Here is a 56,007-nt window from a genome sequence, read left to right as displayed (position 1 = left end):
TCAAAAAAGCATTAAGTAAAAAAATCCCCGCAGATAGTATGCAATTTGACCTACTCAACGGTAAATTATCTATTGATAATCAAAATGTTTCTGAAAAAGAAATTATAACTCTAATAAAAAAAGTAGGGTTAAAAGCAATTACTTGGGATGAGCATATTACAGAAAATCAAAACATCAGTTTTTTAACTAAATACTCTCGACTAATTACAACACTACTTAGTGGAGTATTCATCATTTTTGCATACTTGTATCATAGTATAAATCATGGATTTGTACATGCATTTATAGGTAATGAAAGTATCTCTCAAACAGTTCCTCTTATATCTCAAGCCTCTTACTTAATAGCTATTTTATTTGGCAGCTGGTTTGTTTTACCCAAAGCAATCTCTGCTATTAAAAGGCTTGATGCTGATATGAACCTCTTAATGTTAATTGCGATAACTGGCGCAATTATTATTGGTCAATTATTTGAAGCAGCCATAGTAAGCTTTTTGTTTGCTTTTTCACTTTTGCTTGAATCATGGAGTGTCGCAAATGCTCGATCAGCGATAACAAAGCTTATGAAACTAACTCCAGATACAGCTCTAGTTTATTGTTGTCATGATAAACAATTTGAAGAAAAGCCTCTAGCAGAAATAAATATAGGCAAAACTCTTCTAATAAAACCAGGACAAAGAATTGCTCTAGATGGAATTATACTTAAAGGTAATAGCTATATAAATCAAGCACCTATAACAGGTGAATCTATTCCTGTGGAAAAAACCATTGGTGATCAAGTTTTTGCAGGAAGTATAAATGGAAACTCCGCGATTGAGATAAAAACAACAAGCACTGCTGAAAACTCATCGATTGCAAAAATAATCCAAGCTATTGAACATGCTCAATCAAAACGCTCAAAAGTAGAAAAATGGGTTGATAAGTTTGCTAAGGTTTACACCCCTACAATGATATTTTTAGCTATTATAATAGCTACTATCCCTCCACTCTTGCTAAATGAATCTTGGCTTAAATGGGGCTATGAAGCTTTAGTAATACTAGTTATCGCTTGCCCTTGTGCATTAGTGATATCTACACCAATTTCAATAGTTTCAAGTTTGGCAAAAGCTGCTAGAAATGGGATCTTGATCAAAGGTGGTGAGTTTATAGAAATACCAGCTAAGTTAAAAGCTATTGCCTTTGATAAGACAGGTACATTAACACAAGGCAATCCTTCTATTACAGAAATGATCATCATACAAAATTATTCGCAACAACAATTAATCACCATAGCTGCAAGTCTTGAGAGTTCTGTTGATCACCCAATCGCTAAGGCTATTTTAGACTATGCCAAAAATAACAATATAACGTTTACACAGGCGACAACTACTGAGGTTTTAGGTGGTAAAGGAGTAATAGGAAAAGTCAATGAAAGTAGCTTTTGGCTTGGAAACCATGCTTTTGCTCATGAGAAACAGCTATGTAATAATGAAGATCTGCATGCACAAGCGATAAAACTTGCAAATAATGGTCAAACATTGATTTTCATTGGTAGTGATGAAAATATTATTGGTATCATCGCTATACAAGATATGATAAAAAATAATGTTAACAATGCTCTCAAACAACTAAAAAAACTTGGGATTAATCAAACCATCATGCTTACAGGTGATAATACTGCAACAGCTCAGTCTATCGCTACACAAGCTGGAATTGATAAATTCTATGCAGAGCTACTACCTCAAGATAAGGTTACTAAAGTTGAGGAACTTGCTAATAAGTATGAGAATATTGCTATGATTGGAGATGGTATCAATGATGCCCCTGCGCTAGCAAGATCTAATTTAGGAATTGCGATGGGTACTATAGGTAATGACATCGCAATAGAAACTGCAGATATTGCGCTTATGTCTGATGATATTGCAAAGTTACCTTGGCTTATCAAGCATTCAAAGAAAACATTAAAAATAATAAAACAGAATATAACTTTTGCTATTGCTATAAAAGCGATTTTCATATCTCTTGCAATAACTGACTTAGCTACTTTATGGATGGCAATAGCTGCTGATATGGGAGCTACTCTGATTGTAATTATAAATTCACTCAGATTACTAAAATAAGCTAAATATCATATCTCATCCACAGTGGTAGAAAGCGCTTAATATCATTCATAAACTTAAATAAACCAACATTTAGCTCAACATTACCATTAGGATCTGTTACTTTACGCGGAAATGCTATACCCGCACCAAAAAGCCCTGGTGCTATAATTCCCGTTGTAGGATCATAAACTCTAGCATCGATACTCTCTACACAAGGTATCCTTTGATCAAAACCTACTGCATAAATAACTTTATTATATTCATGTAAATGTTTATTTATCTCTTCACTAGTTGATAAATATCTTTTGACTCGACTATCTAAATTTTGGGAGATATTTTTTCTAACCCATTTAGCTGTCTCACCTTTTAAACCTGAGTTATCATATAGAATCCAGTCTCCCATATTGATAGCATACTTCAACGGTTGACAATAGAAGTTAGCAACATCTTCAACACCGAGCTCAATTAAATTTCTAATAATTATCATTGCCGAATGAGATGATCCAAATACAGCCACCCTATCACCTTCAATAAGCTCTTTTTTTAACTTAGATGGCGATAATGCTGTAGCAAGATCAATTTCTTTTGTAGTTTCAGGATTATGAATATTCAAAGCTTTAGGTATAGAGCCTGTAGCTAAAACAACTTTCTCAGCCATATAGTTTTCTCTTGCTCCATAGAGATTCCATACACCTTGGGCTACTTTCATTTCTGCAATAGAATCTATACTGTAATCAACTTTTTGAAGTAGATTGTCTGTGATATATTGCAAAGGTTCTGCAATATCTTTTAGCTGTGAGAATCCTTGTTTATCGTAATTTTCTAGAGCAAATTTTTGTAACTTTTTTTCAAACTCAAAAGATTTTATATCATTAAGAAATCTCAAAAATAACTCTACCGTTGTATTACTGCTAACTTCTCCCCATTTTTTACCGAAATCACCAACACCGAAATTCGGATCAACCCAAAGTATATTTTTTGCATTTATACCATTATCCAACAACTGCCCAATAGTTGCCATACCAGCAGGACCTGCACCAACCACTGCCCACTTATATTTTATAAAGCTTTCCATAACTAACCCAATTTATTTACCTAAAACATATTATACTCAATCATCAATATACTGTCTTAATAAATCTTATCTATATTGAATATCAGAAAATCTTATAATAAAATCATATAATATAAGCATTACTAAAATATAAATATGCGAATCACATTAAAACAACTACAAGTTTTTGTCAATACTGCAAAATCTGAATCCATTAGTGCTGGTGCTGAAAAATGTTTTATCTCACAAGCTGCTGCAAGTATGTCACTATCTCAACTTGAAAACATGCTTGATACGACATTATTTGATCGTGTTGGCAAAAGAATGAAACTAAATGATAATGGTAAAAACCTACTAGCAAAGGCTATCAAAATTTTAGATGAAATTGAAGAGTTTGAATCATTTAGCTTAAATAGCACTCAATTATCTGGAAAGATAATTATTGGTGCCAGTACCACAATAGCTAACTATGTATTACCAAAATATGTGGCAATGTTTAGAAAGTTACATCCAGATACAGATTTTGAAATTATTTCTGGTAATACAAAAGAAATTATAAATAGTGTTGAGTCACTAAACTGTGATGTAGGCTTTGTCGAAGGCGAATGTAATAGTAAAACATTAGAGACTTACCTTTGGACAAAAGATAGTCTAAAAGTAATTTGTCGTATTGACCACCCTTTAACTAAGAAAAAAAATATCAAGATAAAAGATCTTTTAGATTATGAGTGGGCAATGAGAGAACAAGGCTCTGGAACATTTGAAATATTTTTCAATGCTCTTGAAGATAAAGTATCAAGCATAAAAAAAACTATAACTCTACGCAGCTCAGAAGCAATAAAGCAGTATATTGCATATAGCGACTGCTTAGCTTGTATATCTGAAGTAATTACAACTCAAGCTTTAGATACTGCTAAATATTGCATACTTGAAACTAAAGAGCTCGATTTATCTAGAAACTTCTACAAACTACTTCACGAGAAAAAATACCACACCGCATTAACACAAGCTTTTTGTAAATTTGTAGAAGATGATATCAAATAGCTAAGATAAAACTTGAAAATCTTAGACTTTGGAGTCATCTTTACATAAGTAACACAAATTCAAATAAACGGAGATAATAAAATGTCTATAGGAATAATTCTACTGATAATTATAGCTATAGCTGCTGTATATATAGTTATGACTTACAACAAACTAATAGCAGAAATCGAAACTGTCAAAAATTCTGAAAAACAAATCGATGTACAACTTGATCGCAGAGCCAAAGTATTTGACTCATTAGTAAATGTTGTTAAAAAGTATATGGACTACGAGCAAACAACACTAAAGCAAGTTGTAGCACTAAGAAACCAAGCTAATTTAGCTAAAGCAAATGGCGATATTCAAGAAAGAATAAATGCTGAAAATCAGATCTCTGATCTGGCGAAAGGTATAAATGTTCAATTTGAGAACTATCCAGAATTAAAAGCTAATCAAAACGTAATTCAGTTACAAGAGGAAATTACATCTACTGAAAATAAATTAGCTTTTGCTAAACAAGCTCTTAATGACTCAATAGAAAGATACAATGCCCATAAAAAATCCTTCTTTGCTGGCATGGTAGTTAATATCTTCAAGAAACTAAATGAAGAATTTGTATATTGGAATATCTCAGAAGAGAAAAAACAACAACTAGAAGACTCTAGAGTGGAACTATAAGATGTCAAATACTGATAATCTACAATATGGCTCTGTTGACTGGCGTGAAGTTGTTCGCAAAAATACTTATCGCACATATTTTGTCATAGCAACATTCCTAATTGTTTTTTTTCTGCTAGGAATTTTTGTTGATACCTTTTGGCGATATGGTGAATTTGCAAGTGCTTACTACAATAGATATGGTATTGAGCTACCTATATCAAAAGTATTTTATGCATTAGCAACATTTCAAATACCACCTTATGCTACCATGATCATATCTGCTATAGCAGTAATTTGGATATTTATCACTTTTAGTATGTATGACAAAATCATGCTATCTGGCACTGAATATCATGAGGTTTCAGCAGATAACCAAGATCCTTTAGCTCGTCGTGTATATAATGTTGTTGAAGAAATGAAAGTAGCTGCAGGTATGCGATATATGCCAAAGGTTTTTTTAATTGATGCCAATTATATGAATGCTTTTGCATCAGGTTACTCTGAAAAGTCCGCAATGGTTGCTATCACAACAAAACTTGCAAATGCTCTTAACCGTGATGAGCTACAAGCTGTTATGGCGCATGAGTTAACTCATATTAGAAATCAAGATATTAAGCTCAACTTATTCACTATGGTTTTATCCAATATGATGCTTATTATTATGGATTTCTTATTTTACTCAGCTCTTTTCTCAGGAAACAATAATAATAGCAACAGCAATAATCGTAACAATAATGCTGCCGTATTTTTTATCATTATTATGATTTTAAGATATGTGTTACAAATTTTTACAATATTTATGATGCTATTCTTGAGTCGTACAAGAGAGTATATGGCAGATGCTGGAGCAGTTGAGCTAATGCGTACAAATGTACCAATGGCAAATGCTCTACTAAAGATTGCTGGCGATAGTAAAACAGCAGAAGCTCAATATAGCTATAAGCATAATAAAAATGAAAATCTCCGTCGTGCGTCATATATCTTTGATCCACTAAGTGCTGGAATAGGCAGTGGAGATATGTCTGATATGTTCTCTACTCACCCATCTATCGAAAAGAGATTAGCTTCAATTGGAGTGAAAACTAGATAATAATCTAATCCATTTTAATATAAAACTAATATACTATTACTCAGTAGATAAGCTATAATAATTGTGTAGCGTATGGAGTAACTAAGGTATATGGCATCAAAAACTAAACGAAAAAATTTAGGATTTTCAATTGTTGAGTTAATTGTAACTATAGCAATAGTCGGTATATTAGCTACACTTGCTAACGCAACATACTCAAACTATATTATTAGAACAAAAATAGCTACTGAGGTCTTTGTACTAACGACTAGAGCAAAAGAAATATGAGACTTAAAAAGAAGCGATAAAGACTTTTATCTTAATGGAGAGAATTCAGAAGTTAATGAATATGCCGCTCTTACGAAAAATATTGGTACTGCAGGTGGAACAGGTATAGTTAATGGATATGCAGAGATTATGGTGAGACCAGAGTTGGTAGGAGAAGATTCTGTGAGATGGCGATGTGTAGTTGCTGGTGACATATTAACAGAATCAAATATCCCAAATCACTGTATTCTTGGTGATGCTACGTTCTTTAGGATACTTAAAGAAAATAATATGATTTTTAGTGAAGATAGCTTCCAATACGATGAAACAACAGTAGATGATGATGACTGGGGTAAGGTTGATACAGGCAGTGACTTCCTTGGAAAATGGTATATAACTGGTGGCGATGAGCAAATAGAAATTTGGAATAATTTTGATAATATTGATGACATCCGACCAAATGTTGCTGAGCTTGACGGTGATAGGAATGAGATTGTTGACTTTTCTCATGATTTAGCATCAAAAGGTTTCGATAGTATGCAAATGTCATTTGATTTTTACTCTAGAACTGGTGATGACTCAAGTAACTTTGAAGTTTATTTAGGTGATGAGCTTGTCTATACACATGATAGCTTCTCTAAAGGTTGGCAAACAATTGACATAGATTTACAAAATACTAGCGCTTCAGGTAAGACCTTAACACTAAGAGAGTCCGGGAAAGATGATAGTTACGGTGCACTAATAGATTTAGAATCAATTAGAGTGACTCCTAACAAAATCACCTAAAGTTCTAAAGCTTGGAGCTATAAATTTAGTAACAAATATATTATAATCCCTATTTATATTTATATTGTTATTCCTATACAATTCAAACATTAAATCTAAAATTTAATAACTAAGAGAAATAAATGTCAGAGCAAGAACCACGTAAAAAACTTTCTTTAGGTAGTAGAAAAAAGCTATCAGTAAACAGAACTTCTAGTCTAAGCACAAACCTCAAAACTAGACTACAAGCCAGAAAAGAAGATAATATTCAAAACTTTTTTAATAACGCTGATAAAGAGCTTCGTGAATTATATCAACAAAGACAGACATTAGAAGACCAAATTAAACAAATTGAGCAAAGACTTCTTTTCGCAAAAAGTGAACCATTACAAGAATTTCTATTTGAATTGAAAACAAAAGATTTTGCATTATTGGCAAAGATAAATTCTCATATAAATACTCTTTAAGATTTTATTTTATAAGAATTATGCTTATTAAGAACTAGAATATACTTTCAAATATTTCTTTAATACCTTTTTTAGCAAGACCTAGCATTTTAGCAAATTCTTCTTCTGAGAAGTCTTTGCCTTCTGCTGTACCTTGAATCTCAATCATACCACCATTTGAGTTCATAACTACATTCATATCTGTTTCAGCATTAGAGTCTTCATCATAATCTAAATCAAGTACAGGCTCATTATTGTAAATACCTACAGATATTGCAGCGACTTGAGACATTAATGGATTAGTTTGTTCATCAAGCATACCATTTTGCTTCATATAATCTATGGCATCCCTGATAGCTAGTGATGCTCCAGTAATAGACGCTGTACGTGTGCCACCATCTGCTTGGATTACATCACAGTCGACTTTGATAGTATTTTCACCTATTTTGGTTAAATCAACACTTGCACGTAATGCTCTACCAATTAGTCTTTGAATTTCTTGTGTTCTACCAGATTGCTTACCTCTAGCAGCTTCTCTATCCATACGAGTATGAGTTGAACGCGGTAACATACCATATTCAGCAGTTAACCACCCCTCACCAGAATCTTTTTTGAATCTTGGTACGCCAGCAACTACAGAAGCTGTGCATAAAACTTTAGTATCACCAAATTCTATTAAAACTGAACCTTCAGCATGTTTTGTAAAATTATGTGTAACTTTTAAAGTACGTAATTGATCGTTATTTCTTCCACTTGGACGCATTTTGGAACCCTTTTAATTAAATTCATAAGTATTAAGTGTATAATTATACAAATCGATATTAAAATAAGAAACCTTAAGTTTAAGGTATTTCTGATATATGAATATTATTAACAAACAAAATTTATCAAAAGTAGAAAGATACTGGCTTAATGATGCAAAAAATTTAGTTACAAGCCTATCAAAAGGCTATGGTGAAATTATATTAGATAAGATCTCTCAGTGTTTTACAAATGTTAATCAGTTAGAAGCATCACTATTAGATATTAAGTCTGCATTAGTACGGCAAATAACTCTTTCAAGTATCAATGAAACATTAATTTTTGCTAGGACAATTATTCCCTGTGATACTTATGATTTTTTTTCACAAGAAGTTGATAGCCTTGGCACAAAACCAATTGGTGATAATCTACTTTTTGAAAAATCTAAATTTACTCGTGATGAATTCATAATCCGTAAATTATCTAGTGATGATTTTTATCAAGAAACAAGTAGGCATATTCAGCAAGAGATCTTTTCTCGTAGTTCGATATTTACATACAAAGATAATCAAGAGCTTAAATTTTTAATTACAGAATATTTTCTAGTTTTACCGGAGTTATGTAATGCAGAGTAATACAAAATTCAAAGCATATATTATGCTAATGAGATTGCATCGCCCTATTCCAATACTGCTAATTCTTTGGCCAACTCTTACCGCACTAGTTTTGGCAAGTCATGGTATTCCAGATATTAAATATTTGATTATCTTCACTATTGGTGTGGTTGTAATGCGTACAGTGGGTTGTATTGTTAATGATATTGCAGACATAGATTTCGACAAACATGTAGAGCGTACTAATACTCGCCCTTTAACTAGTGGTAAACTTAGTGTTAAGAATGCATTATATCTGTGTCTAGCTCTTACGACAGTTGCTTTTATCTGTGTATTGTTCTTAAACTTATACACAATTTTACTATCATTTATAGCTCTATTTTTAGCTGTTTTATATCCATTTTGTAAAAGGTTCTTTGCAATTCCTCAGTTGGTACTTGGCTTAGCGTTTAATTTTGGTATCTTTATGGCCTTCTCAGCTACACAAAACAAAATACCTTTAGAAGCTTGGATATTTTATTTATCTACTATTTGCTGGACTATAGCTTATGATACTATTTATGCATTAGCTGATCGAGATTTTGATTTAGAAATTGGTATAAAGTCATCAGCTGTTTTATTTGGAGATGAAGTATTTAAGTACATCTTTTTATTCAATTTCATATCATTAGTACTTCTGATAGCTCTAGGTATATATCTAAGCTTTAATATTATTTTTTATATAGGTGTTGTTATTAGTGCTTTTTTATTTATCAGAAATTATTTCTTATACAAAAAACTAGGTATAGCTAACTGTATAAAAGCTTTTTCTGATAATCATTGGATTGGCTTGATAATATTTATCATAGTGGTTATACAATATCTTTAGTAAAGGATTTTTTTGTGATTAAAGTTTTCTATGATGGTGAATGCGGATTATGCTCAAAAGAGATAAATCACTATAAAAATATAGCACCAGAAAATATTTTTGAATGGATCGATATTACCGAAATATCTGAAGAAAGTCTTAACAAAGAAAATTTAGATACTCTATCTTGTCTGAAGCTATTGCATGTCAAAGATAACGAAGATAAATTTCATACTGGAGCTGATGCCTTTATCATAATATGGAGCCAATTAAACAAATGGAGAAAGTTAGCAACTATTATTAAACTACCACTAATATATAGTTTTGCTAAAATTATATATAGTCTGTTTGCGAAATGGCGTTTTAATCGTTTAACCCATTGTAAAATAAAGTAATCTAAACTGGAGAGTAGATGAACTTAATAATTGGTGCGATCTTAGGTTTTATATCAGTAGCTTTTGGTGCTTACGCAGAACATGGTTTAAAACCACAAATTTCAGCTGAACATTTTGAATTTATAATGACAGCTATACGTTATAATCAAACCTATGCTATCATAATTAGCGGTATTGGAATAGCTCTTTTAAGTAGTAAGAGCTTATCACGATGTTTAACTCTTAAACTAAGCAACTTATTTTTTATAGTTGGCACAATATTTTTTAGTTTTAGCATTTATATTTCTGTGGTTTATAATATACCTATTATTTTGAAGCTAGCACCATTAGGTGGCACCACACTGATGACAGGCTGGCTAATACTAATTTTAGCCGCTGTTTTTTTGAAGAAGAACCTAAAGAGAAACTTATGAAGAGATATATAATTACACTAGCATTATGTATATTTGTGTTATCGGATACTGGCTTTGCAGATACCAAAGATAATCAAGGATATATAGTCAAACTTTACTTTGGCAGAACTATGAAAGATGATAAAGATAATATCTCTTACGTTTCAGATAAGATGTTCAAAAATTTTGAGAACAAATACATAACACCCTCTTTCCCTGATGGTTATACTGAAAATGATGCTAGAGGCTATTGGCGTAGCCCAACTGGAACCACGTATAGTGAAAAAACCAAAGTTGTCACAATACTTGCAGATGATAAATCAAAACAACTTGAGCAAAAAGTAAGCAATCTAGTTAATGTCTACGAGAAAGCATATCATCAAGAAAGTGTCTTAGTAACGTACACAAAGACAGATTATTCTTTTATCTAAATGGCGGAGAGGAAGAGATTCGAACTCTCGATAGTCGTTAAACTATACACGCTTTCCAGGCGTGCTCCTTCAACCACTCGGACACCTCTCCAAAGAAATATTAAGTATACAGCAAAAGCTTATATTTTCAACTTTTAGATAATCATTACACCGCCAGAAACAAACATCAAAACTATGAATAAATTCTTTAGAAGCTTTGGAGAAATTATCCCTAAATAATTAACTGCCAAAAGACTACCTGCCAATGCAAATATACCCGATGATACTAATAATGGAATATTTAGATATCCAAGTGTTGATGGTACATTAACACTAATTCCATAAGTAAGCACAAATGCTGCAATTGATGAATTTATAAGCACACAGACACTAGTTATAGCTATAGCTTTTTTGATATCAGTACCAATCTTTATAAAAAACATTGTTGCAAATGTTGTTGAGCTTGCCAAAACACTCAAAATACCACAAAATCCAAAAATACTATATCTAGCACTTCTAGGTAATTTAACAACCTTATTATCATTGTGTAATATCATCCAGATACCACTTCCAAATAACAATATTGCAAAGACTATTTTCAAAAGATCTGTATTTATATGTTTTGCAACTATTGAGCCTACTAGTGCCCCTATAGATAAATATACTAAATAATACTTTAACTCTCCCAAGTGTATATTACCTTTACGATAGTGTTTGTATGTTGCTATAGAACTTAAAAATATAGACATGCCACAACAAGTTGCTATAGCTATTTGCATAGCAAAGTCAGCTCCATAAGTATGTACAATTATAAAATAAAAAGCTGGAACAGCTATCAAACCTGCTCCTCCTCCAAGTAGCGTAGAAATAAAACTAGCTACAAAACCAACAATTGCTCCTAATATGATTAACATTATTTTTTTCCTATGATTATTTAAGGTAGTTATAGACAGTAGCTCGACTAATATTTAGTGCGTTTGCGATGTATTTACTTGCATTCTTACCATCTAGTGCGCCTTGTTGTTTAAGTTCTAAAATCAAGTTTTTCTTTTGATCCCTTGTTAAATTATCGATTGATAGATTATTATCTATACAATATCTCTGCACAAAATTGTTAATTTTTTCATAAAGAGTATCTCTGAAAAGGCTCTGTTGCTGCTGCGACATTTGCATATTGTTATTATTTAGAAATACGTTTATTAAGTTTTGATATCTATCAAACACAGAAATATCTAAATTTATGCATAATGTCCCTATAACATCATTTGTTGAGCTTTTAATTACAGTGATAATACATTTCATTTTCCGCCCGTCATAATTTATTTTATCGTACGGCCCTATTACAAAATCATCGTAAGCATCTAAATCTATATGATCTAAATATGATATATCTCCAATTTCTCTTTTAGAGATAGGATTAAAAATCGCTACTATCTTGTTCTTAGATAAATCATGTATTACAACTTCTGCAAAAGGATGCAAAAGCCTGCTTATAGCCTCCGCGACATTTATAAATTTTTCTAACTCAGAATTCATTTTGATATCTAAAACCATTTTTTTAGATATGTTAGTCTATTTTAGACTTTTTTGTCAATAAAATATTTTAAGAAGATTTAAGCTTAGTACTGCGACATATATTTACAAAGTTAACAATTATAGGTCCAATAATATTCTGCCAAATTGCATAAAAAGTTGCAGCAATGGCTGCTTGATTACCAAAGAAGGTCAAAGCTATTACAATCCCTAAACCAACATCTAATATACTAAACTCAAATAGCAAAGCTAATCTACTATCAAAATCTAGACCCAAAACTTTACCTATTAAATATCCAAACACATTAGCAAATATACTAAGGATTATAACGCTCAAAATAATATCTAAAGGCACAAGTATAATAGCCTCTTTATTTAAAGCTGTTACAACCATTACTATTAGCATAATCAAGAGTATTGGAATACTAGAGATTTTCTTTAAAGTTGAATCATTTAGTTTAGTAAATTTACTAATTAAAATTCCTAAAACTATCGGTAAGATAACTATTATTGCCATTGTTTCAAACATACCAAACCAGTCTAACTCAATACTCTTTGCAAAGAAAAAATAGATGATTAGTGGCATAACTATTGGTGCTAACAATGTTGTTAAGAAAGTTAAACTAACAGTAAGTGAAATATTTGCTCTAGCCAATAAAGCCATAACTCCTGAAGCCGTGCCTCCTGGACAAGCGCCAACAATAACTAGACCTATCAATGCGGTTAAACTCAACCCAAAAATCTTACCAATTATAAAAGCAACTATTGATGTAACAGTTAATTTCAAAAACAAAATAACAAGTAGCTTTCCCTTGAGGTTAGCGACTTTTACAAAATCTTTAGGTTGTAGATGAAGTCCAATTACCAACATAATAGTAGCCAACAAATAAGTAATATATGGCTTTAATGGTATAAATATGTAAGGTACTAATATAGCTAGCAGAACTCCTAGTATCACTATAATTGCAAAATATTTCTGGATAAAATTCATTTTCATGGTTATTAACTATATTATTTAAAATTATTTTACATACTAAATTAAATATAAGAATAGATTTTCATCTTTTATAGCAATTAAAATAAGAAATAGGCTTGGAGAACGTTAATTGAATATTTTCAGATAAGATTTATTTTTTATTTTTTGCTCTCCGACATCTTTCAGAGCAGTATTTTACTTCATCCCATACTTTTGCCCATTTCTTACGCCAAGTAAATGGTAAGCCACATACTACACAAACCTTCGTAGGCAAATGCTGTTTTTTCATATACCTAATTCCTCAAGAAACTTTTTACTATCTTGTCTAATTAGTTCTTTCTTCTCATTAGTCATCTTTTCATAAGATTTATAAATCATTGCCAAGCGTGGGTTATTAGCTAGCTTTGATTTATTTCTAGCTAAGAAATCCCAATATAAGTAATTAAATGGACAAGCATCACCTCCATTTTTCTCACTGACTTTATAACTACAATTATCACAATAGTTTGACATTTTTTTGATATAGCTCCCACTAGCAGCATAGGGTTTACTTGCCAAATACCCACCATCTGCAAAAAGTACCATTCCTGATACATTTGGTAACTCAACCCACTCATAGGCATCCGCATATACTAACAAATACCATTCATTGACATACTTAGGATCAATTCCAGCTAACAATGCAAAATTTCCCAAAACCATTAGTCTTTGAATATGGTGCGCATAAGCATTCTCTTTAGTTTCTTTGACACACTGATGAAGACAATTCATCTTAGTCTCAGTGTCCCAATAGAAGCTTGGTAATTTACGCGTTGCTTCAAGATAGTTCATATCGCGATAGTCTGGCATTTTTAACCAATAAACACCACGTACAAACTCTCGCCAACCAAGAATTTGACGGATAAAACCCTCAATAGCATTTAAAGGGGCATTGCCTTTATAATATGCTTTTTCAGCAGCCTTGATACACTCCATAGGTAACAGTAAGCCATTATTAATATACATAGAAATATGAGAGTGATACATCCATGCCTGCCCCTCAAGCATTGCATCTTGATAATCTCCAAAATCACTAAGTCTTTCTTTAACAAATAAATCTAGTGCTTCGAGCGCCTGCTCTCTAGTAACAGCATAATTAAATGGCTCAATATCTCCAAAATTATCAGCAAATGTTCTCTCGACTAACTTAATTACTCGCTTAGTTATATCATCTGCTGTACTTTTATATGGTTTTGGGATTTGCATATCAGAAGTTGGTGTTTTACGGTTTTGACTATCATAATTCCACTGTCCACCTTCTGGCTTGCCATCATTATCAAGCAAAATATTATGTTTAGTACGCATATAACGATAGAAATATTCCATGCGTATTTGCTTATAGTTTTTTGACCACTTTGCAAACTCATCAATTGGCGCTAAGAATCTATCATCTGTAAGTATTTCAACATCTATAGAGAAATCTTTCTGCCAACTTTGAATATCTTTTAATACACGATATTCACCTGGCTCAGTTACAATAAGCTTTTGTATACCAAGCTTTTTAACAACCTTCTCAACTTCACTATAAAATGAACCTGTATTCTTTGGATCATCTAGTTTTGTATAGCAAACCTTATAACCTAGTTTATGCAACTGCAGGGCAAAGTGGCGCATTGCTGAGAAAATGTACACTAGCTTCTTTTTATGATGCTTAACATAGCTAGCCTCTTGCATTACCTCACACATCATCACAACATCATTTGCTTTATCACAATCTTTCAAACTAGAAATACTCTGCGAAAGTTGATCTCCTAGAATTAATCGTAAGGTTCTCATTAGAAAAGCTCTCCTTGAATATTCTCTACCTTTTGTTGTTTAGATTTGATTTTTCTGGGCTTTTTCCTACTAGCATGTTTTTTGATAATATTTTTAGTTTCTTGACTACTCTTTGAGTCTTTTCTAATTTTATAAATATTATCTGCGGCAAATTTCCGCGCTTGCTTTTCATCAACAATAGGATTTGGATAATCTACAGAATTATGCTTTTCTAGCCATGGTGTATGGATATTCTCATCACTTACATTTTCTAGCTCAGGTATCCATCTTTTGATAAATTCGCCATTAGGATCTTGGTCAATGCTTTGCTTAATAGGGTTATAAATACGGATACTATTTATACCTGTAGTTCCCGATTGCATTTGCACTTGTGAATAATGAATGCCTGGTTCATAATCAGTAAATAATCTTGCCAAATATAGCGATGTAACACGCCAATCTAACCACAAATGATAGCTTGCAAAACTCATAAGCATTGCACGCATACGAAAATTTAACCATCCTGTTGCAATCAATGCTCGCATACACGCATCTATCATTGGATAACCAGTGTTACCAGTTTTCCATGCCTCAAAATATTGCTGATTTAGCGGCTCTGTGCGTAGTTGATCATAGGCTGAATGCAAATTTTCATATTCAATATTTGGTTGATCCTCTAACTTCTGCATAAAGTGACAATGCCAGCGTAGACGCGATAAAAATGAACGCATTGCGCTTAACCATTTTGTTTTATTTTTTATACTACTAGCTTTGATTTTATTTTTACGCTGATTAGCTAACTGATATACCTCTTTTATCGAGATAGCTCCAAAAGCTATATATGGCGACAATCTCGAACAACTTTTAAAGGCAGTAACTGGTGAAGACATCTCTTTAGTATAACCACAACCTCTTTGATACAAGAAACTATCAAGGATTCTAAGTGCGCGAACTCGACCACCTTTTTGCCGTTTATAGCAATTATCATACTCTAGACCAAGACTCTCAGCCGTAGGTATTTTAGTTTGATTTTCACAAATAAATTTAAGTCTATTAGGTGCTTCAACGATCTTCTCGCTCATGCGTTTATGCCATACTAAAGCCCATTTATCTCTATCAGCTAAACAACGAACTACACCGTTTTGATATGGTTGATGCCATGTAATATCATTCTGTTTAAAAAACTTCTCAAGCTTAATATCACGCTGATATGTCCAATTATTCCAAGTTTCTTGATGCGACCAAACACTATTGATAGGGTATTGCTGTATTAGCTGCTCAAAAACCTCTACAGCATCACCAATCATTATAATTAAAGGTTGTCCTAATCTCGTAAGTTCTTTATTCAACTCTTCTAAACATTCTGACAAAAACAAATATTGCCTATGACTCATATCAGGCTGTTGCCAAAGCTCAGGCTCAATTATATATATTGGTAAAACATCTCCTTTCGTAGCTGCCTGTGTTAAAGCTAAATTATCATCTATGCGTAAATCACGCTTAAACCAGACTACTTGCATTTGTATGATTTAGCTTTTTTTGATGTTTTGCAGCTCGGCCCGATACTCTTTTACGCCAAAGTTTAAAGCTACTCGGTTTAAGATTATTTCGCATGATTTTTATAACTTGTGGTTCTGACAATCCAGTTATATTTCTGATTGCATCAAATGATGTTTTATCACACCAAGCCATTTCTATAATTTCACTGCTTGTTATACTTTTATCACTCATAAATACCTCTCAAAACTTTAACTATGGAATAATCTCCTTACCATCCCATGCAAAACATTTACCACTATCTTCTAATTTCAAACTATCTAAAACTTCGATTAGTTTAGTAGCTGAATACTCAGATGTGAAAAGCTTACCTTGAGGTACTCTTGCTTGAAAAGGTTCTGAAAGATGACTATTAACAGTCCCTGGATGAAGCCCAACTATTACAGCATTAGGGTTTAAGCGCTTTGCCTCAATACTTGCTGTTTTGATAAACATATTTAAAGCAGCCTTTGAAGCTCTATAAGCATACCAACCACCAAGCTGATTATCAGAGATACTACCAACTCGTGCAGAAATAGCTGCAAATACAGACTTAGTATCTTTAGCTAACTTGGGTATAAAATGCTTTGCGACCAAAGCTGGGAAAATTGTATTTGCTTTAAAAAGTTCAATAAATTTATCAGCTGATAGCTCTTTTAGAGCTTTCTCAGGCATTATATCTTGTGTATGCAATATACCAGTAGCTACAAAAACTAAGTTAATAGCCCCTGTCTTTTCATAAACATCTTTTGCAGCTTTCTCGATTATTGCTTCATCAGTATAATCAATATATTCATAAACTACACCTTCTACACAATCAATTACTTTAGAGTGTGAAAAAGCATATATATTAGCATTAGGATATAATTGTTTTAATCTTTTTATGACTGCACTGCCTATAGAACCTGAAGCTCCAATAACAACTAGATTACTACTCATAATACTTTCCCCAACAATGGTTTAGTATCTTAAGTATACAAATAAGATTATGGATTTTTTATATGGATAGATAAATATTAAGAAAGTTTAATATATAGAAACTAATCAGCTATCAGATCATACTCAGTAGATTCTGTAATCTCGACATTTGCAAACTCGCCTACTTTTAGACCTCTTTCTGCAGCATCTCCAACTATTACTTGACCATCCACCTCTGGAGCATCATACTTAGTACGCCCGATTGCATAGTTTTCATCAAGGTTTATTGAATCAATTATAATTTTTTGCTCTGTACCAACAAAGTTTTCTAACTTATTAGCACTTATTTGAGCTTGCAGACTCATAAATTCATCTAAACGCTGTTGTTTAACCTCTTCAGAGATTAAATTATCAAGTTGATTTGCCCTTGCACCCTCTACCTCTGAGTATTTAAAACAACCAACTCTATCAAGCTGTGCTTTATCGATGAAGTCTAGTAAATGCTCAAAATCTGCTTCGGTCTCGCCTGGGAAACCTACGATGAAAGTACTTCGAATAGCTATATCTGGACAAATATCACGCCATTTATTAATTCTATCAAGTGTCTTTTGAGTATGAGCAGGTCGTTTCATCCTTTTGAGAACATCTGGTGATGAATGCTGTAACGGCACATCAAGATACGGATTTATTTTACCCTGAGCCATCAATGGTACGATCTTATCAACATGAGGGTATGGATACACATAATGCAACCTTGTCCACATATCTAACTCACCAAGAGCTGTTGAAAGATCTAAGATATTACTTTGATATTCTTTATCATTCCAAACTCCTGATTTATATTTAATATCAACACCATAAGCAGAAGTATCCTGTGATATTACAAGTAACTCTTTAACACCAGCATTTTTAAGCTTCTCCGCTTCACGCATGATATTATCAATCGAGCGACTTTTTAACTTACCACGAATGTCTGGAATAATGCAGAATGTACAAGTATTATTACACCCTTCTGATATTTTCAAGTACGAATAATGTCTTGGAGTAAGCTTAATACCTTGTGGCGGTACTAGTGAGACAAAATCATTAGCAAATATAGGTGCATGAGTATGCACAGCTTCTATTAAGTTCTCATAATCTTGAGGCCCTGTAATACTTAGAACTTCAGGATGCTTTTCTTTGATAAGATCTGCCTTATTTCCAAGACATCCTGTTACAAGAACCTTGCCGTTTTCTGCAATTGCTTCACCAATTACTTCAAGAGACTCATCTATAGCAGAATTTAAAAATCCACAAGTATTAACTATAACCATATCAGCATTATCATAACTATCTACCAAGTCATAACCCTCTGCTTTTAGCTTAGTTATGATACGCTCAGAATCAACAAGGTTTTTTGGACAGCCAAGACTCACAAAACCAATTTTAGGAATTTTAATCATAATATTTAATTTCAAACAAAAATTATGCGAATATTGTAGAACAATTTAATATAAAAAAATAGTTAAAGATAGAATTACAAACTTAGATATGAAAATTACTAATTAATTTGATGAATTATCTTCATCACATTTAACACCAAAATCAATTTCTGTTCTTCTATCTAGATAGTAAGCTTTCTCAGATGCTTTGTACATACATGCATCATTAACACCGTCTGTACAGAATTCATCATAGAACTGAGTTGGCTCTGCAGCTGGTTTTAATTTACCATAGCTAACAACACAAATTTGGTCTTTATTTACATTTTTACCTAGTAAATAGTTGTATACAGATTCAGCACGCTTTTGACCTAGATTAAAGTTATATTTTTCACTACCTCTAGGGTCAGTATTACCTGATAACTTAATAGGCTGATCTGGATGAGCAATCAAGTAGTCAGCAGTTTTATCCAAACACTCTTTAGCATCATCAGTAATATTATAACTATCAAAACCAAAATATACTGATCTACAGTTGATATCCATAAGTTCTTTTTTCATTTGTTCTACTTGATCTGAACTCATATTATCAGAACCATATATTTGCGAAGACATCTCTAATGCTTGAGAACTATCAACACCAGAGTACTTATCTTTAATCAAATCACTATTGTCTGGTCTAGTACTAGAACAACTTGCTAACATAAGTATAGAACCTACAACAACTACACTCATAATACTTTTTTTCATCATATTTAACTCCTGTTTTTAGCTATTTTCAAAACCTGAAACTTCATAATTACCGCCATTATCTGCATAACCTGAGTAACTTGATCCATAATTTTCACCACTCTTAAGCGTACTGATAAAACCTGGACCACTAGTCTCATTTAAAGATGATCCATCTAAACTACCATTTGCATTAGCTTGCAGTGGAGGTCCCTTATACCACGCACAACCTGTAATTAACAAAGCTAAAGCTAAAACAACATAATTTTTAACTAAAACCTTCATACAAGCTCCCTAAAAGTTTTTTGGCGACCAACTAGGCGACTGAATTAAAATGTTACCATTGTTAGCTGAATCAACATTAAATTTATTATCTCCATCTAATGATACCATATCTAATGAACTATAACCTCTAGAGTTTGTCGATATGTACGCAATCATATTGCCAAATGGTGAAACTGTAGGTGAACTATCTGATTTACCATTTGTGATATTTGTTACAGTCCCATTAGCTAAATTGAAATCAGCAATTTGAGTACCCTTTGATCTTAATTGATTCATAAAAATAATGTCTTTACCATCTGGAGTATAATTTGGCTCATAACCCTGATAGATCCTACTGCTCAATTTAGATGATTGAGGATATCTTGAGTTTACGGGTGCAACATAAATATTTGGACGCCCGCCTCTATCAGATGTAAACACTATACTTTGACCATTTGGAGAGAATTTCGGAGCTGTATTTATCCCATTTATTGTTATTCTCTTTAGTGCTTTAGTAGCTAGGTTTAATATATAAATGTTTGTCTGATCAGAATATCCCTTAGATAAAGCCAAGGCAATTTCTTTGCCATTTGGAGAAAATGATGGAGAACTATTGATACCTTTAAAGTTAGTTATCCTCCTAACCTTTCCTGTAGCTATCTCTAAAGTATATACACCCATGCTACCACCACTATAACTTGAGTAGACTAGATACCTACCATCATTTGACCATGATGGCGTAGCTATCGGATTATCACTTTGTCTAAGAACAGTATGTTTATTATATCCATCATAATCAGATATTATTAGCTCATAAACTCTACCATACCTAGCATAAGGATTGCTTACTTGTACATATGCTAATTTAGTTAAGAAAAAGCCTTGCTCACCAGTAAGTTTTTGGTATACATAATTAGCGATCTTATGCGCTAAAGGTCTCACTAAAGATACACTTATATTTTTGTACGTTATTGATCTGATATAGCTTGTATCATTTCTCTTATATATTTGCACTTCAACAGTGTAACTATTATTTGAATTTTTTGTATATTTTGTTAAAACAACATAATCAGACTTCAAACTCTTCCAAGGTATATTCTGACTTTGATTAATTTCATACTTAATAGAGTCATCACCTTGTAACCTACCATTATGATTAAGATCTGAAAGTATTATAGAATTTACTTGTTGAGGAAATTGATCTACAACATTATTACTAATTACCGTTACTAGCGGCTTTTGAATAACTCCAGTCGTCACTTCAGCAACTAAATCTGCATATAGACTAGAAATTAAAAAAACAAATATCGAAAAGCCTGTAATGATTTTTCTCATATTATTCCTCATTAACTTTGTTTAAATATAAAACTTATATTCTCTGTTTGTATAGTTCTTTTTGCCACAGGATTTGAGATATCTGGCGGTGTAGTATTTTTAATAGCATCTATCAATGACTGGTCACAACCATAATCACCTGACGTTCCTGTAAGTCTTATGAACTTTCCATTCCTGATAATTGCTCTTGGTAAATCGTATATACCTCTACAATCATCTTTAATCCAATTTGAGCCTACCCTATCCGTATATTCGGTGACATATTTACTCACTGCTAAATCAGCCTGATTCTTAGCTGCTTCACGCTTAGCTGATGCGATAGCCTCAGCTCTTGCCTTTGCCAATCTTTCTTGGCGAGCTTTTTCTTCTGCTTCTTGTTTGGCTTTTAATTCTTGTTCTTTTTTACGTTTTGCTTCCTCTTGAGCCTTCTTTTTCTCTTCTAGCTCTTTCTTACGCTCAGCCTCTTCTTGAGCCTGTCTCTTTTGCTCTGCTTGACGTTTTGCTTCAGCTTGTGCTTTTTTCTTTGCTTCTAGAATAGCTTTTCTTTTTGCTTCTAATTTAGCCCTTTTCTCAGCTTCAGCTTGTGCTTTTAATTTTTGCTGATGTTTTATGAGAGCTTGTCGTTTAGCTTGCTTAATATCTTCTCTAGCTTGCTTTAATTCTTGCTGATGATTTTCATAAGCCGAAAGCTGCTTATTTAATTCACTACTACTTATCGATGTTGCTTGAATAATTTGAAGCTTTTTGGGAGCTTTTTCAACCTGAGCACTCAAAGCTGCCTGGCTTGTTTCAAACTTTAAATCACTAATAAATGCCAGTGTGTATAGCAAAATCACTATGCCAACATGTACAAGTATTGCCTTTACTAGAAATGGGTTTTCATCGACTGTTTTTTTACAGAAAGTAATAACTTTTTGATAATTAAGATTTGCCATCTTCAGTGACTAACCCCACTTTATCTACACCAGCTCTTTGTATAAGAGCCATAGCTTTTACTACCTCACCATAGTTTGCACTACTATCACCACGCACGTATACAGGCTTACCTGGAGATTGCTGTGACAGACTAACAACTGCATTCGTAAGATCTCTAGCGCTTAATGATGCCTTTGGATCACTAACTCCCTGATTAACAAAATACTCACCTTCTCTGTTTACTGTAACCACAATTGGCTTACTATCATTAGAGGGTATTTTTTCTGATTGCGCTTTAGGCAAATCGACCTTTACACCCTGAGTTAGTATAGGTGTTGTAATCATGAAAATAACCAAAAGCACTAACATTACATCAATATAAGGTACTACATTGATTTGCACCATTGGTCTCTTTTTTCTGAAGAATCTCTTATTTCTCTTTTTCATACTAAAAGCCTTTATCTAAAAGCTTTCTTGATGTTGCTGTTGCACTTCATCTCTATGAGCTTCTTTTAACAATAGGATACACAAATCATCCTGAAATGATTCATAACCAGACAAAACATCATCAACCTGATTAGACAACCTACTATGGCCAATAACTGCCGGAATTGCTACGAAAAGACCTAATGCTGTAGCAATCAGTGCTTCTGCAATATGAGGAGCAACTACAGAAATAGTAGCTTGCTCTACACCACCTAAAGTATTAAATGACGACATAATACCCCAAACCGTGCCTACTAAACCAATATATGGAGATACTGCTCCTATAGTAGCTAAAGCAGGGAGTTTTCTATCTAGCTCTTTTGCTTCTTGAGCTATAGCTATACCTACTGTCCTTTCCATACCTTCTAGAATAGTATCGCCCTTTAATACTCCAGTATCCTTTAAGTTATTAAACTCTCTTAAGCCTGAGCAAAATATTATTGACTTACCAAAGATGTTTTCTTTATGTTGGAGATAATAATCATATAATTTCTGTATATGATGTCCTGCCCAAAACAACTTATCAAATTGAACTTGCTCATTACGATATTTTTTGACACGATTGTTGACTTCAAACATAATAGCCCATGAGTAAACAGACATACCAACTAGGCCTAACATAATAAGCTGAACTATAAAGTTAGCATGTAAAATTAATTGAACTAAAGAAATAGAATTATCCATAAATATTCCTGACAGATTTATATTTTCATATATTTTCGCGCGTGTTGTCGCTAATTATACGTAAACTAATATAAATTATAAACCATTTAATGCATCTAAATTAAATATAAATCTGTTATTATTTATAAATAATAAAATTTCAGATTGATATGTAATGAAAAAAACGACTTTACTTATACTAGCTTTTGTTGCTACAGCTTTAATCTCATGTACAAATTCAACCGGAGACTCTTTTGGCTATGTAGCTCCACCACCAACTGAACAAAACTTAGACTCTAATGAGCCAGGATATATGCAACAACCGGGTGGCGTTTCTGCAGGTATTATAGGCGAACAAGGCCATGCTAGCCATGATGCTTTTGTCACAATTAAAGAATAATTTTTTTACTTATCTGCGTCTATTATTTTTTTACCATCGACAACTGAATCTTCATTTAGATCGCTATTTTTAATTTTTTGCTTATACCTATAATGAGATATTGGACCAGACAATGCATATCCAATCATTATTAAATATAATAATCTCTCAGGCATAGTAAATAACATCAAAATTATCAATATAAAACATATTATGTAAAGTTTACTTATATTGCCCTTACCATCACTATCTTTAAAACTTCTAAATTTAATATCACTAACCATCATAAAAGCAAGATATAAAGCTGTAAATATAGTAACACAAACTAGTAAAAATATAATAAAGTCATAACCTGTGTCTCCAGCTCTACCAATCAGCCACTGGCCAGACCAGATTAAACCACATATTGTAACAGCACCTGCTGGACATGGCATACCATAGAAATATAATCTTCTCTCAAGTTTTTGTTCCTCTGAGTCCGCTGGAACTTCAATCATAGTATCAAACTTTGCTAGTCTTAGGGCTACTGCTAATAAATATAAAAATGAAATAGCAGCTCCTATAGGTCCAAGATGATGCAACATCCAAAAATACATTACCAATGCAGGAGTAGCCCCAAATGAAACAACATCTGCGAGACTATCTAAAGCAGCACCAAACTCAGTTTGAGTATGAGTGTATCTTGCTACTCTACCATCAAATGCATCAGCAAACCCTGACAATAACATATATACCGCTGATGAAACAAAATTACCTTGAAAAGCGGCAATAATAGCCAAGAAAGCAAATAATAAACTAGCACTCGTAAATAAGCTAGGAAGTATATACTTCGACCTCTTCATATCAATATTTTCTAATAACCACATAACTTTTACCTTACTATTTTCTTAACAAATCTGGTCTTAATATTTTAGCCCCACGTAGATATACATGATTTATATCAACTTGCGACTTAGTTGTATTATATGTCAACATAATCCGAATACAAAATTCTAATGCTCCCTCACGCGTCATTTGTTGACAGTCAATCAAAGGCACATCCACCAAGCCAATATCACGAGCTGCAACGGCAGGAAACTCTGATTTAATATCCTGGGTTGCTGTAAATATGATGTTAACGATATCTTCAGACTCAATATCATTATGATTTATCATCTCCTGCAAAAGTTCTCTAGTCATACTTATTACATTTTCTTTAGTATCACTATCTATTGTTGTTGCACCCCTGACTGATCTCTGCATAAGGTCTTCCTCAATTAGTACCAATAATTTTTTGTTTAAGAAGTCTCGGAAGAGGGAAGTAAACCTCTTCTTTGATACCATCAAACTCCTCCACATCGACACCACCTTTACAAACATTAGATATTTCAGAGATTATCTGTTGAACAAGATATTCAGGCGCAGAGGCTCCAGCACTGACTCCACAAACTTTCTTATTATCAAACCATGCACTTTTGATATCCGCAGGATTATCTACCAAATAAGCATCAATCCCTTCTAATGTCGCTAACTCTTTCAATCTATTAGAGTTAGAGCTATTTTGTGAGCCAACAACAACTAAAACATCTATTTCTTTAAGCATTGATTTTATTGCTGTTTGACGATTCTGTGTTGCATAACAAATATCTTCTTTTTTTGGTCCTTTGATATTTGGGAACCTATTTTTTAAGGACTCTATAATTCCTTGAGTTTCATCCACAGATAAAGTAGTTTGTGTCGCGTAATACAAATTATCAGGATTTTTTATATCTAGCTTAGCAACATCCTGTTCACTTTCGACCAAATATATAGCTCCTTTTTCACTGCGATACTGACCCATAGTACCCTGAACCTCAGGATGTCCCTTATGTCCAATCAAAACACACTCAGCATCATTATTACTTGCTAAGCGAACACCTCTATGGACTTTAGTAACCAATGGACATGTTGCATCATATAACACAAGGTTTTTTTTAGCCGCAGCTTCTTCAACTCGAAGCGAAACACCATGAGCACTAAATATACACACAGCATCATTAGGAACTTCATCGACCTCTTTAACAAAAACGACGCCCTTTTTCTTTAAGGAATCAACAACAACCTTATTGTGGACAACTTCATGGCGCACATAAATAGGAGACTTTTCAACTTCTAGAACTTTCTCTACAGTCTCCACAGCTCTACTGACTCCTGCACAAAAACCTCTAGGATTAGCTAGTAATATCTTCACCTAAATCCTCCTCTTTTTCAGCTATATCTAAAATCTTAGCTTCGAATACAATTATCTGACCAGATAAAGGGTGATTAAAGTCGACTGTAACATCATTTTCATTAATTTCAGTAATCAATCCTGGTAACTTAGAGCCATCTTTTTGGCTAAATGATACAATTAAACCTTCTTCTAACTCCATATCCTTCGGAAACCTATATTTAGGCACAGAATAAATGCTCGCAGGATGCTTTTCGCCAAAAGCCTCTTCTGGCATCAAAACAACTCTTTTACTATCTCCAACAGATGCTCCCTCTAGCTCACTTTCAACTTTATCAGTAAAGCATCCTTGACCCATTTGAAATATGAAAGGTCTATTATAGTTTTCTGTATCTTCAGCGATAGAACCATCTTTCAACCTAAATTTAAAGTGCATTTTCACAAAGCTGTCTGAAGTTATTTTCATATAAATTCTAATTGTATTTTTTGAACTTCAAGATACCATATTTAGAGATTTTATTCATCTTTTGTTTATATAACAAATTGATTTTATCAATATAAATCAATAACCTAAGCTACAAATACTATTCTCATCAAAAACTTTATAGTAGAATCCTATTAATAAGTCCATAAGTTTTATTACCACCTATGAAAAAACTACTAAGCATTACTTCAATAATACTGTCAACGTTAATTATAACAGGTTGTGAAACATTTACAGGAAGTGAAAATCCTAGTGATGAAAACCTTTCTTTTCCTACATTAGGACCTTGTACAGAAAAATTAATAGAGTCCAACCAATCTTTTATATGTTTAAAAGAACAAAAAGGTCCAGACTTAATTCAAACAAATATTAAGTTTGATGCAGATAGTTACAATCTTAATGACCAAGCCAAGCAAGTTCTCAACAAACTCTATGCTTACCTAAAGCTTACAGACACTACAACATTCACAATAAGGGGATATGCTGGAAAAGTAGAATCAAAACTACTAACCGATAAACACATATTGACTGAGTATAATATTAGACTATCCAAAAATCGTGCAGAAAGTGTTGAAGAGTATCTTGTTAGAAGAGGGTTAGATAAGGACAATGGAATTATAATTAAAGCCCTAGGATACCAAGACCCTATTGCACCAAATGATACAAGTTCAAATAGAGCAATAAATCAAAGAGCCGAGATTACTCTAAAAAGTAGACTCGTCGAACAAATAGATAACATAGAACAAAACCTAAAACATGTAAAACCTGCAGACTACACCAAATTCTTCTCAAATGTTTACCTATTAAATGGTAACGAAGTCGATGATGTATCAAGAATATACGACTCTAGAGAAAAAAGACCGGTACTAAGCACTAACTACAAGATATTCGCAGATAAAGAATACCCTCAGAATGTTGATAATAAAAACTTTATAATCATATCAGAGCCTAAACCAATAGCATCTTTTAACGACGATACCAAATACTACAGATTAGGAACAGCAAAATATGATCATACTTACAAAGGTATAACAGCTCTTACAATCACTAATCTAACTAGGGAGGCTAGTGTTGGTGATTACGTAATACCTGATGCTATTGCAGATCAAAAGCTTCCAAGTGAAACTTTTAAAATGAAGAGCAAAGTAACTGCAAATGTACTTGAAGATGTTATGAATACGAATACATTCTCCTCATCTTATAATAGTATTCTACTTAACAAGGGGGCTACTGATGGACTAAAACTAGGAGCTGAAGTAATATTATACGAGCCTGAAAGTAGGACTGATGGCTTCCCTATTCCTCCGAAATATATAGGTTATGGCTTTGTATATAGGGAATCAAATAACTATTCTATAGCAATAATAGTTAACTCACTGCAGGAAATAACTAGCAGCTCAATGGCAACAACTCGACTGTAATGAATAATACTACCAAATCCATAGTAATTCTTTCATACACACCATACTTTGGTAATAGTCGCCTACTAAAAGCGTTAGAAACTGGTGTTACTTTTAGTGAGATTATCGATAATCCAAGCAAATATACCAAAAGCTTATTCTTGCGTCACGAGAGTATAGAATATCTCAACAATAGAAAGTACCTAAGCTATCTAGACAAACTATATAGCTGGCTAGAAAACAGCAATAACAAATTAGTAACATACACAGATCAAGACTATCCAGAAAATCTCAAACATATTAACAATCCTCCTTTTGTATTATATTGCACAGGTAACATAAAGCTTCTAGATACTGTTCAATTAGCAATTGTTGGTGCAAGAAATAATTCTACTTATGGAAAGAATGCTACTTACAAACTTTGCAAAGAACTTAAAGACTCAAATATCACAATAACAAGTGGACTGGCATACGGAATAGATACACTAGCTCATAAATATGCTCTTGAAAACAGTTTAAACACTATTGCTGTAGTAGGTACAGGAGTTGATATGATATACCCAAGCTCAAACAGAGCGCTCTATAGCAATATTATCTCTAACGATGGACTAATAATATCTGAATTACCTTTAGGAACAACAGCTTCACGTTATACTTTCCCTCAGAGAAATCGTATAATTAGTGGACTATCTAAAGGGGTGGTTGTAATTGAAGCAGCTAGCAAAAGTGGCTCACTAATAACCGCTCAACATGCTCTTGAGCAAAATAAAGAAGTATTTGCAGTACCGGGAAGTATTTTTAGTACATCTAGTCAAGGTTGCAATGAGTTAATCAAACAAGGAGCGAAACTTGTTTGTGATATTAATGATATTTTAGAAGAGATAAATATTGACCCAAATAACTCTTTACAAGAAACTTCTACAAAAATAGCTGACGATAATATAAACCTAAGCAACTCCGAAAAAGTTATTCTAGACATTATAGGTCAGGGGCTCACAACAATTGACAAAATAGTTACTGAATCAAAACTTCCTTATATGGAAATAACTCCAATCCTATTTGAACTCGAACTCAAATCGCTGATCGAATCAGTACCAGGTGGATATATAAATACGCAATAAATCGCAACTCAGTAATTACTATAGCCACAGGGGTCTGCTATACTCTATCTATGTGGTCATACTGGTGTTCAAGATGGTTCTACGGTTAGTGCTTAACATACTCAAAAATCCCTTCATAGCACTATTTTTAACAGTGAGCATTGGTTATCTACTCGGAAAGATAAAATATAAGACTTTTGTATTAGGTGGTATTTCAGGATCTCTGATAATTGGAGTGATCATAGGACAACTTAATATTATGATTCCGCCAGAGATAGGCTCTTTGTTTTTTGCTTTATTTATATATGCCGTTGGCTATCAAGGAAGAGCACAATTTTTTAGATCATTAAATAAAAGTACTCTCTTATTGTTAGCTTCTTCGACTATAACATGTCTCTTAGGGTTAATATGTGTATTAACTTTTGCTTGGATATTCGGATTAGATAAAGGTACTGCAGCTGGATTAGGTGCTGGAGGATTAACTCAATCAGCCATGATAGGTTCAGCAAATAATGCAATAGCTGCCATAAGCTCACTGCCAGAGTCAATTATTCATACAATGCAAGCTAACGTCGCCGTTGGATATGCAGTATGTTATATCTTTGGATCTTTTGGGCCAATTATCCTATTAGCTACAATCTTCCCCCTTATAATGAAATGGGATATCAGAAAAGAAGCTATTAAGCTAGCGACCGAACAATCAGATGGTAGCTTGGATTTAGAAGCTGGACAATTCTCTGCTTTTAGCGAATACACTACTCGAGCATATAGAATTAGTCACAACTCAGAACTACTAAACAGATCAGTTGTAGAAATATATAAAGCATATGAGTATAAAGTAGTAATAGAAAATATCATTCGCAATGATAAGCTACTAACCATAACCCCTGAAACTACCATAAATACTGATGATATAGTAGCCATAACATTCTACGAAGATTTAGACATACAATCTATCATTTCAAATGATAATGAAGTTACCAAACCTCAGCAATTCAACTTCATTGAAGAAAAAAGATCTTTGATATTAACAAACAAGAATCTTTTCAACAAAACTATCCAAGAAATCAAAACCATAATTCAAGACAAAAACTACTATGGAGTATTTTTACAAAAAATTATTCGCTCTGGTCAAAAGCTTCCTATTTCTGACGAGCTAAAGCTAAGAAGAGGTGATGAAATTGTATTAGTAGGCAAACCAGAAGATCTTGATAAAATTAGCAACAAGTAAAGCCGATAGATTAATGTTGAATGCTGGTCGTGGCAATCCTAATTTTTTGGCAACTATTCCAAGACATGCTTTCTTACGCCTTGGAGACTTTGCACTTAAAGAATCTGAAAGATCCTACTCCTATCTTGATAACATCTTTGGTGGCTTACCTGAGAAAAAAGGCATATTAGAAAGATTTGATTTCTACTGCATGGCTAATGATAAGCTAGATGGAATTAGTTTTCTTAAAGCTGCAATCTCTTTCGTTGATGATCATTTAGGCATCAATAAAGAAGACTTCTTATATGAAATGACTAATGCATATCTTGGATGTAACTATCCTTCGCCACCAAGGATGCTTTCTATCACCGAAAAAATAGTAATGTACTATCTGCGTGAAGAACTCTATAAGAATACGGATATTCCACTAGAATTTGATATTTTTGCGACAGAAGGTGGTACTGCTGCTATGACATATATTTTCCAATCTGCGAAAATAAATGGTCTGCTTAATGCCAATGATAAAATAGCGATGATTAGCCCTATTTTTTCACCATATCTAGAAATTCCAGAACTTCCAGAATATAACAATACTATAGTTCACATCTATGCTGATGAACAAGCAGATTGGCAAGTTACTGACAAAGAACTTGAAAAGCTACTTGATCCTACTATCAAGATTCTCTGCTTAGTAAATCCAAGTAATCCACCATCTGTCAAAATTAGTGACACTGTTCTAGACAAAATAGCGAATATCATCGGAGATCATCGATCTGATTTAATGATTATTACCGATGATGTTTATGCAACTTTTTCAGATGACTTTGAATCATTATTCTCAAAATGTGCCTACAACACCCTTTGCGTTTACTCATTCTCCAAATACTTTGGAGCAACTGGCTGGCGTATCGGTACGATTGCCCTACACAAAGACAATATTTTTGATAAACTAATTAGCGAACTTGATGATAGAAAGCTGCAAGAGCTTGATAAGCATTACAGCTCTCTTACAACAAATTCAAGAACATTAAAGTTTATTGATAGATTAGTAGCTGATAGTCGCTCTGTTGCACTAAATCATACCGCTGGTATCTCACTATCTCAACAATTACAAATGAGCCTTTTTGCGCTTTCTAGCCTACTAGATAGTCAAGATATTTATAGTAAAGAAGCAAAAAAGCTTATCAGAAGGCGCTACAATATCTTATTTAATTCCATATCACCTAAGATACAGCACCATTATAATTCAAATAATGTTGGATATTATACACTTCTAGATTTAGAATATCTCTCAACTGTAATTTATGATAAGTTTTTTTCTAGATGGTTAATACAAAATCATAGTGTTAATAATATGCTAAAAACTTTAGCATCTGAGACAGGAGTAGTTCTTCTACCTGGTAATGGCTTTGATGACTCACACCCTTCCGCTAGAGTCTCTCTAGCAAACTTACGTGAATGTGACTATAGGAATATAGGAATCAATATTAGACAACAATTAGACAACTTATATTCTGAATATAAAAAATCTTGCTAAAAATCAAAACCAAATAGACTTTTATCATACTAATTACTACAATATAGCTTTTAGTGATTTAGCTGTAAAATATGTTGAAAACAATAGAATCATTCTTTGATCTAAAAGCAAATAACACCTCAATAAAAAAAGAATTCCTAGCAGCATTAGCTTCCTTTCTAGCGATTTCTTATATCATCGTAGTAAATCCAAAAATACTAGCTGCTGCTGGTATGCCTAGCAATGCTTTGGTAACAAGCACAATCTTAGTATCTGCTTTTGGTAGCATAATTATGGGATTATTTACACGCAACCCTTTTGTAGTAGCTCCTGGTATGGGAATGAATATTTTCTTCTCATATACTGCTGTATCAGTATATCACTTACCATGGCAAACCGTATTAGGCGCAACATTTTGGTCAGGAATAATATTTAGCTTATTAGTAATTTTAAATATTCGTACAAAAATCATGCTAAGCCTCCCTAAGTCAATCAAGCAATCCCTAGGAGCTGGCATTGGACTCTTTATTGCATATATCGGCTTTATAAATAGTGGCTTTATTACTTCTAACGAAGGCCTATTAACTTTAAATAGCATCAATCCACATACCATATTATTTATGGCCTGTTTAATATTATTAGTAATACTTTTCATAAAAAAAATTCCTGCTCCAATTATCATAGTAATCATAATAGGCTATATATTATCTATGCCTTTAGAGCATTTTTCTCATGAAAAAATAATAGCTCTACCAACCACTATAGTAAGTGCTCCTGATTTCTCGTTGATAGGTCAAATAGATTTAACAAGTGGCTTAAAATTTGCTATTTTGCCAACAATATTCACGTTCTGCTTCTTAAGTCTTTTTGATGGTACTGGAACCATATCAAGCTTATATGGAAGTATGCAAAAAGAGCACAATCATAGAGATAAAGAACTAAAGAAAACCTTCCTTGCTGATGCTACAAGCGCTACAGTATCTGGCATACTAGGCTCTAGTCCATCTACGGTAGTTGTGGAATCTGGTGTAGGTATTGCTCAAGGAGCTCGCTCTGGCCTTACAGCTATCTTTGCGGGTTTAATGTTTTTACCATTTTTATTCCTATCACCATTAATTAGCTCTATCCCAATAGAAGTCATTTCTCCAGCATTAATACTAATAGGTATAATGATGATGCAACAAGTAGCAAATGTTAATTGGAGCGACTTTGTTCAAGCAACACCGGCATTTTTCACCATAATAATGATGACTCTTGCATCATCGATATCAACAGGTATTGCTACGGGTATTCTAGTCTGGTTCTTAATATCTGTTTTTTGCAATAGAAAAGAGCTAAATATTACTGCCGGGATTATTACAATTTTCTGTGCAATCATGTTTCTTCATGCCGTTAATTTATTCTAAAGGCGCTATCACTAGAAGTTTTTCATTACTCACCTAAGAAATAATCACCAATTTTTAATAAATAATTAACCATTTACTATTTACTAATAATTATTCATTTAGCATAATTAAAATGATAGCAATTAATTTGTGTCAATTTAATTTTAATAACTGTTAGGAGAATATAATAATGACTATAAAAAAATTATCAGGAATATTATTTACATCGATTGTATGCGTAAGCTTACTTGCTTCATGTGGTCCAAACAAAAAAGAGCGTGCTTTGCAAGATCTAGAGCAACAACAACACGAACTTAGTGAACAAGCAAAACAAGATCAACTACAAGCCAATACACTGACAACTGATGCTGGAGATTTGGACAAGGAAGCTAAAGCTGATGAATCTAAATCTAAATATGACACAGATCAAGCAAGTGTTCTAAATTCAGAAGCACAACAAAATCTTTCAAAAGCTGCTAGCCTAGATGCACAAATTGAAAAAGCAAAATCTGACGCAACAGAATAAAACATCTCAAGTTTTAAATCATTCTAATCCCACTTTTCTTCGTATTCTTTTTTATTCCAGCCAGTCCTAGCATAGTTGCCATCTACAACTAGAGGTCTTTTAAATAATAAGGCATCGGTAACTAAAAGCTCAAGTGCTTCTTGCTCTGACAAACTACCAATTTTTTCTTTAAGGCCCATTTCCGTAAAAAGCTTACCCTTAGAGTTGAATAAGTCTATTACTTGAAAATTACCAATTTGTTTTATCTCTTTCATTTCTTGCCAAGTAGGTTTTTTTGTCTGAGATTTATATATTCAACTCTCTTACCCTTTTCTTCAAAAAACTTGAGGACATTTCTAACACTTGTACAATTATTTATCCCAAATACCTTTATCATATTATTCTCCTTCTTAAACTAATAAAAGAAACCTTTGATTCCATCAAAAATCATTTCTACCGAAATAGCAACTAGCATCAAACCCATAACCTTTGAAATAACATCTATAGCATGCTCTCCTAAAAATGCAGATATCTTAGGAAGATACCTAAAAAATAACCATAATATAATTGCTACAAATACTAAGCATATATTACCGATAATTTTTGCTTGAAGTGTAATAAAGTATTTATGAGACTCTGTAATTACCGTTGCTATTGTCCCAGGTCCTGCCAATAAAGGTATAGCCAAAGGCACAACTGCCAAATCTCTAGCAGAAACAGCTTTTACATTAGCATTTGATTCGGGCTGTGTTAATACTCCCAAAATTCTCAAGCCAAAAAACAAGACAATTACTCCGCCACCAGCACGAAAAGCATCTTGATTAATACCAAAAACTGACAATATATCATCACCGAACCACACCATCATACTAAGTATCGCCAAAAATGCTAATATCATCATAGAGACAATTGCATTTTTTTCTTTTTGATCTGATTGTTTTACAGTATCAAGATATATTCCAGCTAATGAAAATGGATTAATTATCGCAAATAAGCTAATAATAAACTTTAAAATAATCGCTATTTTGACTCCTAAAATCACAATATAAAAATTCAATTTATAAAACGTTACACAAATACTATTTACCTAGAAACTAAATGTAAACCCACAATCAAAAATTTTACTCAAAATAGACCGAGTCTTCATTATATACTTTTAGAATAATATCCAGCTCTTCTTTTGTAAGCTTATGAGATAATTTTGGCAACTCATTAATATCAAAAAAATCTACCTTATTAACCTCAAAATTTGGGCTATTCTCGCCACCTACAATCTCTGCTACAAATACCAAACTGTAAACATTATAAATTTCACTTTGAGTATAATTATTTCTATCCATGAGCGCTAAAAATTTAGTCACTTTAATATCATAGCCCGTTTCTTCTTTAACCTCTTTGATACATGTTTCAACTGGCGAAAGATCAATATCACACCAACCACCTGGAATAGTCCATTCACTTGGAGTATCAGCATCTTCAGCCATTAGAAGTTTATTATTTTGAAAAATAACCACTCGCACACCTGGCTGTGGTGTTGGATAATACATATCCCTGTATATATCATAAGGTTGTACATCAGATTTGATATACTCGTGTAACATTTTTGAACTTAACTCTAGTAGTTCATGGTAATTATCCAAAGCATATGGACATTTAGAGTAAACAACACCTGTATGTGATATTGCTTGGACTTTCTTTATAAACTCAAATATTTTATCTTTATGCATCAATTTATTTTTTCAAAGCAAATAAAGTAAAATATATCACATATACAACTTAAGATTAATGGCTAAACTTAGCTACAATGTTATTTACAATATAGTAAAGGAATCACAATATATGAGAATAGAACATATTGCAATTTGGGTGAAAGATATTGAACTAATGAAAGATTTTTATTGTAAATACTTTAATGCAAAACCAAATGATAAATATATAAATCCCATAAAAGGCTTTTCTTCTTATTTCTTATCTTTTGAATCTGGAGCAAGATTAGAAATTATGCACTCAAAAAACATGAACAATTTAAATCTCGATAATACAGAAAGATTTGGTTTAATTCATCTTGCCATATCAGTAGGATCTAAAGAAAAAGTAGATCAACTAACAGAACAACTAAGAAATGATGGTTTTAAGATTACCGGAGAACCTAGAACTACAGGCGATGGATATTATGAAAGCTGTGTACTTGACCCAGAACAAAATTTAATAGAAATTACAACTTAACAAAAAATCGTTATACCAAAAATCAAAACCTACTATAAATTAATCTTTTTTGTTTTTATGTTTTTTACCACCATGGACTTTACATTTCTTTAAATCATCTTTTGAATTGGCTTTTTCTACACAGGCTTGCTTTTCTTGCAACATTTTAAGAATTCGTTGCTTTTTAGCCTCAAATTTTTGTTGCTTTGCTTGTTGATTATCTACATTTGCATTCGAATTTGCTGCACTATCTGCAGCAAAAACAAGTACTGGAGAAACCAATAGTAATATTAATAACATTTTTTTCATATCTTGCTCCCTAAACTATCAAAAATGAAAAGAATTATAGATTGAATATAGCACACATAAACATCAAGATTAATAATTAAACTATATAAAGAACCTAAATAGCAAACCTTTGGATAGTTACATAGCCCCACTCAGAATCATACTCGAAAGATTCGATAAAATCCAGGCAGACCAACTCTTTCACAACCCTACGCCAAAATCTAGTCGCATAGTCTGCTCCTTGAATCTGTCTAATCTGCCAATTGCCTTTATTCCTTAAAAAAATGTCTTTAGCAAAATCAATTCCAATTCTATTACGTCTATAGCTTGGTAAAATAAAAAACTCTGCAACATCAAGACATTCTTCGAGCTCTTTGATTACCATAAAACCCACTGGCAAGTTATCTATATATACAAGATAACCTATCACACCACTTTTAATAGGCGTTTGGATAACATATAAACCATTAGAATCTGGTTTTTCACCTGTTAAAGGAGCAAACTCACACTCGTAGAGTTGAACTAGATTTTCGTATATGTGATTATTTTGAGAGGTTATTTTTATGATTTTCATAACAACTATCAATATTCAAAAGATATAAATTCATATTATCAAATTGTCGTAATATACACTAGTAACGAGGAAAACTATCCTTTTTTGATTTCAGCAATCTTAGCTTTCCACAGCTTAGGACCTTGCTGATGCGCTGAAACACCAAGAGAGTCTACAGCAACAGTTACTGGCATATCTTCTACTTCAAACTCATAAATAGCTTCCATACCAAGATCTTCAAAAGCGATAACTTCCGCTTTCTTGATTGATTTAGAGATTAGGTAAGCAGCGCCACCTACTCCCATAAAATAAACAGCCTTATTTTTTGCAATAGAGTCAATAGTAGCCTGACCTCTTTCTGATTTACCAATCATACCAGCAATACCAGCTTTCTCTAACATAAATGGTGTAAATTTATCCATACGCGTAGCTGTAGTAGGACCTGCAGGGCCAACAACTTCATCACCAACTGGATCAACTGGACCTACATAATAGATAAATCTACCTTTAAGATCTACAGGGAACTCTTCGCCAGCATTATACATATCCTGTAAACGCTTATGCGCTGCATCACGACCAGTCAAGATCTTACCTGTCAATAAAACATTATCACCAGATCTAAGAGCTTCGATTTCTTCTTTAGTAACTGTATCAAGATTGATTTTCTTAACATCATCATTTTGTGCTTGCTCGATTACTGGCCAATCTTCGATCTTAGGTGCTGACAAATCAACCGCCCCAGAACCATCTAATGTGAAATGCACATGACGAGTAGCCGCACAGTTAGGAATAAGAGCTACAGGCTTACATGCTGCGTGAGTTGGATATTCATTAACCTTAACATCAAGCACGGTTGTCAAACCACCAAGACCTTGAGCACCTATACCAAGAGCATTGACACGATTATAAATATCTAATCTTAGTTGCTCAGTCTCATTTTGAGGACCATTTTTGATAATATCTTGCATATTAATCTCTTCACCTAGAGATTCTTTTGCAAGAAGCATAGCTTTCTCAGCTGTACCGCCAATTCCGATACCAATAATTCCTGGTGGACACCAACCTGCTCCCATCTGTGGAAGCATCTCTTCTACCCAGTCGATAATGCTATCACTAGGATTTAAAACTTTAAATTTTGACTTAAACTCAGATCCACCACCTTTTGCAGCGATATCAATCTCAATCTTATCACCATGAACCAAATCAATATGTACAATTGCTGGCGTATTATCTTTTGTGTTTTTTCTAGCTCCATGAGGTGGAAAAACCATAGATGCTCTCAAAGGGTTATGTGGATCATTATAGCCACGACGCACTCCCTCATTAACAAGCTCTGTAATTGTTCTATCAGTTTTATCAAGCTTAGCATCCATACCAACTTTTACAAACGCACACACCATACCTGTATCTTGACAGATTGGACGCTTACCCATAGCAGACATTCTTGAATTGATAAGAATCTGTGCCATCGCGTCTTTTGCTGGCTTTGATTCCTCACGTTGGTACGCTTCATACATTGCATCAATAAAATCTTTCGGATGATAATATGAAATATACTGCAATGCTTCTGCAACACTATTTATTAGATCTTCTGTCTTGATAACAGCCATTAGCTAATCCTCTTGTTTTTTTAAATACAATATTCACCATTATTATACCAATATTAGCGAATATTTTTTAAGTTTATAATCTTACTATATCCATTCGCTACAGTTCTTAAAGCAACCAAGTAAGCCTCAAATATTTATAATTAGCACATATGAGAAACTACTTACACAAAAAAACACTAAGCCAACGATAACTCCATTAATAACTTTATCTTTCTTAGATTTAAGTGTTCCTTTCCTAACACTATGCTTATACAAAGTCCTAACAACTACCACCGTAGCTATCAAACCAATTAAAATTGCAACCACACTAGCCAATAACATAATAATCACACATCCACGTAATTTACTCTTTGCTTAAACCACTTATCCACCAATTTCTTTTTTAGATGTGGATATTCACTTTCTACTATAGCTGTAGCACCAGATATTTTATCATAATTATCATAGTACTCATTTATATCAAAAGTCTTAAATGTTGACACCCCTGACTGCTCTTTACCTAAGATATCTCCCGCTCCGCGTATCTCGAGATCTTTCTCAGCCAAATAAAAACCATCTTGCGACTCTCTTACAAGCGAAAGTCTTTTCTTGCCAACTTCACTTATCCTATCACTATAAAGCAGTATACAATAACTCTCCTTTGCCCCTCTACCAACTCTTCCTCTTAGCTGATGAAGCTGAGATATACCTAATCTTTCGGCATTATCGATAATCATAATACTCGCATTTGGCACATCTACCCCAACCTCAATCACTGTAGTGGCAACCAATACCTTGTACTTTTTGGCTTTAAAATCACTCATCTCTTGTATTTTATCTTTTGATTTCATACTGCCGTATACAAGACCTACATTTTCCTGTCCTAAAGCTTCTGCTAGTTCTTTATGTAAAGTTTTGACATCCTGTAAAAAGTCCATATTTTCAGACTCTTCAACCAAAGGACAAACCCAATATACTTGTTCGCCACGAGATACTGCTTCTTTAACCTTACCTATTAAACTTTGTTTTTTAGCTCTATTTAAGACCGTTGTTACTATAGGCTTACGATTAGGCGGTAACTCATCAAGTATTGATAATTGCAAATTTCCATACAGAGTCATCGCTAGAGTTCTAGGAATAGGTGTAGCTGAAATTATGAGCTGATGAGGCACCAAATGCCTATCGTTTAGAGATGATTTATTAATTAAAGCTAAACGCTGCTCAACACCAAACCTATGTTGCTCATCAACAACTACCAGACCCAAATTACAATACTCAACACGCTCTTGAAACACAGCATGAGTTCCAACAATAACACAATCTTTTTTAGACTTAATAATCTCTAAACTTTCTCTAGTTTGCTTTGCAGTTAACTTACCTAATAGTGGTACAACCTCAATATCCAAATCTGCCATATATGATGCAAAAAAACTATAATGTTGCTCAGCCAAAATCTCTGTAGGCGCCATCACAACTGCTTGGTATCCAGACTTAACTGCAGTATATACAGCCATAGCTGCCACAATTGTTTTACCAGCGCCAACATCACCTTGCAGAAGCCTTATCATTGCACTTAATTGACTTATATCCGCTAAAATCTCTGTGATTGTACGTTGCTGAGCTTGGGTTAATTGATAAGGTAACTTTTTATAAAATTCATTTTGCTGAGACTCTTCTAAAGACAATCTTGGAGCACTACTATTTATTATGCTTTTACGAATACTCTCCTCAGCAAGTTTGTAGGCAAGCATTTCTTCAAACTTTATAGAAGATCTAGCAATATTTATAAATTTGTCATCTATAGAATCTGTAAGAGCATGGACATAATACAAGGCATCACTAAAACTCATCAATCCAAATCCACGCAATAGCTGTCTTGGTAAAATATCTGCAACACTTTTACTTTTAAGGCAAGATAAAATTATTCTAGACACCACTTTATCAGAGACCTTTTTTAACCGATAAACTGGTGAAAACTCTTTTTTGATAGCACACACACCATCTTTTATAACTGCCCATTCTGGATGAACCATTTGTGGACTCAAAGATAAATCGACTTTACCATAGCAACGCACATATTCAGCATTTTCAAGTGCAACTATTTGATTAGGGTAAAATTTAAACATTACAATAGTACAAATTCCAGTCTCATCATTTACTACAAAGCGTAAGAATTTCTTACCAAACTTCTTGTATGTTAAATTGGTTATTCTACCCTCAATCAGATACTTCTTATCTGCCACCAAAGAACTTATGGAGCTAACAAAACGAGTATCTTTGTACTCTTTAGGGAAGATTGTCAAAAGGTCATCCGGATTATACAGATTATATTTAGCTAGCGCTTTAATAGTTGCCTCACCAACACCTTTGACTTCATTAAATTTCATAAACATTTAAACTAGAAAGTCGACTAAACTGAATTTTAACATCTCAAAAGTTAAATTAACAATTCAATTGCTAATAGTACCATTTATTGTTAAATTTGAATAAGCAATTTATAACTAAAAAATATAAACATCATGAAGAGAAAATTACTAATTACTATTTCAATCACATCAATTTTAGGATTAACTGCCTGTGGTCAAACTGGAGCACTATACTTACCAGATGAAAAAAATGCAAGCTCAGGTTCCACAATTGCCACTTCAGGCTCTAGCATGATGAACAAATCAAAACAAAAAAGTTCATCATCAAGCAACAGCGATGACAAAATAGATAATGACCCAAACACCCCACCAAGATACGCTAATCCAACTCTAGCCGAGGGATATGAAGGAGAAACTAATTTCACCTATAATAATAACATTCAAGACTCTGCTCAAGCAGGAGGAATGCCTCTTGTATAAGCATTAAAGCTTATAATCAAAAATAAACAGTAAAACTTATTTATATTACTAGTTTACTTTTTGGACAAAAAATAATAAAATCATCGAGATATTGTATAAAAATAATAAATAAATTTGCCCAGGGAGGGTTTCTAGATGTCTAAAGTTTGTATAGTTACAGGTAAAAGACCTGCTACTGGTAATAATGTTTCTCACGCACAAAACAAAACAAGAAGAAGATTTTTACCTAATCTTCACACTCATAGATTTTGGGTTGAGAGTGAAAATAAGTATATCAAGCTAAAGGTTAGCTCAAAAGGTATGAGAATTATTGATAAAAAAGGTATTGATGCCGTTCTTGCTGACCTAAGAGCTCAAGGTCACAAAATTTAATTAAGCTTTGTATAAAGAGGAATAAGAAAAATGAGAGAAAAGATTAGATTAGTATCTTCTGCTAAGACTGGACACTTCTACACTACTACTAAAAATAAAAGAGAAATGCCAAACAAAATGGAAATTAAAAAGTTTGATCCTGTAGTTCGCAAACATGTAATGTATAAAGAAGCTAAAATCAAATAGAAATAATATATTCTTAAACTTTTAAGGCCTTACACATGAAGCAAGCTTTTCATTTTAAAGGTGGTAACTATACTATCAGTGCCATTAATATTAATGTAACTGAAATTACACAGATTGAGAGTTTACTCAACTCAAAACTCTCGCAATCACCATCTTTTTTCCAAAACACTCCTTTTGCGATTGATATTCGCGATATAGATAAAAGTGAAAAGTGTTCTCTCAATTTTTTAGAGAAAGTTATAGAATCATTCAAAAACAATGGTATGGTTCCAATAGGCTTTGTAGTTGATAACAAAGAGATAAAAACCCAACTAGCCAAGTCTGGTCACAATATTCTTAAAAGTGGTAAAGCCAAAGAAGCAGCTATTGATGAGGCTAAACAATCCTATTCAACAAAAATAATTACCTCTCCTGTGCGTACTGGTCAGTCTATTAATGCCCGAGATGCAGATGTGATTGTCACGGCAAATGTTAATAATGGTGCTGAGATTATAGCCGATGGTAGTATTATTGTATATGGCAGGGTTGGTGGTAGAGTAATTGCTGGCAGCTCAGGAAACAAAGATGCTAAAATAGTATGTAAAGACCTAAAAGCAGAATTAGTCTCTATCGCGGGAAAATATGTTACACTCAACAATGAAAGTATACCTGTTGATAGTTCCAAAACTGATGGGTATATAGTATATCTACAAGATGACAAAATCCATATAGAAGGTTTTTAAAGTAATTAAAAATAAGAGGCTTAAACTAAAATGAGTGAAAAAAAACAAGGTAAGGTTTTCGTAGTTACTTCAGGTAAAGGCGGCGTTGGTAAAACAACTTCTAGTGCAGCTATTGCATACGCTTTCGCAAGAAGAAACCTTAAAACAGTTGTTATTGATTTCGATGTTGGTTTAAGAAACCTCGATCTTATTATGGGTTGTGAAAGAAGAGTTGTTTATGACTTGATAAATGTTGTAAGAGAAGAAGCTACTATAAACCAAGCTATTATCAAAGATAAGAGAATTGATAACTTATATCTTATACCAGCTTCACAAACTAGAGATAAAGATGCTCTTACTGAAGAAGGTGTAGATAGAGTAGTCGAAGAATTAAAACAATCTTTCGATATAATTATTTGTGACTCGCCAGCAGGTATTGAAAAAGGTTCTTTAATGGCTATGAGATGTGCAGATGCTGCAATTATAGTAACTAACCCTGAGGTTTCATCTGTAAGAGACTCTGATAGAATATTAGGAATGCTATCTAGCAAAACTCTAAAGGCACAAAAAGAAGGTGAGTTTAAAGAAATTCATCTACTTCTGAATAGATATGATTCAGCTAGAGCAAAAGCTGGAGCAATGCTAAGGGCTGAGGATGTTAGTGAGATACTATATACTCCTATCGTAGGAATAATTCCAGAATCTAAAGATATTCTAGAAGCTTCAAATAGTGGCCATCCCGTAACTCATCTTGACGATACTATAGCTGCCAAAGCATTCTTCGATGCAGTAGATAGAATTCTTGGTAAAGATATACCAATGAGATACACAGAGCAAAAAACTGGTTTCTTTAAAAAATTAATAGGTAAATCGTAACTATGTTAGCTAAACTTTTTGGATTAGGCAAAAAACAACAGAGCGCCTCTTTAGCAAAAGAAAGACTTCAAATCATTGTTGCACATCAAAGAAATGAGTTGCATCCAAGATCTTCAAAAATCAGTAGTCATTTACTTGCTGAACTTAAAGATGAAATCATTGAAGTTGTTAAAAAATATGTCGCTTTATCCGAAGATAATATTCGTGACATTGATGTAAAAGTTGAAGATAGTAGCAAGAATTCAACAATAGAAGTTAATATTCCTTTTAATTAGTCTATTATTTTATAATGAGTAATATTGAGTTTAGGAATGTTTCCTTTTATAGAGATGAGCGTTGTATTTATGATGATATTTCATTCTTAATACCATCTAACAAAATAACTACAATCTTAGGGCCATCCGGAGCTGGGAAAACAACTATCTTACAACTCATTGCAGGGCTAATAAAACCTGATTCAGGTGATATATATATTGATAATTCTATTATCAGCAAAAGCACACGAGAGAAACAATTAGCCAAACTACGCAAGAAAATGGGGTTTCTCTTTCAATCAGGAGCTCTTTTTACGCATCTAAGTGTCTATGATAATATTGCTTTCCCGCTACGAAAAAATACAAACCTTAGTGAAGAATTAATTCATAATATCGTTTTACTAAAACTTCAAGCTGTTAGGCTAGCACACACAGTTGATATGATGCCAAGTGAACTATCTGGAGGAATGGCTCGTAGAGTCGCGCTTGCAAGATCGATAGCCATGGATCCTGACATCATGATGTATGATGAGCCATTCACAGGCCAGGACCCAGCTTCTTTTAACAAATTATTAGAACTTATCTCTACACTAAATGAATCATTAGGAATGACTTCTTTAATCGTCTCTCATGATATACAAGAGTCATTAAGTATCTCTGATCATATTATCATAGTAGGTAACAAAAAAGTCATAGCTAGCGATACGCCTGAAAATATAAAAAATAGTAAAGATAAGCAAATACAAGACTTCTTGGCTGGTAGACCTCTAGAAAATAGAGATAAAAAATTAGTAGATAAAAACTTCTTTTACAATGAGATTTTGAGGTGAACCATGTTAGCTTTTAGTAATATATATAAACTTACAATCTCTCTATCGTATAACTTGTTAAGATCTGTTGATCTTATATTAAGAATAATTTTCAGTAAACTAAACATAAGAGATTGCATAACACAGATAAAAGCTGTTGGTGTAAACTCTATTATTATTATAGTTACATCTGGAATTTTTATAGGACTAGTATTAAGTCTACAAGGCTATTATACACTATCAAAATTTGGAGCTCACTCACTACTAGGTGTAATGGTTGCTTTAAGTGTTCTAAGAGAACTTGGTCCTGTAGTTACTGCTATGCTTTTTGCTGGACGAGCTTGTAGCTCGATCACATCTGAAATTGGATTAATGAAAGCCACAGATCAAATCAATAGCTTAAAAGTTATGAATGTTAATCCTATTAGTTTTATACTATCCACAAGATTCTGGGCATGTGTAATTAGCGGACCAATCTTAGCACTTATCTTTGCAACTGTTGCAATACTTGCTGGGTTCGTACTTGCAGAGGCTGGATTAGGAATCAGTTATGGGGAATTCTGGAGCAATATCCAAGCATCTGTCACAATTTCGGATATTACAAACGGTATTATTAAGAGCCTTGTTTTTGCATTTATAACTGCATGGATAGCGCTATACCAAGGCTACTACTGTATCGCTGACTCAAATGGTATTGCTAAAGCTACTACAAAAACTGTTGTATACTGCTGTATGAGTGTCTTAGGTGCAGATCTAATTTTAACATCGATTATGTTTGGAGGAATTTAATGAGGAACAAACATTTTGAAACCTCTGTAGGAATTTTTATTATCATAGGTGTTTTATGCCTTGTATTTTTAACATTTAAGGTAAGTGGAACATCTTTTAAATCATTTGGATCAAACGAATACACAATTGAAGCAGATTTTAAAAATGTAGGATCCCTACGCACAAATGCCTCTGTAAAAATTGCTGGTGTAGAAGTAGGTAGAGTTACAAAAATTTCATTAGAAAAAACTTATAACGGCTTTATGGCTGCAGTCACTATCACAATAAATAGCGATAAGAAAATTCCTGCCAACTACTCTGCTGCAGTAGCAATGTCAGGCATTTTAGGAGATAACTATGTTGCACTAACTCCACCTAGTGAAGATATAATGTCTATAGCAGGTATTGGTGATACTGAAAGTAACTCTGAGCAAGATAAGTACTTACATCAAGGCAGTGTAATAGAGCTTGAAAACACGCAATCAGCTTTAGATCTTGGGTCACTGATAAATACTTTTGTAGCAGGAAAGGATGACGATAAAGGCAAGTGATAAGATTTGCTACTTTAAAATATATTATTTTTGTATTAGAATCTATGCTGGTAAATTAAATCTAGGAAAACTGACTATGCTACGTAAAATTTCAATCTTATTTATGATTATGGTGTTAACTATATCAAGTGCTTGGGCTATAGAGAACCCAGTTGATATGCTCAACAGAACTATAGTAAAAACTCAAGATAAGCTAATCAAGAATGCAGAAGAGTACAAGCAAGACCCTTATAAATTGTTACGTCTTGTCGATGCAGAAATTATTCCAATAGTTGCGCCCAAAGTAATTGCTCAGCTTGTAGTTGGCACACCAAAATGGAAACAAGCAACTCCAGAGGAACAAAAACAATTTATACGTTCAGCAACAGAGATGTTAGCATTTATGTATGCCAAAAATGTGGCATACGCAGGCAAGTACAAGTTAACACTATTCCCGTTCAACAAGGATGACAATAGCTGGGAGAAAAAGCCTATAGTTGTAGTAAATGGTAAAATTACTAACATTGATAACAATCAAAGCTCTGACTTTGCAGTGAAGATGTTCCAAAAAGATAATCAATGGCATATATATGACTTTGATGTTGCAGGTGTAAGTATTCTAAGAACATACCAACAGCAATTTGCAGCCTATAAAACTGTTCCAGAAATGACAGAAGCCGCTAAAAAAGTTACTCAAAAAATTAAAGAAAAGACATATCCAAAACTTTTGGACAAGAACTATAATCTTCAAAGTATAGAATGATAGCAATAAATAATAATAAATGGATTATAGAATCAGAATTGACTCTAAAAACAGTTTCACAACTCTATAAGATATACAAAAAGGATCTAACTAAGCTAGACATTATATGGATTATCGATTTTTCACTATGTACAAAAATTGATAGTTCGGGTTTATCACTCATAATTGAATATATAAAATATGCCAAAAGAAATAGTATACAACTAAAGCTAGAAAACATTGATCAGAAAACATTTTCTCTAGCTAAAGTTCACGGCGCAGATACTATACTAGAAGAGTACTTAATTTAGTAATATTGGGAGAAAATATGACAAAAGAACAACTCAAAGAGATTTTAGAAAACTCACTAACAAACTGTAACGCTGACATTCAGAGCGATGACAATGTACATTTCTCAGCGACTATAATTGCTGATGATTTTAACGATATGAAAAGTAAAGTTAAAAGACAGCAGTTAGTTTATTCTAAAATAAATGAATATATTCTTTCTGGCGAGCTTCATGCCATTGCAATGAAAACTATTGCTACAGATGAAGCTAAGTAATATTATTACACCCGCTCTTAAAAACTTAAGTCAAAGCAAATATTCCTCTATACTTAAATCCTAATAATCTTACTATACTAAAAGATTAATGACAGACCATTATAAAGAGAGCAATGAACTTATCGTTTTAGCAGCACCAATTTCGAATTATTATAAAAAATTTAAAAAACAAATAATTAGCTTTCAGATAGAATATGCCAAGAAGATTTTAGCTAGTAAAGATGATGTTATCATACTTACTAATAAGTCTAATATGTCTACATATAGCGAGTCATTAGGTAAAAATCGAGTATTAGATTTCCCAATGCATGATATATGGATGCGAGACTTTACGATAACAAACCCTCATAAACCTATCATGTTTAGATACACTGCTGCTGGACAGGGAGTATCGAAAAATGCACAAAAGCTTGCTGACAATACTCAATATCAATTTCTTAAATTAGCAAACAAATCTAAACTTTCCTTTATCAAAACAGATCTACTAAATGATGGCGGAAATCTAGTTGATAACTATTATGGTGATGCCATTCTTAGTAAGAAATTTCTTGTTGATAATAAATTAAATATTTCACAAGCAACGAAGAAACTCTTAGCTCTTGGTTTTGATAGAGTCGCATTTATAGAGCCTGATGAGCCATATGGCTTACAACATTCTGATGGAATAGTAAGTTTTATCAATAAAGATAACGTTATAATTAATACTTATCAAGATAGGAGATACACAACCAAACTAAAATATGATATATCTAATGCTTTGCCTAATGTTAATATCTCAGAGATAGTTACTTCACATTGTGAATCTACTACTTACGACAAAAATTTTGGATCAGCGTTTGGGCTATATGTCAATATGCTAGTCACTAATAATAACATATATCTTCCACAGTATGGTATAGACACCGACATGGTAGCTATAAGCCAGATGGAGAAGATTACTACAAAAAATATAATCCCTATTAACTGCGCTGAAATTTCTAAGCTTGGAGGATCAGTTAGATGTATGTCTCTGCAGTTAAAAGGCGAGAATAGAGATAAACTTATGAGATTAGCAGAAAAATCTCTATGACTGTAAAGAATTAACCTTGCTCTGCAAGAGTTTGTATTGTCGAAGCTGGTGAATCTGCATCGCCTGGCAGATCTGCCTTAGCATCATTAATTTTAGTTTGAAGCTTTTCAGACTCTGTTTCGATAGTGTCATCTTTATCAACATTAGCCAAATCAAGAGCACTACTATCAGTTGAGTAACTTTGATCGAAGGCCTCTTGAACTTGAGTAGCTTTATTAACCGTACCAATATTACTTTTGAATATAACTGGTGGCTCTGAAGACTTAGTCGCAGCAGACCCTGTGCTAGCAATCTTACCTTCTACATTCTCACTATCCATTCCTAGTACACCTAATACAGCCATATCTGTCTGAAGTGCCGCATCGTCTTTACGTAAATCTTGCTTAAGAACCTTAGCTATGCCATAGTCATAACTTTGTAAATAAGCATTCCTCATTGCTATATATGGATCTACAGATACTTCTTTCAAATTCGAATAGGAAGGTAAGTATGATACACCTTGGTTTACATAATATGTACCAGTCGTACCAACACTTACACCCCAAGAAATAGCTGGTGCAACAGGGGCAAAGAAGAATATATATGTTAATGGGTTAAATAGTGCATCAACACCTGTTGTAACATCCTCTAATGTACCTGGACCAATCAGAGGCCACACTACATAAGGAGATGCTTCATTATCATCATACACACCCCATTTATGTAAAGTAACAGCGAAGCTTTGATGATATCTCATTGGCTTATCAAACCAGCTATCAGCAACATCAAAATAACCAGCTAAACCTAAAGTAGTATTTGTCAAAAATCTCACACTATCATCACCTGCATAATCCATTTCACCTTGGAATAAATCATTCACAATTCTTGCTGGCTCTGCTAAGTTTTGGAATATATTGAATATACCACTCTTGAATGAATCTGGAACAACAGTATCATACGCATTTGCTGCTGGAGTCAAAGTATCGTAAGCTTTGTCATTAAAAGCATACATAGATCTGTTATAGCTCTCAAAAGGATCTCTATTATCTTTAGTTGCTTTCATACTAGAACAACTACCTAAAGTTACTCCAACAACAGATAGCATTAAAATATTTTTAACATTAAATTTCATTAAAATTAGTCTCTTATTTCAGGTTGGCAAAAATATACAGAGCCTATTATAGTAAATTAACACCAAAAACTCTAATAAAAATTTTCTTAGATATTATATCTTTGGTATTATTTAAAAAATATATACATAATAAAAGAATATTAACTATGAGTAATATTGATAGTAATGAAGTTGATAAATTTTCTCGTTTAGCTAGTGATTGGTGGAATCCAAAAGGTGAACTAAAAACTCTACACCAGGTGAATCCCCTAAGATTAGAGTTTATAAAAAAATTTACTAATCTGAGTAATGAAAAAATAATTGATGTTGGTTGTGGCGGAGGAATTCTAACTGAATCTTTGAAGAATCAGACAAATAATGTTTGTGGATTAGATGCTTCCTCACAAGCTATTAATGTGGCTAAAGAGCATGCAAAACTAAATAATCTTGAAATAGAATATATAAGTTCCACTATTGAAGACTTTATTACCAATAATGATACTCAATTTGATGTTATAACTTGTATGGAAATGTTAGAACATGTCCCAGATCCTGAAAGCATTATTGCCTCTATTTCAAAGCTTATCAAAAAAGATGGTCTATTTTTTGCATCAACACTAAATAGAAATATTAAGTCTTATCTATTATCTATAGTTGCGGCTGAACATATCTTAAAAATAGTACCTCAGGGAACACACCAATACGCTAAATTTATTAAACCTTATGAGCTTATAAAAACAGCTGAAAAATATGGTTTTAGTGCTCTGGAAATAATCGGCGTACACTACAATCCTATAACTGACAGTTTTAAACTTGGTAAAAGTACTGATGTTAATTATATTGTCGCATTCAAAAAGGTATAAATATGCAGTATAACTATTTTAACTATCCTAATGAGAAACTGCCTCCATATGGGTCTGTGATGTACTTTGCATATCGTAAATTGGATACTGATAAACAACAAATACTTTATTTACTAGATCAGATAAAGTCTCAAATTATTTCATGCACAGAGCTATATAATAATTTAGAGATTGCCAATGAAAAAATGAATTGGTGGCTAAAAGAGGTAAATAACTTAAATAATGATAAAAATATTTCGTCTCCTCAACTAAAAGGATTAGCTGAAGTTTTTGATGCTAAAACTTTATACAAACATTTAGTAGATGATATAGGTACATCTATAGATAGTAGTAGCGCTACAGAGAGAGATTTTAATCAACACATATCTAATAATTTTTTGGGTATAGAAACTTTGAAAGCTACATATCTAAATGATTTTGCAGCAATTGATGAATCTTTGATTAGACAAGTTAATATTAATAATGAAATAATAAGACATATTTTCTGTATGCCTAAACATTTTTATAATCAAATTTCTTTTGATAATAAGATTGCACCAACTATGACTAAAGATGATTTTAGAAATATAGCTAATCAATGGTTGCAACACTACAAAAAGATAAGCTTGAGCAAAAAGCTTAAGCCATTAGAAAAAGTCAATAATATTCACTATAGAATGATAAAAAAATATATTAAGAAAGTTGATAATCCCTTTAGAGAGACATTACACTTTTCTCCATTAAATTTACTATTTTACTCAATTTAAAGATAGTGCTAGATGACACCCAAATATAAACCACTCCTACTCTTTTTATACTTACTTAGCATAAATCTAGCAACTGCAATCCCACCAACCTACCCTTATACAGGGTCTACAGAACAACCAGACTTCAAGTATGATAAAAATCTAAGCCCCTATGTTAGTAACTATGGTCCACTCTATAATCAACAGTATGAATCTATAAAATCAAACTCATCTCCATATCAAGTTGATATCCAAGGTCAAAACAACTCAGGAGGGTTTTATACTGGTATCAGTAAAAATTTTAGCTTCTAATTTTTTAGTTTACCAAATAACTCTATTGCTAAATAGCTCCATTCAAGTGTATATTCTAAATTACCTGTGTATTTTTTAAAAATAGGAAAACTTATAATGGGGACGATTAATTCGAAGAAAATGTCACTAATGAGTGCAGTACTTATAGGTGTGACATCAATGGTTGGCTCTGGATGGTTATTTAGTGCCCAACTTACAGCAAAAGCAGCAGGAAACTGGGCTTTCTTAGCTTGGGTACTAGCATCAATTATGATTATGATGGTTGGTCTATGTCTAGCTAAAGTTGTTTCTGTATTTCCAGTAAGGGGTGCTACTACAAGATCAAGCGCCCTCTCTCATAATAGCCTTTTTGCTATGCCTTTTTCATTTGCTAACTGGTTTGGTGTTGTGGTCATGATTTCTACAGAGGCTCAAGCAACTACCCAATATTTGGCCGGGCTAAAAAGTTTTAGCTGGTTGATGGACGGCGGAGTAATCTCTACTTATGGAATGATATTATCATTATTTATTCTTTTTCTTTATCTGATTATCAACTTCTACGGTGTAAAACTATTATCAAGTGTTAACAATGGTATAACCATATTTAAGATGACAGTACCTGCAATTATAGTTTTTATATTTATCATCTACGCATTTACACATAGTGGCGAACATCATAGCTTACTATCCCCAGAAATACCTAATAATAACTTTACAGCCTACAATGCTCTTACTGCAATTGTCGCTGGTGGACTTGTATATACATTTAATGGCTTCCAAATAGTTGTTGCCTACAGTAGTGAAATCAAAAATCCTTCTAGAAATGTTCCTATTGCAATAATATTATCACTAACAATAGTTTTAATACTCTATATTGCTTTACAATATGCCTTTATGGAGGCTGTACCTCATAGCTACCTTATAGAAAAAGGTGGTTGGGCAGGACTAGATTTTGAGTCTCCTTTACTACAGGTTGCGACAATGATAGGACTAGGATATATTGCAGTACTGCTAATCATTGATAGTATTGTTAGCCCTTCTGCAACTGGCTACAGCTATCTTGGTGCTTCTTCTAGAATGTTATATGCAATGTCTGCTGAAGGTCAAATGCCAAGATTTTTTGCGAAAATAAATCAAAAAGTTAATATTTCAAGAAGATCACTGATTGCTAACTTTATTTTATGTGCAGTATTCTTAATGTTTGCTGATAACTGGGCTGCTTTGATGCTATTTGTCACAGGTTTCAATATCATAGGTTATATGGCGGCTCCTGTTAGTATGGGCGCTATTGCTCCTAAACTAAGAATATTCGGTCTAGTTGTATTTGTACTTTTAACTCTTCTATTAAATACTGTTGATATCCTGTCAAATATTTATCTTGGTGTAATTCTCGCTGTACTGGTTATTATATTCTGCTTTTTTGAATATAAACGTGTCGGTATCAAAACTCTAATGATACTAGTACTTCCTTTTATAATATTTATATGTGCCACAGCTCCTATTGAGAACTATATAGTTAATGCTATTGTGGGGGCTATATTCTATATTATAGTTACTGATAAGCGTTATGTTGCATATTGTAAAGAAACAGCTAATAAAGATAATATTGTTGAAGATTAAAATATCTCAATTATCTAACTAAAATCCTCATCTTACCTAGCTTGTTATAAGCGAACATTTTAGCTAAACTCTAGGTCAAATTAATATTTTGAATAGCTAAAAAATGTTAGTAGATAAGCTAATTAGCCTTAAAACAGCTATAGATGTAGTTAATGATAATAAAAACAGCTCTTTTGGTTACGCTATAAAGAATGCTAAAGGACAAGTAATAACTTGTAATCGCATGTTCTTAGAGTGCACAGGAGTGGCCAGTTTGAAAGAGCTACAGGGTCTATCAGATCAAGATATAGATCTGTGGAAAGATGATGTCTATGACTATGCTATAGGAGAGAAGATATCGATTGATTCAAAATCATATTATCTTTCGACTGAATCTCTAGCAAATCAAACAAGTATTGAACCAATAACAATTCTAACAGAGAAGATTCCATTTTATGATGAAGATGGTAAAAACTATATTCTGGTCAGAATTAAGATTCTAGAAAATAATGATTTAACCAAATGTAGAATTTACACGCTCAATGATGCTCCAATAATTGAGTTTAAATATTATTTTGAAACATTGAAATTCACATCTAAAGAATATCGTATTCTTAAATATCTAATCGAGCACAACCTAGAATATAGCCAAATAGCAAAACTGATGAATTATACTCCTAGTTCGATAAAAGCTTGTATTTCAAAGATGTATGACAATCTTAATATATATTCTAAAGACTATAGAAAACTAAACTTTTTACGCTCATTATTAAAATATATGTTCCTACCAGAGCTAAATAAGGAAATTTCAAAAATTATAAGATTTTAATTTTAAACAAAAAAACTAGGAAATAAAAATGAATCAATCTACGCAGTCAAATAATAACCCTGTTACTAATTTTCTAAAAAAATTTATAAGCTTTGAGAATTTTATTACACCAACGATTATCGTTTTTATTTTTTGGCTTAGTATTATTGGAGTGTGCTTAAGCGGTTTAGCAGCTATATTTTCGGGTTATATTTTATCCGGTATTCTAGAGATTATTTTTGGTTCAATTTTCACTAAAATTTTTTGTGAAATACTTATGGTACTTTTTAAGATTAACGATAGTCTCAAAGAAATTGCAAAAAACACTCGTAAATAATCTATAACGGATCCCTCAAGTGCTTGTTACGCCAATAAACAAAAAGCATAAATAATGAGCAAACGAATAAAAATCCGCATAAATATAATCCTGCATAAGTTAATGAATCTATACTTACCAAATTTTTCGGCATAACAAATCCTGCTATCATGGCAACTAAGATACCTAAAATACCCATAATACATAAACTATAAAAAACTAGCTCATTGTGTATGATAGTCTTTTTTGATGTTCTTCTAAGTCGTAACGCTGCTAAAAACATCAAGATATACATAGTCAAATAGACTTCTGTATTAAGTGATATTAGCACCCAATAAAAAGAGTTCATATTATCCACCATAGTTATCGTCAATGATAATCCAATAACAATTAACCCTTGTATGTACAAAATATTACTAGGAACACCATAATTATTATTTGTAGAAAATCTCTTTGGTAAGTAGCCTCTTTCAGCAGCTTGGCGCAAACTCACAGCGGGACTTAAAGCCCAACTGATAGCCGAGCCAAATGCTCCTAAAACCAAACCAATACTAATCAAAGGCATTGCAGCTGGTAAGCCTAGCCTTTCAAAACCAATTTTAAAAGTCTCAAAAAGACCATTATATAAACTTATAGAACCAGCTGGAATTAGAAAAGCTATAGTCAAAGCTCCGAAAAACATCATTAATACAATAAATATTACAGCTAAGAAAATTGCTCTCGTAAATGTCTTCTGAGGGTCTTTTAGCATCGGAACATATACCGAACATAACTCTATCCCCAAAAAAGAAATAATAACTACCGTTAATGCAGATATGTCTTTCAGTGCTGATAGGTTAAATGATATCTGTGATACTTTAAGCTCCAGAGGATACCCTTTTACCAACCAAAAACCAAGAAATATAAAAAGTACTAAAACAGGAATTACTACTCCAAGAATCATACATATAAACGATACTATGGCAGATTCTTTGACACCAAAATGATTAATAGCCATTATTAACAAATACAAGGTTACCATAATACTAGCGATAGCTGGAGGACTGGCAAAACCAAACACCGAGCACATAGTTGATGACATAAATAGCAAGCTAGCAGGAAACCAGATTACATTACTACTCCATTGTGCCCAAATTGCAAACATACCGGCATTATCACTGATACCTTTAGAGCACCATTGGAAGATTCCATTTTGATGCTGATCAACAAAATTTGCACTAAGTTCAGCCGAAATAAATGCTACAGGTATAAGAAAAAATACAACACCAATTATAAAAAATAATGGCAAATACTCTCCAAATACAGCTAAAGAAGGCAAATTTCTCACAGAATCTACTGATATAATTATCAAACCTGTTAACATTAATAGAGATAGATTATTTTTCATCAACATTGATCTTTTATGAATTTAAGTCCTATAGTAGAAATAAATAGCAAATTAGTAAAGTCAAATATTGAGTATCTACGTAATAAAAATCCTCACTCAAAAGTAATGTTTATCGTCAAAGCTAATGCCTATGGCATAGGTATAGAAAACATCTATAAGGTAACCAAGGATCTAGTTGATGCTTACGGCATAGCTCGCATAGAAGAGTACTATGTTTTAAAGAGTTTAGACTGTACAAAAGATATAATTTTCCTAAGTGGTATATATGCAGAATGCTTTGACTTTAAAATACCTAAAAATGTTATTCCAATACTTGGTAATGAATTACTAATCAAAGACTATATAAAGTATGAAGATGATAAGTCAAAAACAATTATGCTTGATTTTGATTGTGGTATGGGAAGATTTGGTTTTTATAGAGATGACTTTATAAAACATCTTGATATGCTAAAACTTTCCGGATTTTCAAACATAATATTATTCTCACATATTCCAACTGGCTATAATGGCTATGATAGATCTAAAAAATATATTGATAAAATTCTTTCGTTAGCTGAAGAAACAAAACTTAAATATACTTTTTCTAACTCACCAGTTTCTCTTTTTAATACCGATTTTCAACAAGAGTATATTCGTTCTAGCTCCGCAGTATTAGGCTATGACCAAGAGCCTAAAGAAATCAAGTTTAGTTTATCTCTTAAGGCCTGTATTATCTCTATCAGAGATATCCCAAAAGGAGAATATATCAGCTATGGTAATGAATATTTTTGTAATGCGGATACTACCATAGCTATTTTAAATATTGGTTATGCTGATGGTCTAGGTTGTGGAATTCATCATGACTCATATCTACTTATCAATGCTACTAAGTGCCCTATCCTATCAATAAATATGGATTATTTATACCTAGATATATCAGCGATTAAACATCAACTAAAAATGCTTGATATGATTGAACTATTTGGTCCTAATAGCCTGAGCTTAGAACAACATGCCAGTATGTACAATATAACTAAAGATGAAGCACTCACTAAGCTTAATGCTCTGAGAGTTAAAAAAGAGATAATTTAACTTTAT

Annotated in this window: 70 protein-coding genes, 1 tRNA gene and 2 pseudogenes (2 of these 73 running past the window's edge); 40 read left to right on the top strand and 33 right to left on the bottom strand. The window is 32.9% G+C overall.

Features of this window, described 5'->3' with window-relative positions; all coding sequences use genetic code 11:
* Positions 1-2,096, top strand: partial view of a heavy metal translocating P-type ATPase gene (locus F3D59_RS02265; RefSeq protein ID WP_150463624.1) — the 3' portion only. 64 nt of this gene lie to the left of the window's left edge; only the last 2,096 of its 2,160 coding nucleotides appear in the window; the start codon falls outside the window, past its left edge; it ends in the stop codon at positions 2,094-2,096.
* 1 nt (position 2,097) lies between these two features.
* Here the strand turns inward: F3D59_RS02265 and F3D59_RS02260 are convergent, their stop codons facing one another.
* On the bottom strand, positions 2,098-3,153 hold the full coding sequence (locus F3D59_RS02260; protein ID WP_150463623.1) for an FAD-dependent oxidoreductase: 1,056 nt from the start codon (positions 3,151-3,153) through the stop codon (positions 2,098-2,100).
* A 135-nt stretch (positions 3,154-3,288) separates the two neighbouring features.
* Here F3D59_RS02260 and F3D59_RS02255 point away from each other — a divergent pair, with 135 nt between their 5' ends.
* The 6 genes from F3D59_RS02255 to F3D59_RS02235 all read left to right on the top strand — a co-directional run bounded on the left by F3D59_RS02255 (position 3,289) and on the right by F3D59_RS02235 (position 7,383).
* Positions 3,289-4,176 (top strand): LysR substrate-binding domain-containing protein, encoded by an 888-nt coding sequence (locus F3D59_RS02255; RefSeq protein ID WP_150463622.1) that lies wholly within the window; start codon positions 3,289-3,291, stop codon positions 4,174-4,176.
* A gap of 81 nt (positions 4,177-4,257) precedes the next feature.
* Entirely contained in the window at positions 4,258-4,833 is a 576-nt protein-coding gene (locus F3D59_RS02250) for a LemA family protein (RefSeq protein ID WP_012279935.1), read from the top strand.
* 1 nt (position 4,834) lies between these two features.
* On the top strand, positions 4,835-5,905 hold the full coding sequence (gene htpX, locus F3D59_RS02245) for a zinc metalloprotease HtpX (protein WP_150463621.1): 1,071 nt from the start codon (positions 4,835-4,837) through the stop codon (positions 5,903-5,905).
* A gap of 90 nt (positions 5,906-5,995) precedes the next feature.
* Complete coding sequence (locus F3D59_RS10055; protein WP_224721132.1) at positions 5,996-6,172, top strand: type IV pilin protein; 177 nt, start codon at positions 5,996-5,998, stop codon at positions 6,170-6,172.
* Between the two features lie 129 nt (positions 6,173-6,301).
* Positions 6,302-6,937 (top strand): hypothetical protein, encoded by a 636-nt coding sequence (locus F3D59_RS02240; RefSeq protein ID WP_224721131.1) that lies wholly within the window; start codon positions 6,302-6,304, stop codon positions 6,935-6,937.
* A 122-nt stretch (positions 6,938-7,059) separates the two neighbouring features.
* Complete coding sequence (locus F3D59_RS02235) at positions 7,060-7,383, top strand: hypothetical protein (RefSeq protein WP_150463620.1); 324 nt, start codon at positions 7,060-7,062, stop codon at positions 7,381-7,383.
* Between the two features lie 34 nt (positions 7,384-7,417).
* Here the strand turns inward: F3D59_RS02235 and rph are convergent, their stop codons facing one another.
* Positions 7,418-8,125 carry a ribonuclease PH gene (rph, locus tag F3D59_RS02230; RefSeq protein ID WP_004286459.1) on the bottom strand — a complete coding sequence of 236 codons (708 nt, stop codon included), beginning with the start codon at positions 8,123-8,125 and terminating at the stop codon, positions 7,418-7,420.
* Positions 8,126-8,222: 97 nt separating this feature from the next.
* Here rph and F3D59_RS02225 point away from each other — a divergent pair, with 97 nt between their 5' ends.
* From F3D59_RS02225 to F3D59_RS02205, 5 genes are read left to right on the top strand one after another with little or no spacing between them, the layout of a single operon-like run.
* Positions 8,223-8,738 (top strand): chorismate--pyruvate lyase family protein, encoded by a 516-nt coding sequence (locus F3D59_RS02225; protein ID WP_150463619.1) that lies wholly within the window; start codon positions 8,223-8,225, stop codon positions 8,736-8,738.
* Positions 8,728-9,585 carry a 4-hydroxybenzoate octaprenyltransferase gene (gene ubiA, locus F3D59_RS02220; RefSeq protein ID WP_150463618.1) on the top strand — a complete coding sequence of 286 codons (858 nt, stop codon included), beginning with the start codon at positions 8,728-8,730 and terminating at the stop codon, positions 9,583-9,585. The genes F3D59_RS02225 and ubiA overlap by 11 nt, the downstream gene beginning before the upstream one ends.
* Positions 9,586-9,599: 14 nt before the next feature.
* Complete coding sequence (locus tag F3D59_RS02215) at positions 9,600-9,959, top strand: thiol-disulfide oxidoreductase DCC family protein (RefSeq protein ID WP_150463617.1); 360 nt, start codon at positions 9,600-9,602, stop codon at positions 9,957-9,959.
* Positions 9,960-9,976: 17 nt separating this feature from the next.
* Positions 9,977-10,372, top strand: a complete 396-nt coding sequence (locus F3D59_RS02210) for a DUF423 domain-containing protein (RefSeq protein ID WP_150463616.1) — start codon at positions 9,977-9,979, stop codon at positions 10,370-10,372.
* Positions 10,369-10,782 carry a DUF3574 domain-containing protein gene (locus F3D59_RS02205; protein ID WP_150463615.1) on the top strand — a complete coding sequence of 138 codons (414 nt, stop codon included), beginning with the start codon at positions 10,369-10,371 and terminating at the stop codon, positions 10,780-10,782. The genes F3D59_RS02210 and F3D59_RS02205 overlap by 4 nt, the downstream gene beginning before the upstream one ends.
* A 1-nt stretch (position 10,783) precedes the next feature.
* On the opposite strand, the gene F3D59_RS02200 is transcribed toward F3D59_RS02205, so the two are convergent.
* The 16 genes from F3D59_RS02200 to tolQ form a co-directional block, all read right to left on the bottom strand.
* Positions 10,784-10,873 (bottom strand) — tRNA-Ser (locus tag F3D59_RS02200).
* 43 nt (positions 10,874-10,916) lie between these two features.
* Positions 10,917-11,675 carry a sulfite exporter TauE/SafE family protein gene (locus tag F3D59_RS02195; protein ID WP_146421814.1) on the bottom strand — a complete coding sequence of 253 codons (759 nt, stop codon included), beginning with the start codon at positions 11,673-11,675 and terminating at the stop codon, positions 10,917-10,919.
* Between the two features lie 16 nt (positions 11,676-11,691).
* Positions 11,692-12,315, bottom strand: coding sequence for a transcriptional regulator (locus tag F3D59_RS02190; RefSeq protein ID WP_150463614.1), 624 nt, complete (start codon positions 12,313-12,315; stop codon positions 11,692-11,694).
* 49 nt (positions 12,316-12,364) lie between these two features.
* The gene (locus F3D59_RS02185; protein WP_150463613.1) at positions 12,365-13,285 is read right to left on the bottom strand and encodes a bile acid:sodium symporter family protein; all 921 of its coding nucleotides are present in this window, start codon (positions 13,283-13,285) and stop codon (positions 12,365-12,367) included.
* Between the two features lie 136 nt (positions 13,286-13,421).
* Complete coding sequence (locus tag F3D59_RS02180) at positions 13,422-13,559, bottom strand: DUF2256 domain-containing protein (protein WP_004286486.1); 138 nt, start codon at positions 13,557-13,559, stop codon at positions 13,422-13,424.
* Positions 13,556-15,085 (bottom strand): cryptochrome/photolyase family protein, encoded by a 1,530-nt coding sequence (locus F3D59_RS02175; protein ID WP_150463612.1) that lies wholly within the window; start codon positions 15,083-15,085, stop codon positions 13,556-13,558. Before F3D59_RS02175 ends, F3D59_RS02180 begins: the two co-directional genes overlap by 4 nt.
* Entirely contained in the window at positions 15,085-16,584 is a 1,500-nt protein-coding gene (locus tag F3D59_RS02170) for an FAD-binding domain-containing protein (protein WP_150463611.1), read from the bottom strand. The genes F3D59_RS02175 and F3D59_RS02170 overlap by 1 nt, the downstream gene beginning before the upstream one ends.
* On the bottom strand, positions 16,565-16,795 hold the full coding sequence (locus tag F3D59_RS02165) for a TIGR03643 family protein (protein ID WP_150463610.1): 231 nt from the start codon (positions 16,793-16,795) through the stop codon (positions 16,565-16,567). Before F3D59_RS02165 ends, F3D59_RS02170 begins: the two co-directional genes overlap by 20 nt.
* A 21-nt stretch (positions 16,796-16,816) precedes the next feature.
* Complete coding sequence (locus tag F3D59_RS02160) at positions 16,817-17,539, bottom strand: SDR family NAD(P)-dependent oxidoreductase (protein WP_150463609.1); 723 nt, start codon at positions 17,537-17,539, stop codon at positions 16,817-16,819.
* A 101-nt stretch (positions 17,540-17,640) separates the two neighbouring features.
* On the bottom strand, positions 17,641-18,960 hold the full coding sequence (gene rimO, locus F3D59_RS02155; RefSeq protein ID WP_150463608.1) for a 30S ribosomal protein S12 methylthiotransferase RimO: 1,320 nt from the start codon (positions 18,958-18,960) through the stop codon (positions 17,641-17,643).
* Between the two features lie 102 nt (positions 18,961-19,062).
* Complete coding sequence (locus F3D59_RS02150; protein ID WP_150463607.1) at positions 19,063-19,692, bottom strand: OmpA family protein; 630 nt, start codon at positions 19,690-19,692, stop codon at positions 19,063-19,065.
* A gap of 15 nt (positions 19,693-19,707) precedes the next feature.
* Entirely contained in the window at positions 19,708-19,953 is a 246-nt protein-coding gene (locus F3D59_RS02145) for a hypothetical protein (protein ID WP_013922161.1), read from the bottom strand.
* 9 nt (positions 19,954-19,962) lie between these two features.
* Entirely contained in the window at positions 19,963-21,267 is a 1,305-nt protein-coding gene (locus F3D59_RS02140) for a PD40 domain-containing protein (RefSeq protein WP_191092415.1), read from the bottom strand.
* 11 nt (positions 21,268-21,278) lie between these two features.
* Positions 21,279-22,202: a cell envelope integrity protein TolA gene (tolA, locus tag F3D59_RS02135; protein ID WP_150463605.1), complete on the bottom strand. Its 924-nt coding sequence runs from the start codon at positions 22,200-22,202 to the stop codon at positions 21,279-21,281.
* Positions 22,189-22,629 carry a protein TolR gene (gene tolR, locus F3D59_RS02130; protein ID WP_041263589.1) on the bottom strand — a complete coding sequence of 147 codons (441 nt, stop codon included), beginning with the start codon at positions 22,627-22,629 and terminating at the stop codon, positions 22,189-22,191. The genes tolA and tolR overlap by 14 nt, the downstream gene beginning before the upstream one ends.
* Positions 22,630-22,644: 15 nt before the next feature.
* On the bottom strand, positions 22,645-23,352 hold the full coding sequence (gene tolQ / locus F3D59_RS02125) for a protein TolQ (protein ID WP_013922157.1): 708 nt from the start codon (positions 23,350-23,352) through the stop codon (positions 22,645-22,647).
* Positions 23,353-23,506: 154 nt separating this feature from the next.
* Between tolQ and F3D59_RS02120 the strand changes: the two genes are divergently transcribed.
* Entirely contained in the window at positions 23,507-23,731 is a 225-nt protein-coding gene (locus F3D59_RS02120; protein ID WP_146421801.1) for a hypothetical protein, read from the top strand.
* A 5-nt stretch (positions 23,732-23,736) separates the two neighbouring features.
* Here the strand turns inward: F3D59_RS02120 and F3D59_RS02115 are convergent, their stop codons facing one another.
* From F3D59_RS02115 to fkpB, 4 genes are read right to left on the bottom strand one after another with little or no spacing between them, the layout of a single operon-like run.
* Positions 23,737-24,576: a CDP-alcohol phosphatidyltransferase family protein gene (locus F3D59_RS02115; protein ID WP_150463604.1), complete on the bottom strand. Its 840-nt coding sequence runs from the start codon at positions 24,574-24,576 to the stop codon at positions 23,737-23,739.
* 13 nt (positions 24,577-24,589) lie between these two features.
* Complete coding sequence (aroH, locus tag F3D59_RS02110) at positions 24,590-24,952, bottom strand: chorismate mutase (RefSeq protein WP_149367833.1); 363 nt, start codon at positions 24,950-24,952, stop codon at positions 24,590-24,592.
* 10 nt (positions 24,953-24,962) lie between these two features.
* Positions 24,963-25,919, bottom strand: a complete 957-nt coding sequence (gene ispH, locus F3D59_RS02105) for a 4-hydroxy-3-methylbut-2-enyl diphosphate reductase (protein WP_150463603.1) — start codon at positions 25,917-25,919, stop codon at positions 24,963-24,965.
* Entirely contained in the window at positions 25,900-26,364 is a 465-nt protein-coding gene (gene fkpB, locus F3D59_RS02100) for an FKBP-type peptidyl-prolyl cis-trans isomerase (RefSeq protein WP_013922152.1), read from the bottom strand. The genes ispH and fkpB overlap by 20 nt, the downstream gene beginning before the upstream one ends.
* 182 nt (positions 26,365-26,546) lie before the next feature.
* Here fkpB and F3D59_RS02095 point away from each other — a divergent pair, with 182 nt between their 5' ends.
* From F3D59_RS02095 to F3D59_RS02070, 6 genes and pseudogenes are all read left to right on the top strand, one after another.
* Positions 26,547-27,803 carry an OmpA family protein gene (locus F3D59_RS02095; protein ID WP_146421797.1) on the top strand — a complete coding sequence of 419 codons (1,257 nt, stop codon included), beginning with the start codon at positions 26,547-26,549 and terminating at the stop codon, positions 27,801-27,803.
* Positions 27,803-28,903 (top strand): DNA-processing protein DprA, encoded by a 1,101-nt coding sequence (gene dprA / locus F3D59_RS02090; protein WP_150463602.1) that lies wholly within the window; start codon positions 27,803-27,805, stop codon positions 28,901-28,903. The genes F3D59_RS02095 and dprA overlap by 1 nt, the downstream gene beginning before the upstream one ends.
* A gap of 73 nt (positions 28,904-28,976) precedes the next feature.
* A pseudogene (locus tag F3D59_RS02085) lies at positions 28,977-30,110 on the top strand (TrkA C-terminal domain-containing protein); the annotation flags it as partial.
* Positions 30,091-31,629 carry a bifunctional aspartate transaminase/aspartate 4-decarboxylase gene (locus tag F3D59_RS02080; RefSeq protein ID WP_263477950.1) on the top strand — a complete coding sequence of 513 codons (1,539 nt, stop codon included), beginning with the start codon at positions 30,091-30,093 and terminating at the stop codon, positions 31,627-31,629. The pseudogene F3D59_RS02085 and the gene F3D59_RS02080, both read left to right, overlap by 20 nt.
* A gap of 71 nt (positions 31,630-31,700) precedes the next feature.
* Entirely contained in the window at positions 31,701-33,014 is a 1,314-nt protein-coding gene (locus F3D59_RS02075) for an NCS2 family permease (protein ID WP_150463600.1), read from the top strand.
* Positions 33,015-33,183: 169 nt separating this feature from the next.
* Entirely contained in the window at positions 33,184-33,519 is a 336-nt protein-coding gene (locus F3D59_RS02070; RefSeq protein ID WP_150463599.1) for a hypothetical protein, read from the top strand.
* A gap of 23 nt (positions 33,520-33,542) precedes the next feature.
* Here the strand turns inward: F3D59_RS02070 and F3D59_RS02065 are convergent.
* From F3D59_RS02065 to F3D59_RS02055, 3 genes and pseudogenes are all read right to left on the bottom strand, one after another.
* Positions 33,543-33,895, bottom strand: a pseudogene (locus F3D59_RS02065) (arsenate reductase family protein).
* Between the two features lie 18 nt (positions 33,896-33,913).
* Complete coding sequence (locus F3D59_RS02060; protein ID WP_224721130.1) at positions 33,914-34,555, bottom strand: MarC family protein; 642 nt, start codon at positions 34,553-34,555, stop codon at positions 33,914-33,916.
* Positions 34,556-34,619: 64 nt separating this feature from the next.
* The gene (locus tag F3D59_RS02055; RefSeq protein WP_149367826.1) at positions 34,620-35,225 is read right to left on the bottom strand and encodes an NUDIX hydrolase N-terminal domain-containing protein; all 606 of its coding nucleotides are present in this window, start codon (positions 35,223-35,225) and stop codon (positions 34,620-34,622) included.
* Between the two features lie 112 nt (positions 35,226-35,337).
* Between F3D59_RS02055 and F3D59_RS02050 the strand changes: the two genes are divergently transcribed.
* Positions 35,338-35,724, top strand: coding sequence for a VOC family protein (locus F3D59_RS02050; protein WP_150463597.1), 387 nt, complete (start codon positions 35,338-35,340; stop codon positions 35,722-35,724).
* 39 nt (positions 35,725-35,763) lie between these two features.
* On the opposite strand, the gene F3D59_RS02045 is transcribed toward F3D59_RS02050, so the two are convergent.
* The 5 genes from F3D59_RS02045 to F3D59_RS02025 form a co-directional block, all read right to left on the bottom strand.
* On the bottom strand, positions 35,764-36,012 hold the full coding sequence (locus F3D59_RS02045; RefSeq protein ID WP_150463596.1) for a hypothetical protein: 249 nt from the start codon (positions 36,010-36,012) through the stop codon (positions 35,764-35,766).
* A 94-nt stretch (positions 36,013-36,106) separates the two neighbouring features.
* Positions 36,107-36,565: a hypothetical protein gene (locus F3D59_RS02040; RefSeq protein ID WP_150463595.1), complete on the bottom strand. Its 459-nt coding sequence runs from the start codon at positions 36,563-36,565 to the stop codon at positions 36,107-36,109.
* A gap of 74 nt (positions 36,566-36,639) precedes the next feature.
* Complete coding sequence (locus F3D59_RS02035) at positions 36,640-38,154, bottom strand: fumarate hydratase (protein ID WP_150463594.1); 1,515 nt, start codon at positions 38,152-38,154, stop codon at positions 36,640-36,642.
* A gap of 126 nt (positions 38,155-38,280) precedes the next feature.
* On the bottom strand, positions 38,281-38,475 hold the full coding sequence (locus tag F3D59_RS02030) for a hypothetical protein (RefSeq protein WP_044525612.1): 195 nt from the start codon (positions 38,473-38,475) through the stop codon (positions 38,281-38,283).
* Between the two features lie 5 nt (positions 38,476-38,480).
* Positions 38,481-40,520 (bottom strand): ATP-dependent DNA helicase RecG, encoded by a 2,040-nt coding sequence (locus tag F3D59_RS02025; protein ID WP_150463593.1) that lies wholly within the window; start codon positions 40,518-40,520, stop codon positions 38,481-38,483.
* A gap of 132 nt (positions 40,521-40,652) precedes the next feature.
* Here F3D59_RS02025 and lptM point away from each other — a divergent pair, with 132 nt between their 5' ends.
* The 13 genes from lptM to F3D59_RS01960 all read left to right on the top strand — a co-directional run bounded on the left by lptM (position 40,653) and on the right by F3D59_RS01960 (position 47,851).
* Entirely contained in the window at positions 40,653-40,979 is a 327-nt protein-coding gene (gene lptM / locus F3D59_RS02020; protein WP_150463592.1) for an LPS translocon maturation chaperone LptM, read from the top strand.
* A gap of 135 nt (positions 40,980-41,114) precedes the next feature.
* Entirely contained in the window at positions 41,115-41,351 is a 237-nt protein-coding gene (gene rpmB, locus F3D59_RS02015; protein ID WP_013922135.1) for a 50S ribosomal protein L28, read from the top strand.
* 30 nt (positions 41,352-41,381) lie between these two features.
* Entirely contained in the window at positions 41,382-41,537 is a 156-nt protein-coding gene (gene rpmG / locus F3D59_RS02010; protein ID WP_004286519.1) for a 50S ribosomal protein L33, read from the top strand.
* 35 nt (positions 41,538-41,572) lie between these two features.
* Positions 41,573-42,259, top strand: a complete 687-nt coding sequence (minC, locus tag F3D59_RS02005) for a septum site-determining protein MinC (RefSeq protein ID WP_013922134.1) — start codon at positions 41,573-41,575, stop codon at positions 42,257-42,259.
* A 30-nt stretch (positions 42,260-42,289) separates the two neighbouring features.
* On the top strand, positions 42,290-43,114 hold the full coding sequence (minD, locus tag F3D59_RS02000; RefSeq protein WP_013922133.1) for a septum site-determining protein MinD: 825 nt from the start codon (positions 42,290-42,292) through the stop codon (positions 43,112-43,114).
* 2 nt (positions 43,115-43,116) lie between these two features.
* Entirely contained in the window at positions 43,117-43,389 is a 273-nt protein-coding gene (gene minE, locus F3D59_RS01995) for a cell division topological specificity factor MinE (RefSeq protein ID WP_150463591.1), read from the top strand.
* 14 nt (positions 43,390-43,403) lie between these two features.
* Positions 43,404-44,198 (top strand): ABC transporter ATP-binding protein, encoded by a 795-nt coding sequence (locus F3D59_RS01990; protein WP_150463590.1) that lies wholly within the window; start codon positions 43,404-43,406, stop codon positions 44,196-44,198.
* 3 nt (positions 44,199-44,201) lie between these two features.
* Positions 44,202-44,966 carry an MlaE family lipid ABC transporter permease subunit gene (locus tag F3D59_RS01985; protein ID WP_150463589.1) on the top strand — a complete coding sequence of 255 codons (765 nt, stop codon included), beginning with the start codon at positions 44,202-44,204 and terminating at the stop codon, positions 44,964-44,966.
* Positions 44,966-45,496 carry an outer membrane lipid asymmetry maintenance protein MlaD gene (mlaD, locus tag F3D59_RS01980; protein ID WP_150463588.1) on the top strand — a complete coding sequence of 177 codons (531 nt, stop codon included), beginning with the start codon at positions 44,966-44,968 and terminating at the stop codon, positions 45,494-45,496. Before F3D59_RS01985 ends, mlaD begins: the two co-directional genes overlap by 1 nt.
* Before the next feature lie 76 nt (positions 45,497-45,572).
* Positions 45,573-46,238, top strand: coding sequence for a phospholipid-binding protein MlaC (locus F3D59_RS01975; RefSeq protein ID WP_013922129.1), 666 nt, complete (start codon positions 45,573-45,575; stop codon positions 46,236-46,238).
* Positions 46,235-46,528: a lipid asymmetry maintenance protein MlaB gene (locus F3D59_RS01970; RefSeq protein WP_150463587.1), complete on the top strand. Its 294-nt coding sequence runs from the start codon at positions 46,235-46,237 to the stop codon at positions 46,526-46,528. The genes F3D59_RS01975 and F3D59_RS01970 overlap by 4 nt, the downstream gene beginning before the upstream one ends.
* 17 nt (positions 46,529-46,545) lie before the next feature.
* Positions 46,546-46,782: a BolA/IbaG family iron-sulfur metabolism protein gene (locus F3D59_RS01965; RefSeq protein ID WP_150463586.1), complete on the top strand. Its 237-nt coding sequence runs from the start codon at positions 46,546-46,548 to the stop codon at positions 46,780-46,782.
* Positions 46,783-46,870: 88 nt separating this feature from the next.
* Complete coding sequence (locus F3D59_RS01960; protein WP_150463585.1) at positions 46,871-47,851, top strand: agmatine deiminase family protein; 981 nt, start codon at positions 46,871-46,873, stop codon at positions 47,849-47,851.
* Between the two features lie 10 nt (positions 47,852-47,861).
* Here F3D59_RS01960 and F3D59_RS01955 read toward each other — a convergent pair whose 3' ends face one another.
* The gene (locus tag F3D59_RS01955) at positions 47,862-48,962 is read right to left on the bottom strand and encodes a VacJ family lipoprotein (protein ID WP_150463584.1); all 1,101 of its coding nucleotides are present in this window, start codon (positions 48,960-48,962) and stop codon (positions 47,862-47,864) included.
* Between the two features lie 146 nt (positions 48,963-49,108).
* On the opposite strand from F3D59_RS01955, the gene ubiG reads away from it, so the two are divergent.
* The 6 genes from ubiG to F3D59_RS01925 all read left to right on the top strand — a co-directional run bounded on the left by ubiG (position 49,109) and on the right by F3D59_RS01925 (position 53,564).
* Positions 49,109-49,804, top strand: a complete 696-nt coding sequence (gene ubiG, locus F3D59_RS01950) for a bifunctional 2-polyprenyl-6-hydroxyphenol methylase/3-demethylubiquinol 3-O-methyltransferase UbiG (RefSeq protein WP_150463583.1) — start codon at positions 49,109-49,111, stop codon at positions 49,802-49,804.
* Between the two features lie 2 nt (positions 49,805-49,806).
* A complete protein-coding gene (locus F3D59_RS01945; protein WP_150463582.1) occupies positions 49,807-50,550 on the top strand; it encodes a hypothetical protein in 744 nt (247 codons plus the stop codon).
* Between the two features lie 12 nt (positions 50,551-50,562).
* The gene (locus F3D59_RS01940) at positions 50,563-50,841 is read left to right on the top strand and encodes a hypothetical protein (RefSeq protein ID WP_150463581.1); all 279 of its coding nucleotides are present in this window, start codon (positions 50,563-50,565) and stop codon (positions 50,839-50,841) included.
* A 96-nt stretch (positions 50,842-50,937) separates the two neighbouring features.
* Positions 50,938-52,440: an APC family permease gene (locus F3D59_RS01935; RefSeq protein WP_041263586.1), complete on the top strand. Its 1,503-nt coding sequence runs from the start codon at positions 50,938-50,940 to the stop codon at positions 52,438-52,440.
* A 103-nt stretch (positions 52,441-52,543) separates the two neighbouring features.
* Complete coding sequence (locus F3D59_RS01930) at positions 52,544-53,248, top strand: hypothetical protein (protein ID WP_146421778.1); 705 nt, start codon at positions 52,544-52,546, stop codon at positions 53,246-53,248.
* A gap of 28 nt (positions 53,249-53,276) precedes the next feature.
* Positions 53,277-53,564 (top strand): DUF4282 domain-containing protein, encoded by a 288-nt coding sequence (locus F3D59_RS01925; RefSeq protein ID WP_150463580.1) that lies wholly within the window; start codon positions 53,277-53,279, stop codon positions 53,562-53,564.
* A 1-nt stretch (position 53,565) separates the two neighbouring features.
* Here the strand turns inward: F3D59_RS01925 and F3D59_RS01920 are convergent, their stop codons facing one another.
* Complete coding sequence (locus tag F3D59_RS01920; RefSeq protein WP_150463579.1) at positions 53,566-54,930, bottom strand: APC family permease; 1,365 nt, start codon at positions 54,928-54,930, stop codon at positions 53,566-53,568.
* A gap of 15 nt (positions 54,931-54,945) precedes the next feature.
* Here F3D59_RS01920 and alr point away from each other — a divergent pair, with 15 nt between their 5' ends.
* Positions 54,946-56,001, top strand: coding sequence for an alanine racemase (gene alr, locus F3D59_RS01915; RefSeq protein ID WP_150463578.1), 1,056 nt, complete (start codon positions 54,946-54,948; stop codon positions 55,999-56,001).
* Between the two features lie 2 nt (positions 56,002-56,003).
* Here the strand turns inward: alr and F3D59_RS01910 are convergent, their stop codons facing one another.
* Positions 56,004-56,007, bottom strand: the final stretch of a protein-coding gene (locus F3D59_RS01910; RefSeq protein ID WP_150463577.1) for an MFS transporter. It continues 1,190 nt past the right edge of the window; only the last 4 of its 1,194 coding nucleotides appear in the window; its start codon lies off the right edge, out of view; its stop codon occupies positions 56,004-56,006.

The organism is Francisella sp. XLW-1 (assembly GCF_008711455.1).
GTDB lineage: Bacteria > Pseudomonadota > Gammaproteobacteria > Francisellales > Francisellaceae > Francisella > Francisella salimarina.
Note: the sequence above shows the minus strand (reverse complement) of the source record. Positions and strands in the feature narration are given on the sequence as shown.

Excerpts from the sequence above, each read along its gene's own strand:
- F3D59_RS02260 (WP_150463623.1), bottom strand. The coding sequence starts at position 3,153 with ATGGAAAGCTTTATAAAATATAAGTGGGCAGTGGTTGGTGCAGGTCCT.
- F3D59_RS02255 (WP_150463622.1), top strand. The coding sequence starts at position 3,289 with ATGCGAATCACATTAAAACAACTACAAGTTTTTGTCAATACTGCAAAA.
- F3D59_RS02250 (WP_012279935.1), top strand. The coding sequence starts at position 4,258 with ATGTCTATAGGAATAATTCTACTGATAATTATAGCTATAGCTGCTGTA.
- htpX (WP_150463621.1), top strand. The coding sequence starts at position 4,835 with ATGTCAAATACTGATAATCTACAATATGGCTCTGTTGACTGGCGTGAA.
- F3D59_RS10055 (WP_224721132.1), top strand. The coding sequence starts at position 5,996 with ATGGCATCAAAAACTAAACGAAAAAATTTAGGATTTTCAATTGTTGAG.
- F3D59_RS02240 (WP_224721131.1), top strand. The coding sequence starts at position 6,302 with ATGGTGAGACCAGAGTTGGTAGGAGAAGATTCTGTGAGATGGCGATGT.
- F3D59_RS02235 (WP_150463620.1), top strand. The coding sequence starts at position 7,060 with ATGTCAGAGCAAGAACCACGTAAAAAACTTTCTTTAGGTAGTAGAAAA.
- rph (WP_004286459.1), bottom strand. The coding sequence starts at position 8,125 with ATGCGTCCAAGTGGAAGAAATAACGATCAATTACGTACTTTAAAAGTT.
- F3D59_RS02225 (WP_150463619.1), top strand. The coding sequence starts at position 8,223 with ATGAATATTATTAACAAACAAAATTTATCAAAAGTAGAAAGATACTGG.
- ubiA (WP_150463618.1), top strand. The coding sequence starts at position 8,728 with ATGCAGAGTAATACAAAATTCAAAGCATATATTATGCTAATGAGATTG.
- F3D59_RS02210 (WP_150463616.1), top strand. The coding sequence starts at position 9,977 with ATGAACTTAATAATTGGTGCGATCTTAGGTTTTATATCAGTAGCTTTT.
- F3D59_RS02205 (WP_150463615.1), top strand. The coding sequence starts at position 10,369 with ATGAAGAGATATATAATTACACTAGCATTATGTATATTTGTGTTATCG.
- F3D59_RS02195 (WP_146421814.1), bottom strand. The coding sequence starts at position 11,675 with ATGTTAATCATATTAGGAGCAATTGTTGGTTTTGTAGCTAGTTTTATT.
- F3D59_RS02190 (WP_150463614.1), bottom strand. The coding sequence starts at position 12,315 with ATGGTTTTAGATATCAAAATGAATTCTGAGTTAGAAAAATTTATAAAT.
- F3D59_RS02185 (WP_150463613.1), bottom strand. The coding sequence starts at position 13,285 with ATGAATTTTATCCAGAAATATTTTGCAATTATAGTGATACTAGGAGTT.
- F3D59_RS02180 (WP_004286486.1), bottom strand. The coding sequence starts at position 13,559 with ATGAAAAAACAGCATTTGCCTACGAAGGTTTGTGTAGTATGTGGCTTA.
- F3D59_RS02175 (WP_150463612.1), bottom strand. The coding sequence starts at position 15,085 with ATGAGAACCTTACGATTAATTCTAGGAGATCAACTTTCGCAGAGTATT.
- F3D59_RS02170 (WP_150463611.1), bottom strand. The coding sequence starts at position 16,584 with ATGCAAGTAGTCTGGTTTAAGCGTGATTTACGCATAGATGATAATTTA.
- F3D59_RS02165 (WP_150463610.1), bottom strand. The coding sequence starts at position 16,795 with ATGAGTGATAAAAGTATAACAAGCAGTGAAATTATAGAAATGGCTTGG.
- F3D59_RS02160 (WP_150463609.1), bottom strand. The coding sequence starts at position 17,539 with ATGAGTAGTAATCTAGTTGTTATTGGAGCTTCAGGTTCTATAGGCAGT.
- rimO (WP_150463608.1), bottom strand. The coding sequence starts at position 18,960 with ATGATTAAAATTCCTAAAATTGGTTTTGTGAGTCTTGGCTGTCCAAAA.
- F3D59_RS02150 (WP_150463607.1), bottom strand. The coding sequence starts at position 19,692 with ATGATGAAAAAAAGTATTATGAGTGTAGTTGTTGTAGGTTCTATACTT.
- F3D59_RS02145 (WP_013922161.1), bottom strand. The coding sequence starts at position 19,953 with ATGAAGGTTTTAGTTAAAAATTATGTTGTTTTAGCTTTAGCTTTGTTA.
- F3D59_RS02140 (WP_191092415.1), bottom strand. The coding sequence starts at position 21,267 with ATGAGAAAAATCATTACAGGCTTTTCGATATTTGTTTTTTTAATTTCT.
- tolA (WP_150463605.1), bottom strand. The coding sequence starts at position 22,202 with ATGGCAAATCTTAATTATCAAAAAGTTATTACTTTCTGTAAAAAAACA.
- tolR (WP_041263589.1), bottom strand. The coding sequence starts at position 22,629 with ATGAAAAAGAGAAATAAGAGATTCTTCAGAAAAAAGAGACCAATGGTG.
- tolQ (WP_013922157.1), bottom strand. The coding sequence starts at position 23,352 with ATGGATAATTCTATTTCTTTAGTTCAATTAATTTTACATGCTAACTTT.
- F3D59_RS02120 (WP_146421801.1), top strand. The coding sequence starts at position 23,507 with ATGAAAAAAACGACTTTACTTATACTAGCTTTTGTTGCTACAGCTTTA.
- F3D59_RS02115 (WP_150463604.1), bottom strand. The coding sequence starts at position 24,576 with ATGTGGTTATTAGAAAATATTGATATGAAGAGGTCGAAGTATATACTT.
- aroH (WP_149367833.1), bottom strand. The coding sequence starts at position 24,952 with ATGCAGAGATCAGTCAGGGGTGCAACAACAATAGATAGTGATACTAAA.
- fkpB (WP_013922152.1), bottom strand. The coding sequence starts at position 26,364 with ATGAAAATAACTTCAGACAGCTTTGTGAAAATGCACTTTAAATTTAGG.
- F3D59_RS02095 (WP_146421797.1), top strand. The coding sequence starts at position 26,547 with ATGAAAAAACTACTAAGCATTACTTCAATAATACTGTCAACGTTAATT.
- dprA (WP_150463602.1), top strand. The coding sequence starts at position 27,803 with ATGAATAATACTACCAAATCCATAGTAATTCTTTCATACACACCATAC.
- F3D59_RS02075 (WP_150463600.1), top strand. The coding sequence starts at position 31,701 with ATGTTGAAAACAATAGAATCATTCTTTGATCTAAAAGCAAATAACACC.
- F3D59_RS02070 (WP_150463599.1), top strand. The coding sequence starts at position 33,184 with ATGACTATAAAAAAATTATCAGGAATATTATTTACATCGATTGTATGC.
- F3D59_RS02055 (WP_149367826.1), bottom strand. The coding sequence starts at position 35,225 with ATGCATAAAGATAAAATATTTGAGTTTATAAAGAAAGTCCAAGCAATA.
- F3D59_RS02050 (WP_150463597.1), top strand. The coding sequence starts at position 35,338 with ATGAGAATAGAACATATTGCAATTTGGGTGAAAGATATTGAACTAATG.
- F3D59_RS02045 (WP_150463596.1), bottom strand. The coding sequence starts at position 36,012 with ATGAAAAAAATGTTATTAATATTACTATTGGTTTCTCCAGTACTTGTT.
- F3D59_RS02040 (WP_150463595.1), bottom strand. The coding sequence starts at position 36,565 with ATGAAAATCATAAAAATAACCTCTCAAAATAATCACATATACGAAAAT.
- F3D59_RS02035 (WP_150463594.1), bottom strand. The coding sequence starts at position 38,154 with ATGGCTGTTATCAAGACAGAAGATCTAATAAATAGTGTTGCAGAAGCA.
- F3D59_RS02030 (WP_044525612.1), bottom strand. The coding sequence starts at position 38,475 with ATGTTATTGGCTAGTGTGGTTGCAATTTTAATTGGTTTGATAGCTACG.
- F3D59_RS02025 (WP_150463593.1), bottom strand. The coding sequence starts at position 40,520 with ATGAAATTTAATGAAGTCAAAGGTGTTGGTGAGGCAACTATTAAAGCG.
- lptM (WP_150463592.1), top strand. The coding sequence starts at position 40,653 with ATGAAGAGAAAATTACTAATTACTATTTCAATCACATCAATTTTAGGA.
- rpmB (WP_013922135.1), top strand. The coding sequence starts at position 41,115 with ATGTCTAAAGTTTGTATAGTTACAGGTAAAAGACCTGCTACTGGTAAT.
- rpmG (WP_004286519.1), top strand. The coding sequence starts at position 41,382 with ATGAGAGAAAAGATTAGATTAGTATCTTCTGCTAAGACTGGACACTTC.
- minC (WP_013922134.1), top strand. The coding sequence starts at position 41,573 with ATGAAGCAAGCTTTTCATTTTAAAGGTGGTAACTATACTATCAGTGCC.
- minD (WP_013922133.1), top strand. The coding sequence starts at position 42,290 with ATGAGTGAAAAAAAACAAGGTAAGGTTTTCGTAGTTACTTCAGGTAAA.
- minE (WP_150463591.1), top strand. The coding sequence starts at position 43,117 with ATGTTAGCTAAACTTTTTGGATTAGGCAAAAAACAACAGAGCGCCTCT.
- F3D59_RS01990 (WP_150463590.1), top strand. The coding sequence starts at position 43,404 with ATGAGTAATATTGAGTTTAGGAATGTTTCCTTTTATAGAGATGAGCGT.
- F3D59_RS01985 (WP_150463589.1), top strand. The coding sequence starts at position 44,202 with ATGTTAGCTTTTAGTAATATATATAAACTTACAATCTCTCTATCGTAT.
- mlaD (WP_150463588.1), top strand. The coding sequence starts at position 44,966 with ATGAGGAACAAACATTTTGAAACCTCTGTAGGAATTTTTATTATCATA.
- F3D59_RS01975 (WP_013922129.1), top strand. The coding sequence starts at position 45,573 with ATGCTACGTAAAATTTCAATCTTATTTATGATTATGGTGTTAACTATA.
- F3D59_RS01970 (WP_150463587.1), top strand. The coding sequence starts at position 46,235 with ATGATAGCAATAAATAATAATAAATGGATTATAGAATCAGAATTGACT.
- F3D59_RS01965 (WP_150463586.1), top strand. The coding sequence starts at position 46,546 with ATGACAAAAGAACAACTCAAAGAGATTTTAGAAAACTCACTAACAAAC.
- F3D59_RS01960 (WP_150463585.1), top strand. The coding sequence starts at position 46,871 with ATGACAGACCATTATAAAGAGAGCAATGAACTTATCGTTTTAGCAGCA.
- F3D59_RS01955 (WP_150463584.1), bottom strand. The coding sequence starts at position 48,962 with ATGAAATTTAATGTTAAAAATATTTTAATGCTATCTGTTGTTGGAGTA.
- ubiG (WP_150463583.1), top strand. The coding sequence starts at position 49,109 with ATGAGTAATATTGATAGTAATGAAGTTGATAAATTTTCTCGTTTAGCT.
- F3D59_RS01945 (WP_150463582.1), top strand. The coding sequence starts at position 49,807 with ATGCAGTATAACTATTTTAACTATCCTAATGAGAAACTGCCTCCATAT.
- F3D59_RS01940 (WP_150463581.1), top strand. The coding sequence starts at position 50,563 with ATGACACCCAAATATAAACCACTCCTACTCTTTTTATACTTACTTAGC.
- F3D59_RS01935 (WP_041263586.1), top strand. The coding sequence starts at position 50,938 with ATGGGGACGATTAATTCGAAGAAAATGTCACTAATGAGTGCAGTACTT.
- F3D59_RS01930 (WP_146421778.1), top strand. The coding sequence starts at position 52,544 with ATGTTAGTAGATAAGCTAATTAGCCTTAAAACAGCTATAGATGTAGTT.
- F3D59_RS01925 (WP_150463580.1), top strand. The coding sequence starts at position 53,277 with ATGAATCAATCTACGCAGTCAAATAATAACCCTGTTACTAATTTTCTA.
- F3D59_RS01920 (WP_150463579.1), bottom strand. The coding sequence starts at position 54,930 with ATGAAAAATAATCTATCTCTATTAATGTTAACAGGTTTGATAATTATA.
- alr (WP_150463578.1), top strand. The coding sequence starts at position 54,946 with ATGAATTTAAGTCCTATAGTAGAAATAAATAGCAAATTAGTAAAGTCA.